This window comes from Burkholderia mayonis (assembly GCF_001523745.2).
Taxonomy (GTDB): domain Bacteria; phylum Pseudomonadota; class Gammaproteobacteria; order Burkholderiales; family Burkholderiaceae; genus Burkholderia; species Burkholderia mayonis.
Genome location: NZ_CP013387.1, coordinates 2699468 through 2752114 on the forward strand (window position 1 = coordinate 2699468; position 52647 = coordinate 2752114).

The 52647-nt window shown below is 66.8% G+C and carries 39 protein-coding genes and 4 pseudogenes (1 of these 43 running past the window's edge); 9 read left to right on the plus strand and 34 right to left on the minus strand.

Annotated features, from left to right (window positions below; genetic code table 11):
- The 3 genes from WS70_RS31065 to WS70_RS31080 all read right to left on the minus strand — a co-directional run.
- Window positions 1-491, minus strand: the 5' portion of a protein-coding gene (locus tag WS70_RS31065) for an MlaC/ttg2D family ABC transporter substrate-binding protein (protein ID WP_059597728.1). 106 nt of this gene lie to the left of the window's left edge; 491 of the gene's 597 nt are visible here — the first part of the coding sequence; the start codon lies at window positions 489-491; its stop codon lies beyond the left edge, outside the window.
- Window positions 492-789: 298 nt separating this feature from the next.
- On the minus strand, window positions 790-1530 hold the full coding sequence (locus WS70_RS31075; RefSeq protein ID WP_059472291.1) for a TenA family transcriptional regulator: 741 nt from the start codon (window positions 1528-1530) through the stop codon (window positions 790-792).
- Window positions 1531-1563: 33 nt separating this feature from the next.
- Window positions 1564-3987: a putative bifunctional diguanylate cyclase/phosphodiesterase gene (locus WS70_RS31080; RefSeq protein ID WP_059472292.1), complete on the minus strand. Its 2424-nt coding sequence runs from the start codon at window positions 3985-3987 to the stop codon at window positions 1564-1566.
- Between WS70_RS31080 and WS70_RS33355 the strand changes: the two genes are divergently transcribed.
- Entirely contained in the window at window positions 3986-4219 is a 234-nt protein-coding gene (locus WS70_RS33355) for a hypothetical protein (RefSeq protein WP_059472293.1), read from the plus strand. The genes WS70_RS31080 and WS70_RS33355 overlap by 2 nt on opposite strands.
- A gap of 99 nt (window positions 4220-4318) precedes the next feature.
- Here WS70_RS33355 and WS70_RS31090 read toward each other — a convergent pair whose 3' ends face one another.
- The 11 genes from WS70_RS31090 to WS70_RS31145 all read right to left on the minus strand — a co-directional run bounded on the left by WS70_RS31090 (window position 4319) and on the right by WS70_RS31145 (window position 24753).
- Complete coding sequence (locus tag WS70_RS31090; RefSeq protein ID WP_059472294.1) at window positions 4319-5425, minus strand: triacylglycerol lipase; 1107 nt, start codon at window positions 5423-5425, stop codon at window positions 4319-4321.
- 79 nt (window positions 5426-5504) lie between these two features.
- Window positions 5505-6269, minus strand: coding sequence for a 4'-phosphopantetheinyl transferase family protein (locus tag WS70_RS31095; RefSeq protein WP_059472295.1), 765 nt, complete (start codon window positions 6267-6269; stop codon window positions 5505-5507).
- Window positions 6270-6340: 71 nt separating this feature from the next.
- Window positions 6341-6739, minus strand: coding sequence for a DUF4345 domain-containing protein (locus tag WS70_RS31100; protein WP_059472296.1), 399 nt, complete (start codon window positions 6737-6739; stop codon window positions 6341-6343).
- Window positions 6740-6777: 38 nt separating this feature from the next.
- On the minus strand, window positions 6778-8097 hold the full coding sequence (locus WS70_RS31105; protein WP_059597727.1) for a hypothetical protein: 1320 nt from the start codon (window positions 8095-8097) through the stop codon (window positions 6778-6780).
- Window positions 8094-8876, minus strand: a complete 783-nt coding sequence (locus WS70_RS31110; protein WP_059597743.1) for an outer membrane lipoprotein-sorting protein — start codon at window positions 8874-8876, stop codon at window positions 8094-8096. The genes WS70_RS31105 and WS70_RS31110 overlap by 4 nt, the downstream gene beginning before the upstream one ends.
- Window positions 8877-8932: 56 nt before the next feature.
- On the minus strand, window positions 8933-10360 hold the full coding sequence (locus tag WS70_RS31120; RefSeq protein ID WP_059597726.1) for an ABC transporter permease: 1428 nt from the start codon (window positions 10358-10360) through the stop codon (window positions 8933-8935).
- Window positions 10360-11061, minus strand: coding sequence for an ABC transporter ATP-binding protein (locus tag WS70_RS31125; protein WP_059597725.1), 702 nt, complete (start codon window positions 11059-11061; stop codon window positions 10360-10362). The genes WS70_RS31120 and WS70_RS31125 overlap by 1 nt, the downstream gene beginning before the upstream one ends.
- Window positions 11061-12530, minus strand: coding sequence for a flavin-containing monooxygenase (locus WS70_RS31130; RefSeq protein ID WP_059472301.1), 1470 nt, complete (start codon window positions 12528-12530; stop codon window positions 11061-11063). Before WS70_RS31130 ends, WS70_RS31125 begins: the two co-directional genes overlap by 1 nt.
- Window positions 12531-12562: 32 nt before the next feature.
- Window positions 12563-16678, minus strand: a complete 4116-nt coding sequence (locus tag WS70_RS31135; RefSeq protein ID WP_059597724.1) for a cytochrome P450 — start codon at window positions 16676-16678, stop codon at window positions 12563-12565.
- Window positions 16675-23094 (minus strand): SDR family oxidoreductase, encoded by a 6420-nt coding sequence (locus WS70_RS31140; RefSeq protein ID WP_108034109.1) that lies wholly within the window; start codon window positions 23092-23094, stop codon window positions 16675-16677. Before WS70_RS31140 ends, WS70_RS31135 begins: the two co-directional genes overlap by 4 nt.
- A 102-nt stretch (window positions 23095-23196) precedes the next feature.
- On the minus strand, window positions 23197-24753 hold the full coding sequence (locus WS70_RS31145) for an acyltransferase domain-containing protein (RefSeq protein ID WP_059597722.1): 1557 nt from the start codon (window positions 24751-24753) through the stop codon (window positions 23197-23199).
- Window positions 24754-25339: 586 nt separating this feature from the next.
- Here WS70_RS31145 and hpnN point away from each other — a divergent pair.
- Window positions 25340-27973 (plus strand): hopanoid transporter HpnN, encoded by a 2634-nt coding sequence (gene hpnN, locus WS70_RS31155; RefSeq protein WP_059472305.1) that lies wholly within the window; start codon window positions 25340-25342, stop codon window positions 27971-27973.
- 1 nt (window position 27974) lies between these two features.
- Window positions 27975-28967, plus strand: coding sequence for an MlaA family lipoprotein (locus tag WS70_RS31160; RefSeq protein WP_059472306.1), 993 nt, complete (start codon window positions 27975-27977; stop codon window positions 28965-28967).
- A gap of 117 nt (window positions 28968-29084) precedes the next feature.
- Here the strand turns inward: WS70_RS31160 and WS70_RS31165 are convergent, their stop codons facing one another.
- From WS70_RS31165 to hpnD, 11 genes are all read right to left on the minus strand, one after another.
- Window positions 29085-29648, minus strand: coding sequence for a carboxymuconolactone decarboxylase family protein (locus tag WS70_RS31165; protein WP_059472307.1), 564 nt, complete (start codon window positions 29646-29648; stop codon window positions 29085-29087).
- Window positions 29649-29690: 42 nt separating this feature from the next.
- On the minus strand, window positions 29691-31037 hold the full coding sequence (locus WS70_RS31170; RefSeq protein ID WP_059597721.1) for an aspartate aminotransferase family protein: 1347 nt from the start codon (window positions 31035-31037) through the stop codon (window positions 29691-29693).
- Complete coding sequence (locus WS70_RS31175; RefSeq protein WP_059597720.1) at window positions 31034-32104, minus strand: C45 family autoproteolytic acyltransferase/hydolase; 1071 nt, start codon at window positions 32102-32104, stop codon at window positions 31034-31036. Before WS70_RS31175 ends, WS70_RS31170 begins: the two co-directional genes overlap by 4 nt.
- A 12-nt stretch (window positions 32105-32116) precedes the next feature.
- A complete protein-coding gene (gene glnQ / locus WS70_RS31180) occupies window positions 32117-32845 on the minus strand; it encodes a glutamine ABC transporter ATP-binding protein GlnQ (RefSeq protein WP_059472310.1) in 729 nt (242 codons plus the stop codon).
- Window positions 32842-33498: a glutamine ABC transporter permease GlnP gene (glnP, locus tag WS70_RS31185; protein WP_059597742.1), complete on the minus strand. Its 657-nt coding sequence runs from the start codon at window positions 33496-33498 to the stop codon at window positions 32842-32844. Before glnP ends, glnQ begins: the two co-directional genes overlap by 4 nt.
- A 64-nt stretch (window positions 33499-33562) precedes the next feature.
- Window positions 33563-34315 (minus strand): glutamine ABC transporter substrate-binding protein GlnH, encoded by a 753-nt coding sequence (glnH, locus tag WS70_RS31190; protein ID WP_059472311.1) that lies wholly within the window; start codon window positions 34313-34315, stop codon window positions 33563-33565.
- A 300-nt stretch (window positions 34316-34615) separates the two neighbouring features.
- Window positions 34616-35089, minus strand: a complete 474-nt coding sequence (locus tag WS70_RS32260) for a hypothetical protein (RefSeq protein ID WP_162499010.1) — start codon at window positions 35087-35089, stop codon at window positions 34616-34618.
- Between the two features lie 48 nt (window positions 35090-35137).
- Window positions 35138-35845 carry a phosphorylase gene (locus tag WS70_RS31200; RefSeq protein WP_059472347.1) on the minus strand — a complete coding sequence of 236 codons (708 nt, stop codon included), beginning with the start codon at window positions 35843-35845 and terminating at the stop codon, window positions 35138-35140.
- Between the two features lie 6 nt (window positions 35846-35851).
- Window positions 35852-37843, minus strand: a complete 1992-nt coding sequence (gene shc / locus WS70_RS31205) for a squalene--hopene cyclase (RefSeq protein ID WP_059597224.1) — start codon at window positions 37841-37843, stop codon at window positions 35852-35854.
- Between the two features lie 11 nt (window positions 37844-37854).
- Window positions 37855-38187, minus strand: coding sequence for a hypothetical protein (locus WS70_RS33360; RefSeq protein WP_059597225.1), 333 nt, complete (start codon window positions 38185-38187; stop codon window positions 37855-37857).
- Window positions 38188-38191: 4 nt separating this feature from the next.
- A complete protein-coding gene (gene hpnD, locus WS70_RS31215) occupies window positions 38192-39040 on the minus strand; it encodes a presqualene diphosphate synthase HpnD (RefSeq protein WP_059597226.1) in 849 nt (282 codons plus the stop codon).
- Window positions 39041-39715: 675 nt separating this feature from the next.
- Here hpnD and WS70_RS31225 point away from each other — a divergent pair.
- A complete protein-coding gene (locus tag WS70_RS31225; RefSeq protein ID WP_059472344.1) occupies window positions 39716-40621 on the plus strand; it encodes an alpha/beta fold hydrolase in 906 nt (301 codons plus the stop codon).
- Between the two features lie 155 nt (window positions 40622-40776).
- Here WS70_RS31225 and WS70_RS31230 read toward each other — a convergent pair whose 3' ends face one another.
- Genes WS70_RS31230 through WS70_RS31240 form a run of 3 tightly spaced genes read right to left on the minus strand, consistent with a single transcriptional unit; the run spans window position 40777 to window position 42693 of the window.
- Window positions 40777-41712: a sensor domain-containing diguanylate cyclase gene (locus tag WS70_RS31230; RefSeq protein WP_059472343.1), complete on the minus strand. Its 936-nt coding sequence runs from the start codon at window positions 41710-41712 to the stop codon at window positions 40777-40779.
- Entirely contained in the window at window positions 41709-42332 is a 624-nt protein-coding gene (locus tag WS70_RS31235; protein WP_059472342.1) for a chemotaxis protein CheC, read from the minus strand. Before WS70_RS31235 ends, WS70_RS31230 begins: the two co-directional genes overlap by 4 nt.
- Window positions 42325-42693, minus strand: a complete 369-nt coding sequence (locus WS70_RS31240) for a response regulator (protein ID WP_059472341.1) — start codon at window positions 42691-42693, stop codon at window positions 42325-42327. The genes WS70_RS31235 and WS70_RS31240 overlap by 8 nt, the downstream gene beginning before the upstream one ends.
- Window positions 42694-43196: 503 nt before the next feature.
- On the opposite strand from WS70_RS31240, the gene WS70_RS31250 reads away from it, so the two are divergent.
- The gene (locus WS70_RS31250) at window positions 43197-45470 is read left to right on the plus strand and encodes a hybrid sensor histidine kinase/response regulator (protein ID WP_059597227.1); all 2274 of its coding nucleotides are present in this window, start codon (window positions 43197-43199) and stop codon (window positions 45468-45470) included.
- Window positions 45471-45591: 121 nt separating this feature from the next.
- Here WS70_RS31250 and WS70_RS31255 read toward each other — a convergent pair whose 3' ends face one another.
- Window positions 45592-46149, minus strand: a complete 558-nt coding sequence (locus WS70_RS31255) for an NADPH-dependent FMN reductase (protein WP_059472339.1) — start codon at window positions 46147-46149, stop codon at window positions 45592-45594.
- A gap of 395 nt (window positions 46150-46544) precedes the next feature.
- On the opposite strand from WS70_RS31255, the gene WS70_RS31260 reads away from it, so the two are divergent.
- Window positions 46545-47150, plus strand: coding sequence for an RNA polymerase factor sigma-70 (locus tag WS70_RS31260; RefSeq protein ID WP_059472338.1), 606 nt, complete (start codon window positions 46545-46547; stop codon window positions 47148-47150).
- Window positions 47131-47328: a zf-HC2 domain-containing protein gene (locus WS70_RS31265; protein ID WP_082716325.1), complete on the plus strand. Its 198-nt coding sequence runs from the start codon at window positions 47131-47133 to the stop codon at window positions 47326-47328. The genes WS70_RS31260 and WS70_RS31265 overlap by 20 nt, the downstream gene beginning before the upstream one ends.
- A gap of 318 nt (window positions 47329-47646) precedes the next feature.
- Here WS70_RS31265 and WS70_RS32095 read toward each other — a convergent pair.
- The 4 genes and pseudogenes from WS70_RS32095 to WS70_RS31285 form a co-directional block, all read right to left on the minus strand.
- Window positions 47647-47781 (minus strand): annotated as a pseudogene (locus WS70_RS32095) (ArsC/Spx/MgsR family protein); the annotation flags it as partial.
- 167 nt (window positions 47782-47948) lie between these two features.
- Window positions 47949-49096, minus strand: a pseudogene (locus tag WS70_RS31275) (IS3 family transposase); the annotation flags it as partial.
- A 54-nt stretch (window positions 49097-49150) separates the two neighbouring features.
- Window positions 49151-49378, minus strand: a pseudogene (locus WS70_RS31280) (ArsC/Spx/MgsR family protein); the annotation flags it as partial.
- A 7-nt stretch (window positions 49379-49385) separates the two neighbouring features.
- Window positions 49386-49907, minus strand: a complete 522-nt coding sequence (locus WS70_RS31285; RefSeq protein ID WP_108034111.1) for a hypothetical protein — start codon at window positions 49905-49907, stop codon at window positions 49386-49388.
- A 237-nt stretch (window positions 49908-50144) separates the two neighbouring features.
- Between WS70_RS31285 and parA the strand changes: the two genes are divergently transcribed.
- Together parA and WS70_RS31295 are read left to right on the plus strand one after the other, a co-directional pair.
- Window positions 50145-50807, plus strand: a complete 663-nt coding sequence (parA, locus tag WS70_RS31290) for a ParA family partition ATPase (RefSeq protein WP_059472336.1) — start codon at window positions 50145-50147, stop codon at window positions 50805-50807.
- A 24-nt stretch (window positions 50808-50831) separates the two neighbouring features.
- A complete protein-coding gene (locus WS70_RS31295; RefSeq protein ID WP_059472335.1) occupies window positions 50832-51899 on the plus strand; it encodes a ParB/RepB/Spo0J family partition protein in 1068 nt (355 codons plus the stop codon).
- Between the two features lie 310 nt (window positions 51900-52209).
- Here the strand turns inward: WS70_RS31295 and WS70_RS33980 are convergent.
- Window positions 52210-52314 (minus strand): annotated as a pseudogene (locus WS70_RS33980) (group II intron maturase-specific domain-containing protein); the annotation flags it as partial.
- Window positions 52315-52647: the final 333 nt, after the last annotated feature.

The window sequence follows — 52647 nt, forward strand, 5'->3', positions numbered from 1 at the left end:
GCGCCCGACATGTCGATGTCGTAAATCTTCCAATCGTTGCCGATCTTGCCGAGCCGGTAGCCGACCGACTGGCTGTCGCCCGGCGTCGCCACCGTCGAGCGCACGAGCGCGTCGGCGCCGCCCGCGCCCGCCGCCTTGAACGAGAACTTCGCGTCCTGGCTGCCGAGCTGCGCGAGCGATGCCGCATACGTGCGCGTCATCAGAATCCGGAACTGCTTGTAAAGCTCTTGCTGTTGCTGCGGCGTCGCCTGCTTCCACGCGTCGCCGACGGCGATGCGCGTCGTGCGCTCGAAGTTCGTCGCGGGCAGGAAGCGCGCTTCGACGATCTGCGTGATCTTCGCCATGTCGCCGCCGCGCGCGGCGGGATCCGCCCTCATCGCGCCGACGGTGCCCTCGACGGCGTTCTTGACCACCTCGACGGGCGCGGTTTGAGCGAATGCCGAAACGGACACGACGGCCGCAGCCACAAAAGCAAACAAATGACGTTTCATGCGTGTATCGAACCTGGAAGGGAAGAAGCCGGACGCGACACGGCGCCGGCGCAGACGAAACAGTATACCGAGCTTGGCGCGCTCGCGCGGCGCCGTGACGGTCTGTTACCGAATAGGCGAAATATTTACGATGCGGCTGGCGATGCGGCGCATATCGCCGTCGAGGGCACCGCCGACGCGCGCGAACATGCGTGCGCGGCCGATCGACGCATGCCGTCGCGACCCGCTCGCGACGCGCGCTCGCCTCGCCGTCGCAGGCCGGGCTTTCCGGCGCCCGCCGCCAGACGACGCGCGGCGCTCACGCGTCGAGGCAGCAAGAGAGGCTCATCTCGAAATAACGGAAGCTGCGCTCGATGCCGGCCGCGACGTCGCGCACCTGCTCGGTGCTCGGCGATTGGCCGAGGATCGTCGCGACGATGTCGAGCGCTTCCCACGGATGCTTGTCATCGTAGCTCGAATGCAGCTTCAGCCAGCGCATCGCGCGTCCGCGCACGCCTTCGGCAAAGCCACGCTCGTAGACGTCCGAGCGGCACAGGTCCGCACTCCATTCGCCCGTCACGCCTTCGATCGCATAGTTGGTCGCCGCGATGCTCGCCGCGAGCGCATCCGCGCTGCTGCTCTTCCAGCACCAGTGGCTGAGCGCGAGCGCGGCGGGCGGACTGTCGCCGTCGATCAACTGCCGGCGCGGCACGCCGCTCGCTTCCGCCCAGTTGACCCAATGCTCGACGTGGTTCAGCTCGACGCGGATGTTGCGGATCAGGTAGCGGCGCGCCTTCTCGTCGCCCGACGAGCTCGTGCCGTTCGCCTTCAGCAGGTTCATCGACATGTACTTCGGAAACTGCTCGACGACGGGCCAGCCGTTCACGAAGAACGCAGCCAGTTGCCGTGGCGCGAGACGGCCGTCGCGCATCAACGAGAAGACTTCGTGGAAGCGCACCCGGTCGCGCGCTTCCCGCACCGTGCCGACCACGTCCTGTAGCCAGTGTGGATAGCTCCCGATATCCATCAAATCGCCGTCGCGTTCAAAAGGGATATGCAATTTCCTCTCCTTAGATAAAGTCATCGAACCACGTCAATAGCCGCCTTCGCGCCAAGGCGAAGGCTTGGCAAAGAAATATCCCTGGCAGAAGTCGATGCCGAGCTCGCGCAGCATGCCGAGCTCGACGTCGGATTCGACATGCTCTGCGACGGTGTTGCAACACATCGAGTGCGCGACTTCGTTGATCGCGCTGACGACGCCGTAGCTCACCCGGTCCGACATCATGTTCGACACGAACTCGCCGTCGATCTTCAGGTAATCGATCGGCAAGTTGCGCAGATAGCGGAACGACGACATGCCCGCGCCGAAATCGTCCAGCGCGAAGCGACAACCGATCGTGCGCAGCTCGCTCATGAAGCGCGATGCGAGCTCGAGATTCTTCACGGCGATCGTTTCGGTGATCTCGAAGCAGATCACCGAAGGCTCGAGACCGGAGCTCAGCAGCTCGGCGATCACGAATTCGAGAAAGCGCTCGTCGGAGATCGACGCCCCCGACAGGTTCACGTTGTACTCGTGGTACTCGCGCGTCCGCAGCGCGCTCAGCTTGTGGAACACCGTGCGGATCACCCAGCGGTCGATGAGCCCCATCAGCCCGTAGCGCTCGGCGGCAGGCAGGAACGCGGCGGGCGAGATGTCGCGGCCCGCGCCGTCTATCATCCGCAGCAGCACTTCCGCGCGCTCGGGGGTCTGCGAGTCGGGGCGCGTGTGGACGATCGGCTGCACGAACAGCCGGAAGCCGTCGGTTTCGAGCGCGGTCTTGATCCGCCGGCTCCACTGCACATCGCCGACGTGGCGCGCCTGCTGCAGGTCGCTCGGATCCGCGAGCTGGATGCGGTTGCGGCCGCGCTCCTTCGCGATGTAGCACGCGATGTCGGCGAGCTTGACGGCCATCTCGAGATTACGCGGCGCCTTGCAGAGCTCGAGCACGCCGATGCTGACGCTGACCGTGAAGCGCTCGCCTTCCCACAGGAACACGAAATCCTCGAGGCTGCGACGCAGCCGCTCGGCCTTGTTCTTCGACGGCCACGAGCCCGCGCCGTGCGGCAGCAGCACGCCGAACTCGTCGCCGCCGAGCCGCGCGAGCACGTCCTCGTCGTCGAGACAGCTCTGGAAGCGCTGCGTGACTTCGCGCAGCATCGCGTCGCCCGCCGCGTGGCCGCACGTATCGTTGATCTCCTTGAAGCGATCGAGATCGAGCATCAGCAACATCGAGTCCGTGCGATCCTTGCCGGACGTCGCGTCGACGAGCGCGAGTTCGAGACGGCGCTCGAACTCGACGCGGTTCACGAGACCCGTCAGCACGTCGTGCGTCGCCTGCCAGGCGAGGCTTTCGAGGAACTGCTGCTCGCGCGTCATGTTGCGCAGGATCAGCACGTAGCCGATGTGGCCGTGCACGCGGTCGCCCATCTCGGAAATGGTTGTCTGTACAACTATCTTCGAATGATCGCGGCGCAACAGATGCACTTCGCGCTTGATCGGCGTGCGCACGTCGCGCGCCCAGAATTCGTCGACAATGTCGACCGCGAGCCCCGTCTCCTTGTCGAGCAGCATCAGCACGCTCGACACGGGCGCGCCGACGCACGCGGCCGCCGAATAGCCGAGCAGCTGTTCGGCCGCGTTGTTGATGAAGTCGACGTTCTTCGCGAGCCCGACGGTGATCACCGCCTCCGCGACCGAACTCAGCGCGGCCTCGGCGAACGCCTCGCTGCGGTCGAGCGCGTACTGGATCGACAGCCGTTGCAGCGCGGCCTTGCGCGCCCAGACGAGCGCGAGATACATCAGGAACATCGACGCGGCGAAATAGCAGACGAGCAGCAGCGCGACGCTCGAGCGGAACTCGTCGCTGAACGCCTTCGAGAAGCGGTCGGGCAGCCCGGACACGCGCTCGTTGATGTCCCACGCGTGACGCTCGAGCTCCTTCACGCGCGGATCGTCGCGATGGCCGCTGCTGACGAGCGCGTGCAGCTGGCTCGCGACGTTGCGGAATTCCGCCAGCTCGACGTCCGCCTGCATCCAGCACTGCAGCGCATAGTTGATCTTCGCGACCCAGCTGAGCGCGGGCAGCAGCCACGCGGCCGCCGTCGCGTCGGTCGGATCGATGCCGCTCGCGATGATCGCCTCGCGCGCGGTCACGCGATCAGGCGGCTTGCGCTGCAGCGCGGTGCGTGCGAGGCTCAGGCGATACGGCTTGTCGACCGCGGCCTCGTAGAGCTGGTACGCATGCTCGTCGCCCGTCTCCGCGTAGCGGATCAGATAGATGACCGCGTCCTTCTGCGACTTCGACCACGTGCTCTCGCCGCCGATGTAGACCCGCAGGAAGGACACCACCGTGAGACTCACGATCACAACGCACACGAGCACCGACACCATCAGCAGGATCGGCCATACGTCGAGCGCCGGCCTCAGTTCGGCCGTCTGGCCACTCCCGTCATTCAAGCCGAGCGCGCGTTCGCGCATGCTGGAAGTCCCGTTCATCATCCACCTTGCCTCTGCCCCGCCACCGCGCCGCTTCGTCGCGACGGTTTCGTATTCCCCCGGCGCGCGCGAACGCCGGAAACAAACCGGCGGCGACCCGTTGCCGGTTCGCCGCCAGATGCTCGAAGCGTGGCCTGTCCCGCTGTTCCTTGCGGAAGTCTTGCGTAAACTGGCCGTCTTGCGCGCATTCGTCTGCTCGTCGCGTTACATATGACGCGTTTGCTTGAATGCACGTGCGCGGCCGCCCGCGCAAGCGGCCGCGCAAGCGCGGGATAATCATACGATGCGCGGCGCGCCGCCGCTCAACCTTCTTTCAAACACCCTGCATTTTCAAGCGGTTCGCATGCGTGCGCAGCACCGCGACCGGATCGGCCGCGTACGCGCCGCGGATGCCGAGCAACTGGTTGATCTCGTCGAAGTGGTTCCACTTGTAGTCGGTCGAAATCACTGTTCCGTACAGCGAACTGCAGGTCGACGTGAAGCCGTCGTTCGGCCCCGCCTGCTTGAGCGCCATGATGTTGCCGGCCGTCAGGAACACGAGCGTCGACGGATCGAGCACGTTCGCCGGATCGACGACCGGGATCGTGCTCTTGTCGACGGCGCCCGTCGTGAGGCCGAACACCGTGATCGGCTGGTACGCGCTGCCGCTCCACGAATACAGCAAGTGCACGTTCCCGGCGACCGTCTCGCTCGGCGCACCCGGCGCGCACGCGCCCGGCGCGCCCAGGCCCGCGCTCGGGAACTGGTCGTTGAACTGCGTCGCGTACGGTGTGCTGAGCGCGTTCAGCGCGGCGATCGCATCCTGATTCGTGTTGTGCGCGTGGCTCGTCAGGATCCCGAAAATGTTCAGCAGCTCGCCGAAGATCGGCGTCGACAGGCCGGTCGGATCGAGCTTCAGCGCGCCGAGCACGAAGTCGGCGAACTGCGAGCCGCGATGCGGCGTCGCGATCGTCGTCACCGACGCGACGAGATCCGGCGCGACCGCCGCGACGTAGCGCGACGACAGTCCGCCCTGGCTGTGGCCGATCAGGTTGACCTTCTGCGCGCCGGTGACGGCGAGCACTTGCTTCACGTACGCGAGCAGCTGCTCGCCGCGCCCGTTCGGGCCGAGGTCGCTCTGGAATCCCGATAGATCGGCGATGAACACGGTCGCGCCGTGCTGCTGCAGATCGGACTGCATGCCGTACCAGTACGGCAGGATTCCGAAGTAGTCGTCGGTGCCCGTGAGGCCATGGACGAGGATGATCGGATAGCGCGTCGCCGCGTAGTCGTCGACCGCACCCGCTGCGGTGTCCGCATGTACCGCCGGCGGCGCGGCGACCGCGCAAAACGCGGCGACGATCCCGGCCGCCCACGCTCTCCCCAGTTTTTTCCTCGCGACGCGCGCCGCCGCGGCGACACATTCGAACATCGAATTCATTGTTGATATCCCCTGTTTCAAGCCATACTCGAACGATGCCGCACGCCTGTTCGCCGCAGTCGCGGCGCCGGGCGGCAGCTCACCACCCCAAACAGAATCCGTGCACGTCGGCGCCGCGATTCTCCATCGCGACCGCGGCGCGCCATGCCGCGCCGAGCGCGACGTCGGCGACCGCCCAGCGCACGCCGTCGCTCGCGCATTCGTCACGCGCGGCGGGCAGCGCGGGCCACGGCATCTCCAGCTCGCGCGGATCGCGCCGCAGGCCCGTGCCGTGCGCCTTCAGCAGCGCCTCCTTGCGCGTCCAAAGCTGCAGCAGCAGCCGCTGGCGCGCGCAGGCCGGCGTTTGCGCGAACAGGTCACGCTCGCGTTCGCCAAGGCTGGCGGCCGCGAGCGCATCGACGTCGATCTTTCGATCGAGCGATTCGAGATCGCAACCGACCCGCTGCTTCGCGATCGCCATCAGCACCGCGCCGCTCCCGTGGCTCACGCTGAATTCGAGATCGCGGCCGAACAGCACCGGCTTGCCGCCCGGCTCGACGTCGAACACGAGCCGCGCCGGATCGACGCTCAGGTATTCGCCGAGCACGACCCGCAACATCGCGCGCGAGAACACGAACAGCTCGCGATGCGCGCCGTATTTGAGCCGTGCGGCGCGCTCGTGCTCGCTGAGCGACAGGCAATCGCGCTTCAGATACGATCCCGCCTCGTCGGCGCGTGCACGCCACACGTGCACCTCGCCTCGCATCAACCGCTCCGTCAGCGCAGCCGACGGCCTCGCGACGCTGAACCGCAGCGCCGCCATGTCGTCGTGCAACGTCGCGTGCGGCAATTCTTCCACCATCATTTGTCAGTCAACCTAAGTGTTTCAAACGCGCGCCAGCTGGATCGGCCGCGCTTCCTGCCCCACCTCGTCCGTCAGCCCGCCGTCTCCGCGACGCGAGCCTGCCACCAGACGAACAGCGGCGCACCGACGATCTCGAGTACGGTAAAGCCAATGAACGGCGGAAACGGTGCGCCGAGCGACACGAGCGAGATCAGCCGGCCGATTCCGCCGACGAAGATCATCGTCCACAGCGCACGGAACAGCACGCCGTTGCGCTCGATGTTCGGGATCGTGTAAAACGCGCCGAGCCCAAGCCCGAACCAGACGCCCGCGTAGAAGCGCAGATTGCTGTCGAGCGTCGCATCGGCCGGCAGCGTGACGCCGAGCGACGCATACAGCGGATCGTGGATGCCCATCATGCCGAGCGCGCCAGTGACGACCGGCACGGCCGCGAGAATCGCGGTGGCGATTTGCAGAATGCGTTTGCTCATCGTATGGTGGCCCTCGTTATTGGACGATTGACGACGTCTTATTGATAAAAAATGCCCAGGACCTGAACGCTGCTCGCTTCCGGCATCGCGCCGAAGCGGCTCCACGACGGTCCCGTCTGCCGCAGGAACTGCACGGCGACGTCGAACTTGTCGAAGCGGCGCCGCAGTTCCACCCAGTACTGCTGCCCCGCGCCGAGATCGAGCTGCGCGAAGCCCGTCAGATCGAGGCGGCGCATGAACACGTTGCGCCACGCGGCCATCAGGAACAGCCCATGCCGCGACGGCAGTTCCTGCGCGGCGATCGACGTGCGCACCGCGCGGCCCCACGCATACGGATCGCTCGCTTGCAGCGCGCGCCACTGCGATGCGGACGCGCCGCCGCTGTTGCTCTGCAGCTCGGCCGTCAACGACAGGTCGACCGGCAGCGTCCACGTGAAGCCAACCGCCGAGCGCGTGCGGAACGCACGATCCCGGTTGCCGCCCCCCGTCGCCGCGCCGATCAGCGACGGCCGCCAGCCGCCCGTCCATTCCGCGTACGCGACGACCGCATTGCCGAGCAGCACGCTCAGATTCTGCCCGAACTGCGGCGACTGTCCGCTCTCGCCATACAGCACCCATTGCGGCTGGATCGTCGGCGTGATCCGCTGACTGCCGACGAGCATCCAGCGATCAACGCCGTTCGTGCGCTGCAGGTCCGACGACGCGCGCGGATCGCCCGGCTCGCTGCGGCTCGCGAGCCGCGGCGACAGCATCAGCGCGATCGAGCCCGAGTCCCACACGCGCTGCGCGCGCACGCCGACGCTGCCGAGCCGGTTCGTGTGCCGGCTGTCCGGATCGGGCGGCACGTCCACGCTCACAGCGCCCGCCTTGAAGAAGTCGGTCGGGTTGTAGCCGATCGCCGCGCCGATGCGCTCGTTGATCCGGCCCGCATCGATCGCCAGCAACGGCGACGGCTTCCAGCTTGCATACGCCTCCTTCACGAGCATCACGTCGCGGTGCGACGCCGCGCCGGACGACAGCGGATCGAAACGGTCGAACCGCATCGCGAAGTTCACGCTCAGTGTCGGCGTCAATGCCTGCTCGAACTGGCATTCGATCGATAACTGATTACGCCACGATGAAGCAGCATCGCGATCGTCGCTCCAACGCACTGCGTCCTGCACGCTGAACTTCCACGGCCGCGCCGTTTCCGGCGCGGCGACAGGCGTCGCGTCCGCGAGATCGAGCGCCGCGTTCGTCGCGTCGTTCGCCGCGTCCGCGTCGCCGGCGGCCGCGGCGCACGCCGGCATCGCCGCCGACGCGACCGCCGCGACCGCCGCGACCGCGCAAATCAGGACCGCCAACGATCTGCGCGTCATTGCGCCTGAAAGCGGGCCAGATAATCGCGTTGCAGCCATGCGTCCGGAATATCGCGCCACGCGTATCCGGAAAAACGCATCACAGTCACCCAGTTCGAGTCAAGGCCATCGATGATCACGGTTTCGGTCGGACGCTCGACGCCGAGTTCCGTCGTATAGCGCCGATAGAACGCGCTCTTCAGCAGCCGATCGCTTTCGGAATAGAACTTCGCCTTGACCGGCCGGCTGTTCGACGCGTCGAGCCACATCTCGATCCGATGGTACGTGAGGCCCTGGGCCTTGCCCGTCAGCGACAGCTTGTAGCAATGCCGCGTCTGCCGATCGCCGTCCATCACGTCCTCGGCGCCTTTCAGCTCCGCCTGATAGTCGTGCGCGAGATTGACGGTGACGACGTCGCCGTTCGCCGCCTGCCCGAGCAGACGCTGGTCCGGCGAAATGCGGATGCTCGCCTGGTTCGCCGGATCGTAAAACCACAGGTCGTTGCCGTTCTTCAGCATCAGCTTGCCCTTGTCGCGCGCGGGCGAGACGAAGCGCACCAGCGTGCGGAACGCGCCGCCCGGCGCGTCGGGCTTCGAATAGATCGACAGCGTGTTGCCGTCGACCTGCTTGCCGGAGCGGTATTCGGTCAGCGTCGCGGTCAGCATGAACGACTTCGCCGGCGTCCGGATCGCGTCGCTCTCCGCAAGCAGCTTCTGCGGATCGGGCGGCGTCTGCGCGCGCGCGAGCACCGCCGCGCCGAGACTCAAGCAGATCCACCATGTACGAAACAAGCGACGCACGCTCCACCTCCCGATCGATTCGATCTTTCGTTGTTCAAACTGAAAATTGCCGCCGCTCATACGTAGCGCAGCGCGTCGACGATCGACAGCCGCGCCGCATGGCGCGCGGGCAGCCACGCGGACAGCCCGGCGACGAACGCGAGCCCGACGAACGTCAGCGCGATCAGCCGCCATTCGCCCCACACGCGCACCGTCAGCGCGACCGAGTCGATCCGCGCGGGCGGCGTCCACGCGAGCCCGCTGTGATTGACCGCGAACGCGAGTCCGAGCGCGACGAGCACGCCGATCGACGCGCCGACGAGGCCAAGCAGCGCGCCTTCGCAGACGAACAGCGCCTGGATGCCGCTGCGGCGCACGCCCATCGAGCGCAGCGTGCCGATCTCGACGGTCCGCTCGAGGATCGCGGTGCTCATCGTGTTGCTGACGACGAACAGCACGATCGCGCCGATCAGCACGAACACGAAGCCGAAGATCATCGAGAACATCCGGTTCGTCTGGTCATAAAACGGATTCAGTGCGGCGAAGTCGAGCACGTCGAGCGGCTGGCCTTCGAAGCGGCCGCCGAACAACTGGTCGATCCGTGCGCGTGCGGCGGGCAGTTGCGCGGTGTGCGCGAGCTGGATCTCGATCGCCGTCACGCGTGGTGCGTCACCGCCATAGACGAGCCGCTGCGCGCGCGGCAGGTGCATCGCGAGATAGACGTCGTCGAGCTCCTTCACGCCTTGCTGCTCGGCCTTGACGACCGTGAAGCCGCCGACGTTCGGCGCGCCGTACGCGTTCGCCGCGAGCACCTCGATGTGCGTCGCGCCGGCGCGCTCGCCGTTGCCCTCGCTCTTTTGCGCGTCCGCTTCGGCCGCCGCGAGCGCGATCACGTCCGCGGGCGCATCGGCTGCGGATGCGCCGGACGCCGCGCTCGCCGCCTCCTTCAAGTTGTCGCCATCGCCGCAATCGGGCACGTGCAGCGGCGCGCACAGATGCAGCACGCGCGCGACGCCGTGCCCGACGAGCGCCGCATCGGGCACGGTGCCGACGAGCGGATACGGCTTCGGCGCCAGCGGGAAGCCATAGTCGTTCCACTGCTGCATCCGGTTCTGCTCGTCAGCGATCGCACCCTGCGCGAGCACCGTGCGCGACACGCCCGCTTCGAAGTTGCCGGCGATCCCGCCGAACTGCAGCGTCGGCGTGATCACCGCGATCATCGTCGCGAGCACCGGATCATCGCGCAGCTGCGCGATCAGACGCTCATAGCCGCCGATCCCGTACGCGACCGGATTGCCGCTGCCGTACTGGTAATAGCCGTGCCGCTGAATCTGCAAGTGCCCGCTGCGCCGCACGAAATCGGTCTGCAATCCGAACGTGATGTCCTTGCTGAAGCCGCCGAACAGCAGGACCGCGCAAACGCCGACGATCATCGCGAGCAACGTCGTGATCGAGCGCCGCCGGTTCCGCTGCAGGTTGCGCAGCGCCAACATGAAGGTATGCATCAGCTTTGCGCCTCCTGCGCGATGCGGCGACGATCGACGATGCGGCCGTCGCGGATCTGCACGACGTCGTCGGCTGCATCCAGCACCTGCGGATCGTGCGACGACACGATGAACGACACGCCGCTCTCGCGCTGCATCCGGTGCATCAGCGCGATGATCGCCTGGCCCGTGACGCTGTCGAGGTTCGCGGTCGGCTCGTCGGCGAGCACGAGCGACGGCCCCGCCGCAAGCGCGCGCGCGATCGCGACGCGCTGCCGCTGGCCGCCCGACAACTGGCTCGGCCGGTGCGCGCCCTTGCCGTTCAGGCCAACCGCGTCGAGCAGATACGCGACGCGCGACGCGCGTTCGCGCGCGGGCGTGCGCGCCATCAGCAGCGGATATTCGACGTTCTCGTACGCGGACAACACGGGCAGCAGGTTGAACGACTGGAACACGTGGCCAACCTGTCGCGCGCGGAAGTCGGACAGCGCGTCGTCGGACAATGTCGCGGTGTCCTGCCCGGCGACGACGACACGCCCCGCGTCGGGCCGATCGATGCAGCCGATCATGTTGAGCAGCGTCGTCTTGCCGCTGCCGGACGGGCCGCTCAACACGGTGAAGCGGTTCGCGTCGATGTCGACCGACACGCCAGCCAGGCCGGTCACTTTCACGCTGCCGAGCAGATAGGTCTTGCTGATGCTATCGACGGAGACGATCGTCATCACGCCTCTCCCGCTTGCACGCGCACGGCGGAAGGCGTGGCGGGCGTGGCGGACGCCGGCGCCGCGGTCGCGACGGCCACGGGCCGCCCCTGCCGCGCCGCCACGCGCGAATCGGGCAGCGCGCGAATCAGCCGCTTCAGTTGCAGCCGGTAAGCGAAATGCTCGACTTCGATCACGTGCCGCTGCGTGTCGCTGAAATGAATCCCGCCGTTCCAGTTCGAGCGGTCTCGCCGGATCAGCCGATCGATCCGCGCGGCCTTGCGCGGCGCCGCGTCGCGCGCGCGCAGATAGCGCGCGACGAGTTGCGCCTGATAGTCCATCAGCGGCCAGTTGCCGGTCGACGTCTGAAACAGGCCGATGAAGAACAGGTTCGGATGCGCCTGATCGAAGATGTTCAGATACAAGCGCGGCTGCATCTTGTCCCATTGCAGATACGACGGGTCGAGAAACGGAAAGCTGAGCTGGAAGCCCGTTGCGTAGACGATCGCGTCGATCTGCTCTTCGCTGCCGTCCGAGAACGCGACGCGGTCGCTCTTCAGCTCGACGACGTCCGGCTTCGCGACGAGATCGCCGTGTCCGAGGTGATAGAACAGCGTCGAGTTGATGATGAAGTGCGCTTCGAACAGCTTGTGGTCCGGCTTCGGCAGCCCGTAGTCTTCCGGCTGGCCGGCCGTCGTCAGGCGCAGGAGCCGCACGCCGAAGAAGCGCCGCGCCCACAGCGGCAGGCGCAGCTTCAACGGCCACTCGGCCCAGCGATCGGCAGGAATCCCGAATAGAAATTTCGGCCAGTAGTAGTAGCCGCGCCGCGTGCTATGGAACACCGCGCGCGCGTGATGGACCGCCTCGACCGCGATGTCGCAGCCCGAATTGCCCGCGCCGACGACGAGCACCCGCTTGTCCTTCAGCACATCGGGCGTCTTGTACAGCGCCGAATGCAGTTGCAGCCCGTCGAAGCGACCCGGATAGTCGGGCACCTGCGGCTTCGACAGATGGCCGTTGCAGACGAACACGCCCTTGTAGTGGCGCACCTCGTGGCCGTCGAGTTCAACGCGCCACAGCCCGCCGTCCGCGAGCGGCGCGACTTCGAGCACGGTCCGGTTGAACTCCGCGTGCTCGTAGACGCCGAAGCGGCGCGCGTAGTCGCGCAGGTAAGCGAGCGCCTGATCGCCGCGCGCGTACGTCGGATAATCGGCGGGCATCGGGTAGTCCGTGTATTCGGAGAACGCGCGCGAGCTGATCATGTGCACCGACTTGTAGATCGCGCTGCACGGCTTGCCGTAGTACCACGTGCCGCCGATGCCGTCTTCGCGTTCGATCAGATCGAATGCGATGCCATGCTCGCGCAGGTTCTTCGCCGTCGCAATGCCGGCCGCGCCGCCGCCGATGATGCAGTAGCGGTTGCTGCAATCCCGATTCGCCGACGCTGCCGTCGCCGCTGTCGGTTCCGTTGTCGCTTTCGTCGTTGTCATCGTTGTCGTTCTCTCACTTGTGCGGTCGCGTGTCATGCCGTCAGCGGGTCAGCAAGCGCGCCCGCTTCAGGCTGTGTCGCCTGCGCGGCGTCGACGCGCGTGTCGTCGAGGCGCAGCAGCACGTAGCCGCGCGCGTCGATCATCGCGAAGCGGCCGGTCGCATACTCGACGACGCCGTCGGCCGACGATGCCGGCAGCCGTGCGAGCTTCGCGCCGCCGATCCGCCAGACGGCGGGCGCGTCGGATTGCGCCGCGCCCCATTCGGCGAGCAGGACGCGCAGAACGTGCTCGACGTGATTGACGGGCAGGCGCAGCTCGAGCGGAAACGGCAGCGTCCACAAGCTCAGCACCGCGGCAGGCGGCACGCGGCCGATCCGAACGATGCCGGCCGACGCGTCGTCGGGCACGCTCCAGTCACCCGCCGGCAGCAGATCGCCGTTCCACGCGGCGTGCGGCGCGCTCGTCAGCCTCGATGGTTCGAGCGTCGCGTCGGGCGGCCGCGCATACGCGGCGCCGATCTGCTCAGGCTCCGTCCGGTAGACGAGCGTCATGCTGAGCAGCTCGGCTTGCGTGCGCGCGTCGCTGCAGCGCACGTCGACGCACCAGGCATCGCCGATCATGTAGCCGGCCGCCTCGCTGCCGATCTCGACGGGCGCGCCGCCGTTCGACACGTCGGGCAGCGCGTCGAGGCGCAGCACGACGTTCGTCATCTCGCTCAGGTCGCGCGGCTCGCCCGTCGGCGGCATCACCCAGTCGCCGACCGCGCACGCATGCTCGAGCACGAGCGATGCGGGAAGCACCGCCCGGCCGTTGAAGCGGAACGCGTGCGCGTATGGCGCGACGGCCGGATCGATCGCATAGCGGCCTTCGAAGCGCTTGAACGGCCGAAAGCGCAGCGGCTCGCCGACGTGATGCCGGCGCGTGACGAGCTCGCCGATGTTCGGCAGCTCGCGAATCGGCAGGAAGCCCTTGATCTGCACGGGCGTCGGCGCGCGACCGACCGCGCCCATGAACATCACTTCGCCGCTGCCCGGCGACGCGAGCTCGCGCAGCCAATGCCGCACGCCCTCGTCGACGTTCATCGGCGTGATGTAGCGCTGCGTGACTGCGAAGTTCGTGATCATTCCGACGCCTTCCCATGTCGGCCACACGAGCGTCTTCACGCCGCACGCGGGCGGAAGCGCATGCTTCGCCGCCCAGAGACCGAGGCGCGCGAGCCCTTCGTTCGCGGCCGCGTAGTCGGTCTCGCCCGTCATTCCGCCCCAGCGGCCCGTCAACGAGCCGACGTTGCAGAACTGCACGAGCCGCGGCCGGGTGCGGACGGCATCGCACAGATTCGCGAAGCCGAGCACCTTCGTGCGGACCGTGCGCGCGAAGTCGTCGGCGCCCTTCTGGATCAGGCGCACCGGTTGGTCGACGCCCGCGTTGTGGATCACCATCCGCAGCGAATCGCCGAGCTCGTCGCACAGCGCGCGCACGGCCGCGCGATCGGTCACGTCGCAGACCCGATAACGAACCGGCAAATCGAGCGCGGCCATCTCGTCGAGCGCCGCCTTCAACTCGCGCCGCCGCTTGAGCCGCTGCAGCATCGCGCGAATCGCCTTCGGCGGATTGTCGGGCGTCGCCGCGCGCAGTTGCTCGAGGCCGTATCGCTTGAAGCCTTCGTCGTCGAGCGCCATCCACGGCTCGCTGCCGTCAGGCGACGCCTCGCGTCCCGTGACGATCACCGTGCAGCCGTGACGCTCGGCGAGCGCACGCGCGCACAACAGGCCGATTCCGCGCGCGCCGCCCGAGAACAGCACGGTGTCGCCCGGCGCGAGCGAAGCGCGCGCGTCCACGGCAAGCGGCGGCAGTTCATTGCGCCGCGCGTGCAGCGTGTAGCGCACGCCCTGCCGGTAGCCGACCTCGAAGAAGCCCCAACGATAGAGCTCGTTGACGACGAGCCGGTCGACGCGGCCCGTCTCGTCGGGCGCGATGTCGAGCACGCGCACGTTGCAGTTCGGCAGCTCCTGCGGCAGCGTCTTTGCGAGTCCCGCCCACAGGCCGCCGAGCGGCTGCGCGCCGGCGGCGGCGTCGCCGTAACCCATCATTCCGTCCATCCACGTGAGCGCGACGTAGAAGAGCCGCGACGTATCGTCCTCCGCCGCCCAGTCGCCATAGCACGCCTTCAGCAGCTCGACCGTGCGGCGCATCGGCGCTTCCCATGCGCTCGCGTCGTCGAGCGTGAACGGCGCTTCGAGCCCGAGATCGACGATGCCGTCGAACGGGCCCGCTTCGTTGACGAACGTCCGCGCGGCCTCCGCGTAATCGGCGTTCGCTGCGGGCGCGAACACCGACACCTTCGTGCACGTCCGCGCGAGCGCGGCCGTGATGCGCTCGACCGTGCCGCCGCGCCCGTTGACGAGCGCGATTCGCTTGCCGCTCAACGCGGGCGACGGCGCATCGGGAACCGGATCGACGGGCGCCGGCCGCCACGTGAAGCGCCATGCGGGCACGCCGCGGGCGCTCGCGTCAGCGGCTGCATCACGCGGCGCCGCTGTGCTCGGCGTCGCGAGCGACAGCCTCGCGGCGTCGGCGTGTTGCCGGTTCGCCGCACGCTCGTCGGCCACGGCCGGGCCGCTCGCATGCGCGACATCGAGCGCTTGCGCCGATTCCGCCGCTGCCCCCGCCGCCGCGCTCGCGCCGATCTCGCCCGCCGCCGCCATCGGACACGCGGCGCCCGTCGGCTCGACCGTATCGCCGAGCGGCCGCAGCGCACGTGCAGCCTCGTGCTCGCGCACGCGCGCGAGATGACTCTGCTGACGCTCGCGCGGCTTCACGACCAGACGGATGCCGTGCACCGGCCGCAGCGAGATCGTCGCGCCGAGTTCGATCGGATGGCCGGGCAGCGCGTTCAGATCGAAATGCTGCGCGACCACCGCGACGAGCACGCGCATCTGCAACAGCGCGGTCTGGAAGCCGATGCACTTGCGCATCCCGCCGCCGAACGGGAAATAGACGAAGCGATGGCGAGCTGCCGCCTCGCTCGCGAAGTTCTCCGGATCGAACGCGTCCGGATTCCGCCAGAACGCCGGATGACGATGCGTGACGTACGGCGACATGAACACCGACGAGCGCGCCGGAATCCGATAGCCGCCGATCTCGTCGTCTTCGACGAGATCGCGCGTGAAGCCCCAGATCGGCGGATAGACGCGCAGCACCTCGTCGACGACCTGCGACAGATACGGCAATTGTTCGAAGTCCTGCACGGTCGGCGCGCGCCCGCCGAGGCGCGCGTCGAGCTCGTCGCGTAGCTGGCGCAGCACCGCCGGATGCTGCGCCAGCGCATACAGCGCCCACGCGAGGCCCGCGCCCGTCGTCTCATGGCCCGCGAGGAACACGGTCATCACTTCGTCATGCACTTCCTGCTGCGTCATCGGCGCGCCGGTGTCGGGATCGCGGGCATTCAGCAGCAGCGAAATCACGTCGCTCGGCTCGCAGCGTTCGTCGCGGTGATCGGCGATGATCTTCGCGATGATCGTGTCGATCGCGCGGCGCGCGTGCGCGATCCGGCGATTGAAGCGCGTCGGCGCCCAGCGCGGGATGAAGTCGTTCATGTTGCCCTGCGGCATCATCGCTTCGATCCCGAAGCGCACCGCCGGCCCCACCGCCTCCGCATGCGTCGACACGTCGGTGTTGAACACCATCAGCCCGAGCATCCGCAGGCTCAGGTGCATCATCTCCTCGACGACGTCGATCGACTTGCCGGGCGGCAGCGCGCTCCAGCGATGCGCGAGCGCGAGCGCCGCGTCGCCGACCGCGGCCGTGTGCGCGTCGACCTGCTTCTTGTGAAAGAGCGGCTGCACCGCGCGTCGGTGGCGGCGCCAGAATTCGCCGTCGGTCGTCAGCAGGCCGTCGCCGAAGAACATCTTGAAGTTGTCGTAGAAACGCCCGCGCACGTAGTTGCGATGGTTCTCCTGCAACACGTACTGAACGTGGTCCGGATGCGCGAGCGCATGCGTGACGAACGGTCCGAGCCGGTTGCGCGCAACGTCGCCGTATTGCTGGTGCAAACGCAGCAGCATCGTAATCGGATTGCGCTTGTATGCAGCGAGGTTGCCCATCACGAGGCTGCCGCGCGGCCCCGGCGCCTGGCGGTGCTTGCTCATGCCGTCTCCCGCTCGGTTGCAAGGCGCGCGGCGAGCGCGTCGACCTCGGCCTTCGTCGCGTACGCGCCGGTCGTCCGGTGCACGTAGCCGATCACGACGCCCGACACGCCGCTCATCTCCATCAGCATGCGGCCGTCGGACCGCACCGCGGCGAAGCGGTTGCCGGCGTGCGCGCCGTCGAGCGCGAACTCGCGGGGCGTCGCGTACAGATCGATCCGGTCGTAGCGGCGTGCGAGTTCGCAGTCGTTGCCGCCTTCGTACAGATCGATCCGGCCGATCGACACCGGCGCGGCGAGCGGGATGTAATCGCCCGCGACGTAGTTCAGCACCGCGACGCGCGCGAGGCCGTCGAGCATGATGCTCGGGACGACGAAGCGCGAAAAAACCGGGTCGCCGGGCGCGACGTTCAGTTGGTAGCGCGCGACCTTGCCCGACGCGGTGACGCCCGTATCGGCCGTCGACACGAACATGCCCGTCAGGCGCACGGGTGCCGATTCGAAGTGGTACGGATCGGCGACGGGCGTGCGCGGCTCGTCCGGCCGCATGGGCCAGACGGGCGCGCTCGCGTAGCGTGGCGCGACGAGCGCCTTGATCTCGAAGTGCAGCTTGTCCTGCACGAGCACCTGGCCGTTCGGCGCGAGCACATCCCCCGTGATCCGCACCTGCACGACGGCCGCATCGCCCTCGCGGCCGACGACCTGCGCGTGGATGCGCTTCGTGCTCGGCCGCTGCGCGTCGTACACGCGCAGGAAGTGGCGGAACGCGGCATCGCGGAAGCCGACGACGCGCAGCCCCGGCAGCAGTTTCATCGCCGCCTCGGCCGCGAGCTCCGGCACGAACGTGCCGGGCAGCGTTGCGAAGCGATTCACGACGTGGTGCTGCAGGTATGCATCGGTGCGCAGATCGAAGATGCGCTCGAACGTCACGCTGTCGCTCGTGCGGCGCACTTCGCGGCCGAGATAGAAATCGTGGCTCGGCGGCGGCGCGATACGATCGCGCGGCGGCGTCGGATGCGATGATCGCTGCGCCGGCTGCCCGGCACGCGCGCCCGGCGCGGCTTGCACGTTCGGTGCGTAGCTCCGCGGTTGCACGGACCGTTCCGTCCGCGCGGCCGGCGCGGACTCGGGCGCCTCGAAGAACGTCGGCAGATGCGCCTCGATCGCGCGCCGCTCGGCCGCGCCGAGATGCACGGAACTCGCCGCGCGCTCGGTCAGATTGAGCTCGCGCAGGAAGTGATGAATGCCCTCGTTGGTCCGCATGCTCGTGAAGAGCCCGCTCTTCTCCAGGAACGCGCGCGTGACGGGATTCGCGCCGAGACCGACCGAGCGCCACAGCGTCCAGCCGATCGTGAACTCGTCGCGCGCGAGCGCCGCGCGATGATAGGCGGCCTGCGTGTTGAGGAAATCGTTGCCCGACGCGTAGTCGGTCTCGCCCGCTTGGCCCGTCAGGCCGATGAACGAGCCGAAGTTGCACCACGCGCGCGGCTGCGCGGCGCCGAATGCGTCGCGCACGTTCCAGTAGCCGCGAATCTTGATGTCGCGCACCGCGACGAAATCGTCGAACGATTTCACGTTGACCGACGCGGAGCGGTTCAGGCCCGCCGCGTTGACGACGAAATCGATCGGCTGACCCGCCGCGACGATCTTGTCGACCGCCGCGCGCACGCTGCCTGCATCGAGCACGTCCGCGCGCAGATAGAACACCTTGTTCGGGCCGCAGTACGACTTCATCACATCGATGTTGCGGCGCGCGGCGCGCGCGTCGACCTGGCGCTCGAACGCCTTGATGATCGCGGGCAACGGCAGATGCGGATTGAGCGCCTTCTGCTCGCGGATGTAGTCGGGACGACGGCGCGCGAACGCTTCGTCGCTGCCCGCGAACACGTCGGGTCCGTATGCGTCGAGCCCGCTGCTGCCGATCAGATAGATCGTCGGCTGGAAGTGCTCGGCAACCGCTTTCATCAGCTCGGCCGTGATCCCGCGCGCGCCGCCGAATGCGACGACGACCGAATCGGGATCGAGCCGCGCGAAGCCGTCGGCGGGCAGCTCGCCCGCGTCGCGCGTCACGCGCGGCGTCAGACGCCGGCCGCCGCATAGCGCGACGACCGGCAGCAGATGCTGCGCGCCGCTCTCGCGCTCGGTCTGTGCGACGCCTTGCCGGATGTCCGCGTCGTCTGTCAGCACGGCGAGCGAGCGCGCATTCGGCAGCTCGATCGCGAGCGCCTTCACGAGGCCCGTGAACATCCCCGCATCCGGATGCAGCACGTCTTCCTTCACAGCGTCGAGCAGCAGCGCGATGAACGAGCCCTGTTGCGCGACGCCGTCGTAGCACTGCTTGAGCGCGAGGAACGCGAGGTCGTGCAGCTTCAGCCGCCCAGGCGACGGTGCGGACAAACGATCCGGCGCGAGCACGCTCGTGTGCAGCGACGTCAGCAGCCGCACGTGGCGCGTGCCCGCGGGAATCAGCCCTCGCAGCGCGGCTTCGCCCAGCGTATCGACGACGACGAGCCGCGCGCGCGAGAACGTCGTCGTGCGAGTGGACAGCACGAGCAGATCGGCGGGCAGCATGCCGATGCCGTCGAGCAGCTCGGGCGCGTCGGTCACGACGACGCTGCCCGCGGGCAGATACGCGATCGCGCCCGCGCCGGCATGCCACGGCGTTTCCTGCAAATCGATCCGATAGCGGGCGACGCCGAGCGGCTCGCCGTCGGCGGCGACGTCGGTCGCTTTCAGCGTCGCGGGGATCGGCACGCGCTTCTCGGTCGAAGCGGCGGCAACGGGCGGCGCAACGGGTGCCGTCGACTCCGTTCTCACGGTCGTCGCGAGCGGCGCGAGCGGCGCGACGGCATGCGCCGTCGATGCCGAAGCCGCAACGGGCGTCGACGACGATATCGAAAGGTGAGAAGAAACGGGAGCCGATGGAGCTGCCGGAGCTGCCGGAGCTGCCGGAGCTGCCGGAGCTGCCGGAGCTGCCGGAGCTGCCGGAGCTGCCGGAGCTGCCGGAGCCGCCGGAGCCGCCGGAGCCGCCGGAGCCGCCGAGGACACGCCGGGCGCATCCACGCCGGGCGCATCCGAAACGGCGTGCGTGCGCGTGCTTTCGTCGCCGACCGGCGGCGCGTTGCGATCGACGCGCAAGCCGAAGCGCACCCGATCGCGATCGTTGCCCAACGCGACCGACGCGGCGTCCTCACGGCCGACGAGCGCGCGCAGCACGGCGAGCGCGCCGTCGGCGCCGGCGTACGTGACTTCGCGGCCGTCGGCATCGCGCAGCGCGCGCTGCGGCGCGGAAGCGTCCGCGAACGCGCGGTCGCTCTCGACCCACGCGAGCACCGGCAGCCCGGCCGCATCGGCCTGCGCCTTCGTCGTCACCGCAAACAGCACGATCCCTTCGGCGAGCGACCGATCGAACGCGGGCTGCACTTCGTCGGCCGAGTTGCCGTTGATGCCGCCGACGATCACCATGTCGAGCTCGCCGCTTCTCAGGAAGCGCGACGCGACTTCGAACGCGGCGAGCGTCGACGCGTGCCCGGCGTCGACCGTCATGTTCATCCCGTGCAGATCGTGATAGTTCGCGACGCGCGCGGGAATCACGTTCGGCATCATGCCGGGGAACGAATTTTCGGTCGTCGGCGGCACGAGGCGCTTCGTTTTTTCGGCGACGCGCGCGAGCGCATCGTCGAGCGCCGGGCGCGACGCATCGTCGACGCTCGCGCGCACGGCGGTCGCGATGTCGTCGAGATAGCAGCGGCTCGCGTACAGCGCGGCGTTGCGCGTCGGCCCCATGTGGCCCATCACGACGCCGATCGCGTTCGCATGCGCGCCCCAGTAGTCGCGCAACTGCTCGCGCATGTCGTGCGCGGCGTCGAGCGCCATCAACTGGCAGCGGTCGAGCGCGCGCAGCACCGCGGGCGGCATCCGCACGCGATCGAAGCTCGGCAGCGGATACGTGAGACCGAAGCTCGCGCCGGGCGCGGCGCTCGCGCCGTTCAGCCACGCGGCGATCGCGTCGCGGCCGTCGAGCCCGGGGAATTTCGCGGACCAACCGACGATCGCGAGCGGCTCGCGATTGACGCGCGCGGCAGGCTTCGACGCACGCAGGTCCGGCCGGTATTCGCCGACGATCAGATGGCCGTTCGTGCCGCCGAAGCCGAAGCCCGACACCGCGGCGACGCGCGCCGCATCGGTCTTGCGCGGCCAGTCGACGGCCCGCGTCGGAATCGTGAAGCCGCTCGCGTCGATGTCGAATTCCTGCGGCGGCTCGGAGAAGCGATGCTGCGGCGGAATGCGGCCGTGCTCGAGCGCGAGCAGTACCTGGATCAGCGACACAACGCCCGCCGCCCAACCGGTATGGCCGACGAGCGACTTGTTCGACGTCACGTACACCGGCCGGTCGCGCTTCAGCATGTCGCGCAAGCTCTGGAATTCGGCGAGGTCGCCCGCAGGCGTGCCCGTCGCGTGCGCGACGACCCAGTCGACCGCGTCCTTCGGCACGTCGGCCTGCCGGTACGCGCGATCGATCGCGATGCGCTGGCCGGCCGAATTCGGCGCGTAGATCGCCTTGCCCTTGCCGTCCGACGACGAGCCGAACGCCTTCAGCACGCCGAGCACGCGGTCGCCGTCGGCAAGCGCGCGCTTCAGGCGTTTCAGGATCACGACGCCCGCGCCGTCGGCGAACAGCACGCCGTCGCACGCCTTGTCGAGCGGCCGCACTTCGCCGCTCCTCGACAGCCCGTGCAGCTTCGAGAACAGGATCGAGCCGCGCGGCGCGAGCGCGAACGCGCCGCCGCACGCGACGACGTCGTGCTTGCCGGCGAGCAGACTCTTGATGCCGAGGTCGACCGAATAGAGCGACGACGAGCACGCGGTGTCGACCATCATGTATTCGGCGTCGTCGGGCAGCACGCCGCGCATCGCGTTCAGGCCGACGCGATGCGGAAAGAACTCGGACAGCTCGCCGGTGCCGCGTGCGTAGCGCGCGCGCAGCACCGCGTCGATCTGCGCGATGCGGCGCTCACGTTCGTCGGGTGACGCGCCGGCTTCGTCGAGCGCGTCGCGCAACCGCGCGCGCATCGCCGCGAGCACCATCCCTTCTTCGAGGTGCTGACTGCCGTCCGCCGTGTAGCCGACGAGAAACGACGTGCGGTCGCCCGCGCGAACGCGAACGCCGTCGAGCGCCTGGCGCAGCGAATGGCGCAGCCACAGCGTCGTCAACTCGCCGGGCGCGGCGGCGGCCTCGATCTCGGCGCGCAGGCGGGCCTCGGGCTCGAAGCGCTCGATGAACACCGAGCGTGACTGATAGCTCTTGTCCTCCGCTAACGGATCCGGCGAATAGAACGATCTGTAATCCCAACGATCGGGAGGCACGTTGCCGAACAGCTCGGGGCCGTTCAGCAACGCTTGCCAGAACGCTTCCGGGTCGCTCGCGCCGGGCAGCGCGACGCCCATGCCGACGACGGCGATTTCGTCGGCGTCGTCTTCGGACGCGCTTTCGGCGTCGGGCGCGCCGAGGCCCGCATCATGCGGGGCGGCCGACGTCGCCGGCGCGGCGCCAGCGCTCGCCCGGCTCGGAAACGCGGTCGACGATGGCGCGACATCACCATTCGGCAAGGCGGAATCCGCCGCCGCGCGCCACTCGCGCCGCGGCGACAACGCCTCGCTGCACAGCGACAGTCCGCCGTCCGCGACGATCACCTGCCCGGTGATCCAGCGCGCGGCATCCGACGCGAGAAACAGCACGACGTCCGCGAGATCCTCCGCGGTCGCGAGGCGGCCGAGCGGCGTCGCCGCGATGCTCGAGCGCTTCGTGTTGTCGGGATCGGGAAACTGCGCGGCGACGTCGCCGTCGATCAGCGTCGACGACGCGCCGTTCACGCGAATTCCGAGGCTCGCATACTCGACGGCCAGATAGCGCGTCAGCGATTCGAGCGCGGCCTTCGCGGTGCCGACGACGAGATAGTTCGCCGGCACGAGCGTCGAGCCGACCGACGACACGTTGACGATCGCGCCGCCGCCCGCGCGCGCCATCAGCCGCGCGGCGCGGCGCGCGCACCAGAACGCGCCTTTCAGATTGGTGTCGAGCGCGCGGTCGAAATGCGCGGCGTCGATGTCGTCGACGGGCAGCAGCGCACCGGACGCCGCGTTGTTGACGAGGATGTCGAGCTTGCCGTATTTCGCTTCGATTTCGTCGAACATCCGCTCGACCTGCGCCGGCTGCGCAACCGACGCGCGCACGACGTCGACCGTCGCGCCGAGCGCACGCAGCTCGGCCGCGGTCTCTTTCGACGCGTCGAGCGAATGAAAGAAATTGACGATGACATGCGCGCCTTCCTCGGCAAAGCGGCGGCAGATCGCCTTGCCGACATTCTTTGCCCCGCCCGTCACCAGAACCCGTTTCCCCTTCAGATAGGAATTCGACATAAATCGCAGTGGTCAGGATTACCAAACATTCGGACGAGACTCTCCGTCTGATCCGGCCCTCTCCTCTCGTTTTTCTCGTGGCGCGCGGTGCGTGCGCGGCGCTCAGCTCATGACGAGCGCCGCCGCCTTGCCCTGGTGTTCATGGACGAAGTCGACGATCTGCCCCATCGCCTTGAAGTCGCCGGCGCGGAAGTTCGCCGGCAGCGGCGGCAGCCCGTAGCGGGCGGTGATCCGCTGGATGATCTCGGTCTGCTTGACCGAATCGATCCCAAGCTCCGCTTCGAGCTCGACCGTCTCGGTGAACACTTCGACCGGATACTCCATCGCTTCCGCGTAGATCGCGACGAGCTCGGTGAAGAGCCGGTCGCGCGGCACGTGCGCGGTCGGGGCCGCGGCGGGCGCGGCCGGTGCTTGCACGATTGGAGCGGCCGGCGCTTGCGCGGCCGGCGAAACGCTCGCCGCAGCCGCATGCGCGGCCGGCGCGAAACCGGCCGCGCCGCCGCGTTCGGTCACGATTTGCGGCGCGGGCGTCGCCTGCAGCCCCCGCGCGTCGAAGTAACGCTTGAGCTCGCCCTTGATCTTCTCGACGATCCCCGGACCACTGTCGCGCCAGAACTCGTCGAAATCGAGTTGCAGATGGCTTGCGCGAATGTCGTCGTTCATGACACTACCCCCATTGAAATATGCGAGAACGTTCTCCAGGCCGCCGAGTTCGCCTCCCACGCTCGACGCGCCCGGAAAGGTCTTGATGGCGCCGGGTCCCAGCGCGCGCACCGCGATCTTGCTGAGCACATTCAGCGCACCGCACTCGACGAGCGCGCCGACACCCGCGGCTTTCAGTCTTGCGACCCCATCTCCGAACCGGACCGGCAATACGAGATGGCGCGCGAGACACGCGCCGAGATCGTCGGCTGCCGAGTAATAGCGATTCAATATCGGTGAATAAACCGGATATTCGAGCGCTTTATTTCTATAAGCTTTCAGACGTCGCCCGAATTCAATTCGCGCATTTTCCAGATCGTCGTGATGAAATGCGTAAGGCGAATTCAATATTTGCGCGGATGTATTATTTCGAATGCAATAAGCCGAGAATTCATCGACGTATTCTTGCGCGCCCGATACGACGGTCTGCGACGCATGATTTTCGACCGCGATCTGCACGCGCCCCTTGCGTTCTTCGGGCGCGCCGCGAAAGCATGCGGCGAGATGCGCGCGCACCGCGTCGGGTGACGCGGACACGGCCGCCATCCGGCCGCCGGCGGGCGCGGCCGCGCGCAGCGCGTCGATCCGGTCGCAGACGATGTCGGCGCCTTCCTCGATCGAGAACGCGCCGCCGCACGTGAGCGCGGCAATCTCGCCGAAGCTGTGTCCGACGAGCACGTCGGGCCGCACCGCACGCGCGCGCAGCGCCTCGAAGTATGAGATGGACGTCGCATAGATCGCGAGTTGCAGCAGATCCGGCGCGTATTGCAGGAGATCCTCGACGCCGACGTGCTCGTCCCACAGCGTCGCGAGCAACGGACGGCGCAGCCGTCGGACGGAAACGGCATCGATGGCTTGCATCGCCCGCTGCACCGCGGGATACGCGCCGCTCAACGCCCGCGTCGCGCCCGCATGGAATGCGCCTTGCCCGGGAAACAGAAATGCAACTTGCACCATGTGATTGCCTTTGCCCACCACCAACGCCGAACGGCCCGATGTCGATCGGTCTAGAATTCGTCCCCTCAGCCTCCTGCTGAATATTTATTCGATTACGCATCGCGCCGACGATATGCAATCCTTAAATCCAATAATGTATTGGCGTAAAGTAACATACACGCTTACACACCTATGTTCGCCAAACCACATATCTTCTGTGCGCATTTACACGTCGAATAGGCATGCCGTCGCACCGCGCCGATCCGAACCAAAAGGCAATTTCGCGGCGCCGTTTGTTAAAAATGTTGAATTAAACGGCTGAAAATCGATATTCACGCGCGGCGGCGCCGATTGGCGGCCGCCGCGAACGAATCGGCGCGCGCCGGCGGGCGGCCGCGCGCGCAATAGTCCCGCCGCAACGCCGCATCGTTCCCCAAGCCCTGCACCCGCCTTCGTGCCGCCTCCCTGTCGCTTTCCGTCACATTCCAACCCTATTTCGTAACAATCCGGCGAGATTCACATGCGCCGGAACCTTGCCGACTCTGAAACCCGCGCGCCGGTATACTTGGACACTTTGCCTTTCCGCAGCCCCCCAACCCGCCGCCTCATGCTGACTTCCGTCCTCGTCCGACTCGTCGCCTGGTCGGTGCGGCGCCCTATCTGGGTCGTCGTGCTGTCGCTCGTCGTCGCCGCGCTCAGCAGCGTCTATGTCGCACACCATTTCAAGATCAACACCGACATCAGCAAGCTCGTCGAGAACGACCCGCAATGGGCCGCGCTCGGCGATGCGATCGATGACGCGTTCCCGCAGCGCAGTCAGACGATCCTCGCGGTCGTCGAGGCGCCCGCGCCCGAATTCGCGACCGCCGCGGCCGATGCGCTCGCCGACGGCCTGCGCCGCGAAACCGAAGCGGGCCGCATCGGCCAGGTGTCCGAGCCCGGCGGCGGCCCGCTCTTCGAGCACAACGGCCTGCTGTTCCTGCCCCAACAAGACGTCGCGACAACGACCGCGCAGCTCGCGAGCGCGCGGCCGCTCATCAACGTGCTCGCGAAGGATCCGAGCATCGCCGGCCTCGCGACGACGCTGTCGACGACGCTCGGCGTGCCGTTGCAGTCGGGCCAGGTCAAGCTGTCCGGGATGGCGAAGCTGCTGTCGCGCAGCGCGGCGACCGTCGACGACGTGCTGGCCGGCAAGCCGGCCGCGTTCTCGTGGCGCGCGCTCGTCGACACCGACGCGGCCCGCGAGCCCGCGCGCACGTTCGTGACCGTGCAGCCCGTCGTCAACTACGGCGCACTGAAGGCGGGCGAGCAGACGTCCCGGACGATCCGCGCGACCGCGCAGGCGTTGCAGCTCGACAAGCGCTTCGGCGCCGTCGTGCGGCTGACGGGCGAGCAGCCGCTCGCCGACGAAGAGTTCGCATCGGTCGAAGACGGCGCGGCCGTCAACGGCATCGCGACGCTCGTGATCGTGCTCGTGATCCTGTGGATCGCGCTGCGCTCGAAGCGGATGATCGCGTCGGTGTTCGTCACGCTGTTCGTCGGCCTCGTCGTCACCGCCGCGCTCGGGCTGATGATGGTCGGCTCGTTGAACATGATCTCGGTCGCGTTCATGGTGCTGTTCGTCGGCCTCGGCGTCGATTTCGCGATCCAGTACGGCGTCAAGTACCGCGAGGAGCGCCACCGCGCGCCGAATCTCGAGCACGCGCTCGTCGGCGCCGCGCACGCGATGGGCATGCCGCTCACGCTCGCGACGGCGGCCGTCGCCGCGAGCTTCTTCTCGTTCCTGCCGACCGCGTATCGCGGCGTGTCGGAGCTCGGCCTGATCGCGGGCGTCGGGATGTTCGTCGCGCTCTTCACGACGATGACGCTGCTGCCCGCGCTCATCAAGCTGTTCGCGCCGCCCGGCGAGCGCAAGCCGCCCGGCTTTCCGCGCCTCGCGCCCGTCGACGACTATCTCGACCACCATCGCAAGCCGATCCTGATCGGCACGCTTGCCGTCGTGATCGGCGCGCTGCCGCTCCTCACGCACCTGCGCTTCGACTTCAACCCGCTGCACCTGAAGGACCCGGGCAGCGAATCGATGGCGACGCTGCTCGCGCTGAAGGATTCGCCGGAAGCGTCGGTCAACGACGTGTCGATGCTCGCGCCGTCGCTCGCGGCCGCCGACGCCGCCGCGAAGCGTCTCGAAGCGCTGCCGGAAGTCGGCCGCACGACGACGCTGTCGACGTTCATCCCCGACGCGCAGCCGCCGAAGCTCGCGACGATCGCCGCGGCCGCGCGCGATCTGCTGCCCGCGCTCACGCAACCGGCCGCCGCGCCCGTGTCGGACGCGCAGCGCGTCGCGGCATTGAAGCGCGCGTCGAATCTGCTCGAATACGCGTCCGAGGATTACCCGGGCCCGGGCGCCGCGGCCGCGAAGCATCTGTCCGAATCGCTCGCGAAGCTCGCCGCCGCCGACAGTGCGACGCGCGACCGCGCGGAAAACGCGTTCTCCGCGCCGCTGAAGATCGCGCTGAATCAGCTCGCGATGCTGTTGCAGCCGTCGGAGATCACGCGCGAGAACCTGCCGCCGCAGATCGCGCGCGACTGGATCGCGCCGGACGGCCGCGCGCTCGTGCAGATTTCGCCGAAGGTGCCGAAGGGCGTCGATCCCGGCGACGATGCGATGCTGCGCCGCTTCGCGAAGGCCGTGAAGGCGGCGGAGCCAGGCGCGATCGGCGGTCCGATCTCGATCCTGCACTCGGCCGACACGATCATCCGCGCGTTCCTGCAAGCGGCCGCGCTGTCGGTCGTGTCGATCACGGTGCTGCTGTGGATCACGCTGCGCCGCTTCGGCGACGTGCTGCGCACGCTCGTGCCGCTCCTCGTGTCGGGCGTCGTGACGCTCGAGCTGTGCGTGCTGTTCGGGATGCCGCTCAACTTCGCGAACATCATCGCGCTGCCGCTGATGCTCGGCGTCGGCGTCGCGTTCAAGGTGTATTTCGTGATGGCATGGCGCGCGGGCCAGACGGGCCTGCTGCAGTCGAGTCTCACGCACGCGGTGCTGTTCAGCGCCGCGACGACGGCCACTGCGTTCGGCAGCCTGTGGCTGTCGCATCATCCGGGCACGGCGAGCATGGGGCGCCTCCTCGCGCTCGCGCTGTCGTGCACGCTGATCGGCGCCGTCGTGTTCCAGCCCGTGCTGATGGGCAAGCCGCGCACGAAGCGCGTGACGAATCAATTGCAAGGAATCGATGAATAAGATGCGAATTACCGCGTCGGCGCTCGCCGCCTGCCTGCTCGCGAGCGGCTGCGCGACCGGCCCCAACCGCCACCCCGGCGATCCGCTCGAACCGATGAACCGTGCGGTCTTCAAGTTCAACGACGCGGTCGACCAGACAATCGCCGTGCCGATCGCGAAGGGCTATCAGAAGGTGACGCCGACGCCGCTGCGCACGGCGATCAGCAACTTCTTCTCGAACCTCGGCGATCTCGGCAACATCGCGAACAACCTGCTGCAGCTCCGGATCACCGACGCGACGCAGGACGTGATGCGCGTCGCGATGAACTCGGTGTTCGGCGTCGCCGGGCTGATCGACGTCGCGACGCTCGCCGGGCTGCCGAAGCACCACCAGGATTTCGGGCTTACGCTCGCGCGCTGGGGCGTGCCGGCGGGCCCGTATCTGGTGCTGCCGGTCTTCGGGCCGAGCTCGTTCCGCGACGGCGTCGGCCGCGCAGTCGACGTCCGCTTCAATCTGCTGAACTACATCGAACCCGCCGCACGCAATCCGATGTACATCGCGCAATTCATCAGCGCGCGTTCGGATCTGCTCGGCGCGAGCGACCTGCTGCAGCAGGCCGCGCTCGACAAGTACTCGTTCGTTCGCGACGCGTACGTGCAGCAGCGCCGCTCGCTCACGTATCACGGCAGGAGCGAGGAGGAATCGCTGCCGAACTACAACGAGCCCGACGGCGCGCCGGCGGACGGCAAGGGCGGCAGCGCGCCGGGCGGCTTGCCGCAGTATCAGGATCCGGGCGAGGGCGCGGGCGGCGGCGCTGAAGGCGGCGGGCGCGAGCCGGCCGGGCTGCCGCAGTATCAGGATCCCGGCAATGCCGGCGCGAGCGGCGGCGCAGCGGCGGAGCCGGCTGCAGCGTCCGCGCCGGCGCCCGCATCGGCGTCCGCGCCCGCATCGGCGGCTTCCGCCGCAGCGCCGGCATCCGCGCCGGATGCGAAGGCCCCGTCGACGACGAACTGACGCACACTCCGCTCATCGGCACGGCGGCCGTTTCGAGTCCGAAACTGCCGCCGTTGTCTTGTGCGGACGCGACGAACGCGCGCCGCCCGCCTCATCGTTCCTTCATTTTTCCTCCGGCTATTCGGCGAACGGCAGCGCCGTCTGCCCGTCGGCGCGCATCTCGAACACGTTCAACGTCATCGCGACGAGCGCGTAATAGCCGAGCAGCGCGACGAGACTCACGATCACCTGGCGCCCGAAGCGCGCGACCGACGCGTCGTACGTCGCGTCGGATACGCGCTTCGTCTCGTACAGCTCGGTCGCGAAGCGGAAGATCAGCGCATCGTCGGCGTCGTCGAACGCCGGGGCCGTGCCGGTTCGGATCGCTTCGGCGACCGCGGCGGGCACGCCTGCATCGAGCGCGATCGGATGATGGATGTGCCATTCCGCCTGCGAGCGCCAGCGCGCCGACGTCACGAGGATCGCGAGCTCCGACAGCCGCAATGGCAGCCCGGTGCGATACCGGCAGAACGCGCCGAGCCGCTGCGCGTGCTGCGCGAGCTCGGGACTCGCGATCCAGCCGAGAAACGGCCCGTTCAGATTGCCGCGCGGCCCGCTCAGGATTTCGTCGAGCACCGCCTTCTGCTCGTCGGTCGCGGTCTCGCGCTGGAATTCAGGAAGCCTCTTCTTTGTTTTCGTCATGTCGGTTCACCGGAGCAAAGGGTGCGCATGGGCGGCCGCGCATCAACGCACGGCTGCCGCGCCGATCGATGCGAGCGCCGCCTCGATCGCGCCCGCGAGCCGCTCGACGATCGCGCCGATCTGCTGCGCGGTGCAGATGAACGGCGGCGCGAGCAGGATATGATCGCCCGAATCGCCGTCGGCGGTGCCGCCCATCGGATACACCATCAGCCCGCGCCGCATCGCTTCGCGCTTGACGATCGCGTTGAGCTTCAGTTGCGGCTCGAACGGCGCCTTCGTGTCGCGCTCGCGCACGAGCTCGACGCCGACGAACAGCCCGCGGCCGCGCACGTCGCCGACGTGCGGATGATCGGCATAGCGCTCGCGCAGCAGCGCACGCAGTTGCTCGCCGCGCGCCTTCACGTTGTCGAGCAGCCGATCCTCGGCGATCACGCGCTGCACTTCGAGCGCGGCCGCGCATGCGGTCGCGTGGCCGATATACGTGTGGCCGTGCTGAAAGAAGCCCGAACCGCCGACGATGGTCCGGTAGATCTCGTCGCTGACGAGCGTCGCGCCGATCGGCTGATAGCCGGCACCGAGCCCTTTCGCGATCGCCAGGAGGTCGGGTGCGACGCCGTCCTCTTCGCATGCGAACAGATGGCCGGTGCGCCCCATCCCCGACATGATCTCGTCGAGGATCAACAGGACACCGTACTTGTCGCACACCGCGCGGATCTTGCGGAAATACTCGCGCACGGGCGGCACCGCGCCCGCCGTCGCGCCGACGACCGTCTCCGCGACGAACGCCGCGACCGTATCCGGCCCGAGCGCGAGAATCTTGCTTTCGAGTTCGTCGGCAAGACGTTGCGCGAACGCCGCTTCGCTTTCGTCCGCGCGCTGCTCGCGATATGCGTAGCACGGGCTCACGTGATGGGCTTCGATCAGAAGCGGAAGGAACGGCGCGCGCCGCCACGCGTTGCCGCCGATGGCGAGCGCGCCGAGCGTGTTGCCGTGATAGCTCTGTCGGCGCGCGACGAAATGCCGGCGCGCAGGCTCGCCCTTTTCGACGAAGTACTGACGCGCGAGCTTCAGCGCGGCTTCGATCGCTTCCGATCCGCCCGACACGAAGTACACGTGCTCGAGCCCCGCCGGCGCGGCGGCGGCGAGCCGGTCCGCGAGCGCTTCGGCCGGCTGCGTCGTGAAGAATGAAGTGTGCGCGTACGGCAGTTGCTGCGCCTGCCGCTTGATCGCATCGATCACGCGCTGATTGTTGTGCCCGAGGCACGATACGGCTGCGCCGCCGCACGCGTCGATGTAGCGCTTGCCGGTCGAATCGATGATCTCGATGCCGTCGCCCGCGACCGCGACCGGCAGGTTCGCGCGCGGCGCGCGATGAAATACGGTGGTCATGCGTGTCCTTCTTCGTGTCGAAGCGCCGGCGGACGCTGCGCGTCCACCGGCACGAATTGCTGAAAGCGCACCGAGCCTTGCTCGCGCACCTCGAACGCGACGCCGTCGTCGCCGATCGAGAAGAGCGCGGTCGCAAGCGTGTTCTCGTCGTCGGGATCGTTCGGATCGTCGCGATAGATCGGCAGGCCGTCGCCCGCGCGGTCGGCGAGCACGCGCCACAGCGCGGACGCGTCGACCGTCCCTTCGAGCGGCGGCAGAAGCTGCGCGAGGCGCGCTTGCCGATCGGCGGACGACGCGGTGACGATCTGCGCTTCGGTGTCGCCCCCCGGATGAATCAGATGGTTCGCGTGGCCGGACACGCCGTCGATGTCGAGCACCGACGTGCGCGCGACGCTCGCCTCGACGCTGACGACGCGCCGCTCGCCCGCGCAGCCGAGCGTGTGATGGAAGCCGCTCGCGCGCGGCGTGTCGCACAGCATGCGCAGCGCGTCGCCGAGCGACAGCGCGTCGAGCACCGCGCGCGCGAGGATCATCCGCGGCACACCCGCGGCCGGACGGCGAATGCGGACATTATTGATCGCCTGCACGAGCCCCGCGCGATTCACCGCAAACGTATGGCCCGGCAGCGATCCCGGATAGTAGAAACTGACGAAGCCCGGCTTGCCGTCGGGCCGCACGTCGACGAGCGCGCACTTGCCGCGCAGATGCGGATCGCCATCCTCGTTGTGCGCGATCATCCGATCGCGCGGCGTGCGCAACGCGAGCGTCGTGCAGCCGTCCGGCGCGTTGTGGATCAGCTCGCCGCGGCAGTTCCAGACGAACACGTCTTCCGCATGCCAGCCGAGGCCGGCCGCGAGCCCGTCGAGCTCGGCGACGAGCGCCGGAAACGCCGTCTCGGCCGCGCGACGCAGCTCGGCGACGAACGGATGGCCGCGCCAGCGCGCGACCGCGCGCCACGCGCTGCTCTGCGCGACGTACGCATCCATCACCGGCCGGGCGAGCTCGCCGAGCTGCCGGCCGATGTCATGCGGCGGACCCGCCACGCCGACGGGCTTGAGAAACTTCATCTGTTGTCCTGATCACGAAACGTGTTTGAGAAAATCTTTCAGGCGCGGCGTCGGCGGATGATCGATCAACGATCTCGGATCACCGTCCTCGGCGATGCCGCCCTGGTCCATGAACAAAAGCCGCGTGCCGACCTGCTTCGCAAAGCCGATCTCGTGCGTGACGACGATCATCGTCATCCCTTCGTTCGCGAGATCGCGCATCACCTTCAGCACTTCGTGGCGCAGCTCGGGGTCGAGCGCCGATGTCGGCTCGTCGAACAGCATCAGCTTCGGCTTGATCGCGAGCGCGCGCGCGATCGCGACGCGCTGCTGCTGGCCGCCCGACAGCTCGGACGGATAGTGGTTCGCGCGTGCCTCGAGGCCCACTTTGTCGAGCAGCGCCATCGCCTGATCGCGCGCCTGCGCGCGCGACGCGCCGCGCACCTGGATCGGCCCGAACATCACGTTCTCGAGCGTGGTCATCTGCGGAAACAGATTGAACTGCTGGAACACCATCCCGGCTTCGAGCCGGATGTTGTGGATCACCGCGGCCTTGCCCTTCACGCTCTGCCCGTCGACGAGCAGATCGCCGCCCGTGATCTTCTCGAGCGCGTTGATGCAGCGGAGCATCGTCGACTTGCCCGAGCCCGACGGCCCGACGACGACCACGACCTCGCCCGCGTCGATGCACAGGCTGATGTCCTTCAGCACCGGCACGTGACCGAAGCTCTTCGACACATTACGGAATTCGACCATGCTCATAAGATGCGCATCCTTCTCTCGACGAAGCGAAGCGTGAGCGTCATCACGCCGGTGAGCACGAGATAGATCACGGCGACCGCGGTCCAGATCTCGACCGCCTGGAAATTGCCGGCGATGATCTCCTGCCCCTTGCGCGTCAGCTCGCCGACGCCGATCACGATGAACAGCGACGTGTCCTTCAGGCTGACGATGCACTGGTTGCCGAGCGGCGGAATCAGCCGGCGGAATGCGAGCGGCCCGACGATCTTCACGAGCACGCGCGGCATCGACAGCCCCATCGCAAGCCCTGCTTCCGTCAAACCCTGAGGAATGGAAAGCAACGCGCCGCGCACGACCTCGGCAAGATACGCGCCCGAGTTCAGCGTGATCGCGACGATCGCGGCCGTCAGGCCGTCGATCCGGATATGCGCGAGCAGCGGCAGCGCGAAATAGAGGAACATCACCTGCACGACGATCGGCGTGCCGCGGATCAATTCGATGTAAACCTGCGCGAGCACGTTCAGCAAGGCAGGGCCGTACGCGCGAAACATGCCGGCAACCATGCCGACGAGAAAACCGCCCGCCAGCCCGAAAAATGCGATGAAAACCGTGAGCTTCACGCCGTCCATCAAGTCCGGCAATGCAGCCCATATCGCTGACCAGTCGAATTGCACATCCAACTCCCGATTGAGTTCCGATCGACGCGGCAAAACACGCCGCGCCGGCCTGATTCACCGCTTAGGACTTCGGCGGCTCGGAGCCGAACCACTTCTTGTAGATCTTCGCGTAGCGGCCGTCGGCCTTCATCTTCGCGAGCTCGGCGTTGACCTTCGCGACGAGCGGGCTGCCCTTCGGGAAGCCGATCCCGTACTTGTCGCCGCTCACCGGCGTGCCCGCGACCTTCACGCGGCCCTTGCCCTCGTTGTTCACGAAGAACAGCACGTTCGGCGTGTCGTGCATCGCGGCATCGACGCGGCCGGCTTCGAGCGCGAGATAGGCCTGATCGACGTTCGGGAACTGTCGGATCTCCTTCGGTTTCAGGTGCGCCTTGATCCAGTCGATCGTCGCGGTGCCCGTCTTCGCGGCGATCACCTTGCCGTTCAGGTCGTCGATCGACTTGATCGTCGTATTGTTCGTCTGGACCATCGCGGCGAGGCCGCTGTCGTAGTACGGATCGGAGAAGTCGATCGCCTTCTTGCGCTCCGCCTTGATCGTCATTCCGGACAGCGCGACATCGATGTTCTGCGTCTGCAGCGCCGGAATCAGGCCGGCGAAGTCCATCGGCTGGATCTTGTAGGTCCAGCCCGCGTCTTTCGCGATCTCGGCCCACAGGTCGAGATCGAAGCCGACGTATTTGTCGCCTTGCTTGAACTCGAACGGCATGAACGAGGTGTCGGTGCCGACGACGAGATCCTTCGCCTGTGCGCTGGCGAGGCTCGCGCCGACGAGCGCGACTGCGACGACTGTCTTGATGAACGAACGGCGTCCCATGATGTATCTTCTCCGCAATGAGTGGCGATGCCCCGATCTGGCCGGGGAACAGCGACGAACACCAGCCGCACCGCAACACGCGATGTCATTATTGTAATTAGTGCAACATGTGTTGTCACGAAGGATGCTACGCCGCCAAAAAAGAAAGCAACAGGAATTTGCGTCGCGAAAAACCCTAGGTGGGAGGATCGATCGGGCGATGGGAAGGATGGCGGGCTTGCCCGGTGCGCCGGCTGACGCGAGCGCGGAATGGGGACTTCGGCCGGGGTCGGACCGATTCGAACCGGGGCCTGCGGCAGGCTAACCGCAGAGCATAGGGAGCGGCGCGCACGGCACGAGACAGCGACGGCGGCCCGCGCAAGCGACGATGATGGCCGGAGATCGGGACTGCGAATCGCTGACTTCGGCTTCGGCTTCGGCTTCGGCTTCGGCTTCGGCTTCGGCTTCGGCTTCGGCTTCGGCTTCGGCTTCGGCTTCGGCTTCGGCTTCGGCTTCGGCTTCGGCTTCGGCTTCGGCTTCGGCTTCGGCTTCGGCTTCGGCTTCGGCTTCGGCTTCGGCTTCGGCTTCGGCTTCGGACTGGGAGCGGGGACGAAAAGCAGAAGGCTGGGAGCGGGGAGCGGGGAGCGGGGAGCGGGGAGCGGGGAGCGGGGAGCAACAGCTTACGTCCCACATCGCCGAACCAAGCAAAGACAAGCGGCGCGAAAACGATTCATCGCGATCGCTTCGAACGACGAACCAATTCGCGCCGCGCCGCTGCGCGAAATGCGGTCGCATCGCCGGCCCTGCGACAACGCAACCGAAGCGACAACCCGCAATTCGCGCTCAGCCGATCCGCCACGCTCCCGCGCGTTCGAACGCTTGCCGCGCCTGAACGAGCGTCGAGCGCGCCGCGCGCGCGTCGCCCGCGACCTGCAGCAGCGCGCCGAGCTGCGACGGCTGCTTCGCAAGCTCGCACAAAATCGGCAGGATCGCCGTGCTGCCGTCTTCGCGCAGTCCGGCCGTCGCGGCTTTCGGCAGCGTGCGCCACGCCGGATCGACAATCGCACGGCACACCGTGAACGGCACACCGCGCGCCGCCGCGAACGCACCGGCGATATGCGATTCCATATCGACCGCGAGCGCGCCCTTCGTCCGATGCAGCGATTCCTTCTCGCGCGCGTCGACGACGGGCGCGCCGACCGCCGCAAGCGTGCCGCGCCGCATGCGCGGCGCGATCGGCGTGCCGGCGAGCGCGGCGACGATGCGCGCGCTCCAGGCGGAATCGGTATTGAGTACGCCGAACGGCCCGTCGACCGCATCGGCGACGATCAGCACGCCCGGCACGAGATCGGGCGCGAGACCGCCCGCCGTGCCGAAGCTGACGACGCCGGCGCAGCCGCGCGCATCGGCCGCTTCGGCGAGCGCGCGCTCGAGCCGGTCTGCACGCGCCGCGTAGACCGCTTCGACGCCCTCGCCGCGCGCGATCCGCGCCTCGAACGCCATCCCGGCGACGGCGATCACGGGCGCGGCCGAATGGCCGGAACCAGCCATCGACCGTTACATCCCGACCGTCACGCGCGTCGTGTTCGCGCGCTTCAGGTTGCGATAGCGGGCGAGCGCCCACAGCGGGAAGAACTTGCGGTAGCCGTGATAACGCAGATAGAACACGCGGGGGAAACCCGTCGCGGTGAAGCGCGTCTCGTCCCACAGGCCGTGCTCGCGCTGCGCGCCGAGCAGATAGTCGATCCCGCGCGCGACGGCCGGGTTGTCGACTTCGCCCGCCGCCATCAGGCCGAGCAGCGCCCATGCCGTCTGCGACGACACACTCGGCGCACGCTCGTAGCCGCGGTAGTCGAGCTTGTAGCTTTCGCCGTCCTCGCCCCAGCCGCCGTCCTGATTCTGAATCGACAAAAGCCATTGCGCGGCGCGCTTCACGCGCGGATCGTCGTGGCCGAGGCCGGCCGCGTTCAGTGCGCACAGCGCGGTCCATGTGCCGTAGATGTAGTTCATCCCCCAGCGGCCGTACCAGCTGCCGTCCGGCTCCTGCTCCTTGAGCATGTAGTCGAACGCGCGCCGTGCGGGCTCGCTCGACGCGTTCGTCTCGCCGAGCTGCGCGAGCATCGACAGGCAGCGGCCCGACACGTCGGCCGTCGGCGGATCGAGCAGCGCGCCGTGATCCGAGAACGGGATGTTGTTCAGGTAATACTGCGTGTTTTCCGGCTCGAACGCGCCCCAACCGCCGTCGCTGCTCTGCATGCCGACGACCCACTCTCGCGCGCGCGCGATCTGCTCACGATACGCATCCGACTGATCGAGCTTCGCGACGCGGTCCATCGCCATCACGACGACCGCCGTGTCGTCGACGTCCGGATAGTGCGGGTTCGCGTACTGGAACGCCCAGCCGCCCGGACGCACGTGCGGACGGCGCGAGATCCAGTCGCCGCGCACGTCGAGGATCTGCCGCGGAATCAGCCAGTCGAGGCCGCGCACGGCCGCGCCGCGCGCGCGCTCGTCGCCCGTCTCGAGCAGCGCGTGCGCAGCGAGCGACGTGTCCCAGACAGGCGACAGGCACGGCTGGCAATACGCGTCGTCTTCGCCGACGACGAGCAGCTTCTCGATCGACCGGCGCGCGATCGCGCGGTTCGGATGATCTTCAGGATAGCCAAGCGCCGCGTACATCATCACCGCGTTCGCCATCGCCGGATAGATCGCGCCGAGGCCGTCCTCGCTGTTCAGGCGCTCGTCGACGAACGCGACCGCCTGCCGGATCGCGCGCTCGCGCGTGTAGCGGGGAAACAGGCCGTCGACGAGGCGCAGCACGCCGTCGACCGCGCGGAAGAACGCGAACCAGCCAGTGCTCTGGTGCGGCTGCTTCGGCAGCAAACCCGTGTTGACGGGCGCGCTCTTGAACAGTTCGTCGATGCGCACGCCGCGCGGATTCTTCGCGACCGGACGCTTCGCGTTCAGCACGAGGAGCGGCACGATCACGGTGCGCGCCCAATACGACACCTTCGACAGATGGAACGGGAACCACTGCGGCAGCAGCATCACTTCGACCGGCATCATCGGCACCGCATACCACGGCACGACGCCGTACAGCGCGAGCTGAATCCGCGTGAACACGTTCGAGGTCTCCGCGCCGCCCATCGCATGGATCGCGCGACGCGCGCGCTGCATGTGCTCGGCGTTCTCATCGTCGCCGATCACCTTCAGCGCGAAGTACGCCTTCACGCTCGCGCTGATGTTCGGCGCGCCGTCCGTGAAGAGCGGCCAGCCGCCGTCCGGCTGCTGGATGCGGCGCAGATAGCGCGCGATCTTCTGCTCGAGTTCGACGTTCGGCTCCTCGCCGAGATAGTGGACGAGCAGCACGTATTCGGCCGGGATCGTCGAATCGGCTTCGAGTTCGTACACCCAGTGGCCGTCCGCGTTCTGCGCGGCGAGGAGCGCGTCGGTCGCGCGCGCGACGGCGGCGTCGAGGCCGGCGGTCACGGCAGGCGCGGCGGACGCAGCGGTTGCGTCGAGCGTGTGCATTTCGGTCATGTCGTTCATCGGTCCCTCTCTTATTGCCGGCGCGCGCGTCGGGCGATCTCGCCTGGACGAAGCGCGCGCCCGTTCGTCGCGGGCCGGCCTGCGGCCGTCCAAGCGCCCGCGAGCACCAGGTTCGACACGCGCGTGTGCGTGCCGGGACGTTGCATTCGCCGCGCGGGCGCCGCGCGGCGAGCCGTCGGCGCGACGCAGACGCCGGTTCCGATCGCCATGCGTCGCGTGCGACAGGATCGGCGCTGCCCGCACGCGGCGGCGGGTTGCGATGCAGCGCGCCGTGCGCGCCGCCGTTCGAACGTTGCGGTGCGGCCGGACAAGCGCGCGCCGCCCGCGTCGGCGGTCTCCCGCATCGAATCAGAACAGCGCGTAACGCGCCACGAGCAGCAGCATCCGCGCACGCGGCTTGCGCAGCGGCGCGCGCGGCGATGCGAAGCCGCGTGCGACCGCGGCTTCGAGAATCAGGCGATATGCGCCCGACATGATGCGCGGCGCGCGGACCTGCGCGCGCGGCGACGCGTCCATCGTCGCGTCGGCCTGCGCAAAGTGCCGCCGTGCGCGCTCGACGAGCGTCGCGCAGACGCGCGGCAGCTTCGGATCGCGCGCAATCGTCTGCGGATCGGTGATCGCGATCCCTTCGCGCGCGAGCAGCTCGCGCGGCAAATAGCAGCGGTTGATCGCCGCGTCGTCGTCGATGTCGCGCAGGATGTTCGTCAATTGCAGCGCGCGTCCGAGGTGGTGCGACAGCACGCGGCCGGACTCGTCCGGCATCCCGAAAATCCTCACCGATAGCCGGCCTGCGGAGCTCGCGACGCGGTCGCAGTACAGGTCGAGCGTCGCTTCGTCGGGCGCGCAGATGTCCTCGGCGGCGTCCATCGCCATCCCGTCGATCATCGCGTGAAAGTCTTCGCGACGCAGCCCGAACTTCCCGATCTCGCGCGCAAGCGGCACGAGCGACGCGCGCGGCTTGCCCGCGTAGCATTCGTCGATGTCCGCGCGCCAGCGGTCGAGCTGCGCCGCGCGCTCGGCACGCGGGCCGCCTTCGTCGGCGATGTCGTCGACCGCGCGGCAAAACGCGTAGACCTGGAACATCGCGTCGCGCTGCTCGGCGGGCAGGATGCGCATCGCGAGATAGAAAGAGCTGCCCGATGTGACGGCAGCGGCGTCGGTTTCGTTATCGTCCACGACGAGATTGGAAACGGCCAAGACGAGCTCCGCTAAGGCGCCCTCGCGGGGCGATTGAAGAAGCCATGCCCGGCTGGGGGATGGTAAATGCGTGCGAGATGCGCGAACGATGGGCGCAGACAGGCACAAATTACCGGCGGGAAACCGGAATTGGGCGAGAGTATAGCAATCTTTAAGGGTCGCTGCCGCCCGGTTCGGCTGTCGAATACAGGCGGACGGCGTCGTGTGGTGCGTTCTCGTGCGCGGTGCGGGCGAGTGGTTCGGTTTTGCGGGCGGGGCGGGCGTGGGCATCGTGATGAATAGGGGACGGAAGCGCGACGGAGATTGGAGGTCTGCGAGAAATTCTGCTTCGCAAAGTCTCAATTCGTCGGATTGAACGTGGATTGATGATCGATCGAATTCAATCGATGCACTGCCTGATGACTTTGTTCCGCCCTCATCATGGGTTCGCGCGAAATCCGCGCCTGTCGCCTGTCGCCTTCGGGCGGGCACTTGGTGCTCGGTGCTCGGTGCTCGGTGCTCGGTGCTCGACTGTCCATGTTCGGCGTTCGGCGGCCGGCATTCGCCATGAAACCACTCGGCACACGACAAAACACGCTCTTGGGGCGCGATCGACTGCCACGCCACGCCGATTCCTCACTAAGATGGCGCAAGCCTGCAATCGACCGCTCGAACCATCACCGACAGGAGACACACTTGCCGACCGAACCGCGCGACACTATCGCCGACCGCCACGCCCCCGCGGCAGCGTCCCCTCTGCCTTTCGTGCTGGTGCACGGCGCTTGGCACGGCGCGTGGGCCTACGAGCGGGTGATCCCCGCACTCGCCGCGCATGGCCACGCGGCCATCGCGCGCGACCTGCCCGCGCACGGCATCAACGCCCGCTTCCCCGCGTCGTTCTTCAAGCGCCCGCTCGACGCCGCCGCATTCGCGAGCGAGCCGTCACCCGTCGCGGGCACGACGCTCGACGATTACGTCGATCACGTGCTGCACACCATCGACCAGGTTCGCGCGCTCGGTCACGAGCAAGTCGTGCTCGTCAGCCACAGCATGGGCGGCATCGCGATCACGATGGCCGCCGAGCGCGCACCGGAGAAGATCGCGAAGCTCGTCTATCTGGCCGCGTTCATGCCGACCGCCGGCGCGACGGGGCTCGACTACGTGCGCGCGCCGGAGAATCAGGGCGAGATGCTGGCGCCGTTGATGATGGCGAGTCCGAAGGCGACGGGCGCGCTGCGGATGGATCCGCGCAGCGAAGATCCGGCGTACCGCGCAGCCGCGAAGCGCGCGCTCTGCGACGACGCGAACGACGCCGACCACGCGGCGGTCGGCCATCTGCTCAGTTGTGATGTGCCTGCGGCGCCGTTCGCGACGCGCATCGACACGACGGCCGCGCGCTGGGGCGCGATCGAGCGTCATTACATCAAGTGCCTGCGCGATCGTGTGCTGCTGCCTGCGCTGCAGCAGCGTTTCATCGACGAGGCCGACGCGCTCGCCCCCGGCAATCGCACGCACGTGCATACGCTCGACAGCAGCCACTCGCCGTTCATCGCGCAGCCGAGCGCAGTCGCCGACACGCTGGCCGCGATCGCGCGCGGCTGACGCCGTTCGCGCGACGAAGCGACGCGGCGCGCCGGCTGCGTCGCCTCTCGCGCATTGCGCGCGGTTGTCGAAGGGGCACGAGTTGTCCGAGCGAACGGGTGAACGGGTGAACGGGCGATCAAATGATCGAATCCCCAACGATCAAACTCGCCGCCTCACTCAAACGCAACCGAACAATTCCGCCCCTGCCGCTTCGCGCGATAAAGCGCGGCGTCGGCTTCGTTGACGAGCGTCTCGTGCGTGAGCGCGCCGACGTGCGCGGCCGCGCCGCCGACGCTCGCCGTCACCGGCACCAGCGCGCCTTCCGCTTCGATCGGCGTGCTGCCGATCGTCTGCCGGATCTTCTCGGCGACGTGCATCGCCTCGTCGAGCGACGTGCACGGCAGCAGCAGCGCGAATTCCTCGCCGCCGAAGCGGCCGAACGTATCCTGCGATCGCACGACGTCCGCGACGCGGCGCGCCATCACACGCAACACGTTGTCCCCGACGACGTGGCCGAAGCGATCGTTGATCGTCTTGAAGTGGTCGAGATCGAACAGCAGCACCGACAGATTGCCGCCGTAGCGTTGCCAGCGCTCGAATTCGTCGCGCAGCCGCGCCTCGAAGAAGCGCCGGTTCGCGATGCCCGTCAGCCCATCGCGGTTCGCGTATTCCTGCAGCTTCGCGACGGCCTCTTCGCGCTCGCGCTGCATCACGCTCACGTGCGTGACGTCGGAAATCGTCACGCAGACGGCCTCGACTTCGCGTCCGCGCGCGATCGGCACGAACGTGCAGTCTTGCTGCATGAAGTCGACGCCGCCCGTGATCGGCCGGTCGTGATCGAAGCGAAACAGATACGGACGCTGCTCCCACGAGCTGAACGCGAAGCTGCCGAGCTGGAACACGCTCTCGATCTTGCGCGACAGCCACGCGCGCGGCAGCTCCGGAAAGCAGTCGAACAGATTGCGGCCGATCACGTCGGCGGCGGCGACGCCGCTGTGGTCCTGCATGAACCGGTTCCACATGAGTACCTTCATCTCGCGGTCGAGCACGAAAATACCGAAGCTGACCCGTTCGATGACGAGATCGCTCAGCGAAGAAAGAAGGTTCATAAGCTGGACAGCAACGTATCGAGGGCGTCGCTCATGTGGCGAATCGAGTCTTCCGCGAGCAGCATCACGAAATGCGTACGGGCGCCGTCGTCCGCGACGCCGAAGTTCACTTCGAGAAGGAGCGTCTCGCTCCATGCAAGCACGTCGGGCTGAAATGCGTCGTCGAGCGCGATGTCTTCGCCGAGCAGCCCCGGCGGCGAAAACACCGGCGTGCGCCCGAGCTCGTCGAGAATCGACGACACGCACGCGCCCATCAACACGTTGGCCATGTCGAACACGAGCTCGGCCTGCGTGACGGTTCCGAATTCGTCGTCCGCGTAGGCGTCGTCGACGAGCGACACGAGCTGGCCGACGCCCGCGCTGCGGCACAGCATCAGCGCCTCGCCCTTGATGTCGGAGCGAAACCCCTGGCGCACGGCGGTCACGTGGTCGTGAATGCCCGTCATGTCGCGCAGCACGCGGCCGACGTCGGCCGCGCGCACGACGCGCACGCGCGGCACCGACAGCTCGATGAAGGTGCCGAGGAGAAGCGCGAGACGCGCCGCCGCGCGTCCCATCGCGAGGTTGGCGATCTCCTGCAGGGCGTCGCGTTGCTCCGCCGTCAACACCATCTCAGACATACAACCCATACTCCTTGAGAATGGGCAGCAATGCTTCCGAGGTGACGGGCTTGGCGACGAAAGCCGCCGCGCCCAGCTCGCGCACGCGTGCCTGCGCCATCGGTTGGATATCGGCGGACACGACGATCACGAACGTGTTCAGATCCTCGCCGCGCAATGTCTCGAGCACTTCGTAGCCGCTCATGTCCGGCATCGTCAGATCGAGAAACATCACCGATGCCTTGCCGTCGCGATACAGCGTCAGCGCTTCGCGACCGTTCGACGCATAATTCACGTCGACGTCCCAGTCCACCGGCAGCGCCTTCGTCAGCAGCTTGCGAGCAAGCAAGGAATCGTCGGCGATCACAATCGGCAGAGGCATGGCTGTCGTAGCGGTAAACGGAGTCGTGTGTCTCGCGTTAACGACGGTTCGCCGCGCTTCTTTAGGCAAGGTGCAACTGGCGATACGAGGGACGGACCACGCGCGCACCGCTCGGCTCGCAAGAACCGGCTCGGCGCGCCGCACGCGCCCGTTCGCGAATGGACCTCGTCGAGGCTGCGCCCGGACATCGCGGGCATGTTCCGCACAGGAAAGCGATGCGGGATTCTGGGAGTAAACCCGGGGCGTTGCAACTCGCCATTTTTCTCCGTTCGAACAAAATTGATTAGCTCGAATTCGAATCCGGGAACAGCTCGAATTGTTTTTGCGATAAGCACGCAAATTATTCTTTTGCTTACGTTTGCGCTTTTGAATTCGTCGCTGTTTGCGCGAAGCCGCCGGAAACGCCGGAAATCCGGGCTTGCGCAATGCCCGCGCCGCATGCGGGCGCGCATGCACGACTCGTTTAAGATGCCGATCAATCCTCTTGCATTCGTTCGCCAACCATGACGCCCGATCGGCCCGACGCCTCACGCTCGACACCGCCCGACAACGATTGGGAAGACGACGCGTCGTTCGCAGCCGGCGCGCCTGAACACGACTTCGCGGTGCGGCGCGTGACGCTCATCGTGATGCTCGTCGCCGCGATCGTGCTGCCGTGCGTGTACGTCGCGGTGATGGCTTACAACGACATGCGCACGCGCGAAGCCACCGCGCGCGACGTGACGATGCGCACGGTGCGCGTCGCCGAAGAGCACGCGCTGAAGGTGTTCGATTTGTCGGAGACGCTGGATGCCCGGATCGTCGATCTCGTCCAGGATCTCGACGACGCCGCGGTCCGCAACGCCGAAGCCGACATCCACGACGCGCTCAACACGATCGGCGGCGGCTATCCGCAGGTCGCGTCGGTATCGATCTTCGGCGCGAGCGGGATGCTGCTCGCGAACAGCCTCTATTACCCGGCGCCGTATGCGTCGATCGCAAATCGCGACGATTTCGTCGGCATCCGCGACGGCAAGGTGATCGAGCACATCTCGCGCGTGATGCCGGGCCCGCTCAAGGCGGCGAATCCGGGACCCGTGTTCAACACGGGCGTCGCGCGACGCCATAGCGATGGAACGTTTGCGGGGATGGTGTCGATCGCGTTGAAGTCGTCGTATTTCAACGCGTTCTATCGCGACCTGCTCGGCGGCGAAGACACGCCGATGTCGGTGGCGCTCACGCGCAGCGACGGCGCCGTGCTCGCGTCGTATCCGCCCGCGCCGCACGGCGCGTCGGACGACGCCGCCGCGCAAGCCGACAGCGCGACGCCGTTCGGCAGCGCACAGGGCGAGCAGCGCGCGGGCGTCGTGCGCGTGAGGCGCGACGGCGACAGCGAGATCGTCGCGTACCGGCAGGTCGGCAGCTATCCGGTGTTCGTGTCGTGCGCGTACCGCACGTCCGCGATCCGCCGCGCCTGGTACGAGCACCTGAGCGTCCTGTTCATCTCGATGTTCGCGCCGTCCGCCGCGCTGTGGGGCGTGATCTGGCTGTCGCTCAAGCGGCTGCGCGCCGAAGAGGAGGCGTGGGAGCGCTGGCAGGCGGAGGCGTCGATGCGGCGCTCGATCGAATCGGCATACCGGCAGTCGCGCAAGATGGAGGCGCTCGGCAATCTCGTCGGCAGCGTCGCGCACGACTTCAACAACCTGCTGATGATCATCTCGAGCAACGTGCAGATCGCGCGGCGGCGCGGCGTCCAGCATCTCGACACCGAGCTCGCGGCGATCGAGCGCGCGCTGAAGAACGGCCAGTCGCTGACGCGCCAGTTGCTCGGCGTCGCGCGCAAGCAGCCGTTGCGCAGCGAGACGATCGACGTCGCGCAGTGGCTCGCGTCATGCCGAGAATTGCTGAAGACGTCGCTCGGCTCGAAGTCGACGCTCGCCGTCGATACGCAGCTCGACTTGTGGCCCGTGCGCGTCGACGTCGCGGAACTCGAGCTCGCAGTGATCAATCTCGCCGTCAACGCCCGCGACGCAATGCCGCAAGGCGGCCGCTTCAAGATCGGCGCGCACAACATCACGTTCCGCCGCGAGGACGGCTTTCCGCTGACGGGCGACTTCGTGCAGATCTCGGTCGAGGACACGGGCCTGGGCATGCCGCCCGACGTGCTCGCGCGCGCGTTCGAGCCGCTCTTCACGACGAAGGCGAAGGGGATGGGCACTGGGCTCGGGTTGCCGCAGGTGTTCGCGTTCTGCGAGCGCTCGGGCGGCCTCGCGACGATCGACAGCGAAGTCGGCGCCGGCACGTCGGTGCGGCTCTATCTGCCGCGCACGACAGACGTCGCGCCGTCCGTCGTCGCGCCGGACGCGACCGACAGGCCGGCCGCGGCGTCGACGCCCGCAGGACTGCGGATCCTGCTCGTCGAAGACAATAGCGAAGTCGCGGCGGGCACCGAGGCGCTGCTCGAGCTGCTCGGCCACCGGGTCGCATACGCGCCGAACGCGGATGACGCGTTGCGCATGCTGACCGAAGCGGGCGCCGAGCCGGCGGCGCCCGGCGCGTTCGATCTCGTGATCTCGGATATCCACATGCCCGGCACGATGAACGGGATCGACCTCGCGGAAGCGATCGAGCGCGGCGATGCGAAGCTGCCGGTAATTCTCGTCACCGGCTACGCGGAGGAGTTCGACCGGACGCGCCGCGTGCATGCGCGCTTGCTGTCGAAGCCGTTCGACATCGCGCTGCTCGACGATATGCTGCTGAAGATCCAGCACGAGCGCGATGCGCGGCTTGCGGATTGAGTTCGGCGGACTGACTGGTTTGCTTATTCGGTTGTGGGGATGGTGGTTGCTGGCGACGCCATGGCGAACATGTGCAAACGCGTTCGCCATGGCATCCGGATCCCTCCCGGCCGATCGACCGTCAAACCAACTTCGCGTGCCGCCGCACCCAGTCCGCATAGCGATCGACGAAACCCTGCAGGAACTTGCGCGTGTCGTCGTTGACGATGTTGCCCTGCGCGTCGATCTTCGACGCGTCATGCTTGATGAACACTTCGGGCTGGCCGAGTGTCGGGACGTCGAGATACGCAAGCACGTTGCGCAGGTGCTGCTGCGCGAGCGCGGTGCCGGTCGCGCCGGGCGACGTGCCGAGCACGGCGGCCGGCTTGCCCGTCCACGAATTGCCACCCCACGGACGCGAACCCCAGTCGAGCGCGTTCTTCAGCACGCCCGGCATCGAGCGGTTGTACTCGGGTGTGACGAACAGCAGGCCCTGCGCCGCTTCGATCGTCTGTTTGAAACGCTTTGCGACGTCGGGAAAATCGGCGTCGTAGTCCTGACTGTAAAGCGGCAGCGAGCCGATATCGACCGATTCGAACAACAGATCGGCCGGCGCGAGCGAACCCACCGCCGTTGCGAGTGCGCGATTGAACGACTCGCGTCGCAGACTGCCGACAATCACTGCAATACGATAAGCCATCTGATTCCCCTTCCGTTCAGCAGGTAATCGTTCGGATTCGTTCCCGATTGCGCATCAATCGGCCCTTTTATGAGCAAGCCAGCTTGAGTCCCAGTGCATCGGGGCTTTGAACCAGATTTCCACAAAGTTTTCCACAGAATCTGTGGATAACCTGATGAATATGTGTGTCGGTTACATTTGTGTCGTCCGGATGTATTTCACGGCTCCGCCACCGATCGCCGGTGCGGCATACGATGTCAGCATAGCGCGCGGTGCCGCATCGAGAAACGCGGTCGCGCCCGAAGGCGACGCGCGTCGCTTGCAATGCAACTTGCAACGACGCGCACCGCATGGATAATCTTGCGCTGCCGCCCATGCGTGCCGTATGCGCGCGGGCATGAACCGGAAGCCATCTCATGCAGCACGCGCGCACCGCGCACGACGATCCCGTCTACCTCGCACAATTGCGTCACGATTTACTCCGCTTCGCGCGCCTGCAACTGCGCGACGCCGATGCCGCCGAAGACGCGGTCCAGGAAGCGCTCGCGGCCGCGTGGGCGCAGGCGGAGCGCTTCGACGCACAGTCGAGCCACAAGACCTGGGTGTTCGGCATTCTGCGCAACAAACTGATCGACACGATGCGGGCGCGGCGGCGGACCATCAACGCGTCCGCGCTCGATGCCGAACTCGACGGCGAAACGCTTCTCGATCGCGAGCTATTCTCAGACAATGGTCACTGGGCGCCGCAAGCGAAGCCGCGTCCGTGGCCCAAGCCGGAAACGGTCCTGCAGCAGCGGCAGTTCTGGATGCTGTTCGAGATGTGTCTCGACCATCTGCCGGAGCAGATCGGCCGCGTGTTCATGATGCGCGAATTCCTCGACTTCGCAATCGACGACATCTGCATGGAGCTCGAGTTGAAGGCGAATCACTGCAGCGTTCTGCTGTACCGCGCGCGGACCCGGCTGCGCACCTGTCTCACCGAAAAAGGCCTGACGACCGAAGATGCTACTGGGGAAATGTAAGGACATCACGCGGCTGCTGTCGGACGCACTCGATCGCCCGTTGTCGCTCGACGAACGACTCAGGGTACGGGTGCACCTGCCGGCTTGCAGCGGTTGCCGCAATTATCGTATGCAGATTCGCTTGCTGCGGGAGGCGGCGCGCGTCGCGGGCGGGAACGAGGCGGAACGGAGCGAGTGAACGTGCGGTGATGTGTGCGGTGATGTGTGCGGTGATGTGTGCGGTGATGTGTGCGGTGATGTGTGCGGGTTGTGTACGGCTGGGCCGGCGAGGAGTCGCGGGTGATCGTCTTTGTAAGAGCGTTTGTGTTTGTGCGAATCCGACATTCGCATGACGTTGCTCTGAATCTAGATGAGCGGCAGCGCCCCCGGATCTGCGCCCGGCCACACAACTTTTCGCACGACGCGAGCCCGATGGAGCGACTCAGGCCCGGCGCATATTGACGATAGATAAAACCGCCGAACCGTCGCCCCATTAGAATTATTAATTTTCTAATAATTATTCAAACAAAGACATCACTGTCTCTGGCGGGCGGCCGATCGCAGCTTTGTCGCCACGCACGACAATCGGACGCTGAAGCAGGATCGGATGCTCTGCGATCGCGTCATACAACTGCGCATCCGAAACGCCTGCTGGGGGTGACCCGTTTCCGTGGACGGTTAGACAGTTGAATCTTCTCTCGGTTGATGTCCTCCAGGTTGGGCGTTTGCGCGAGTTGTCCACGGTCGGTCGGCGGGTCGCCTATCACGACCGCGATGCCGGCCGGCGGTGGGCAACTCGCCCGCAGCGGGCATTTTTTGTTGATACATCGTTTCGTAGCGGATTGGTGTGTGGTAGCCGATCGCGCTGTGTCGGCGGCCGAGGTTGTACCAGCCCTCAATGAAGGCGAACAACTCACGTCGAGCTTGCTCGTGCGATTGGAAATGCGAGCGGGCCAGCAGTTCGCATTCGAGCGTGGCAAAGAAGCTCTCGCACATGGCGTTGTCGAAGCAATCGCCCACTGTGCCCATCGAGGGGCGTACCCCCGCTTCGCGACAGCGCCGGCCGAAGGCAAGCGACGTGTATTGGCACCCTTGATCCGAGTGATGAATGACGCCCTCGGGGCGACGCTGCACGAGGGCCATGTCGAGCGCACGCAGCATCAGCTCCGTGTACAGATGATTGGACATCGCCCAGCCGACAATGCGGCGACTGAAGACATCGAGCACGACGGCGAGATAGAGGAAGCCTTCGGCTGTCGGCACGTAGGTGGCATCGGCTACCCACAGTCGGTTGGGGGCGTCGGCCACGAAGTGCCGTTGCACGAGATCGGGTGCGGGCCGTGCGCCGGGCTGCCGCCGCGTCGTGTTGATCCAGCGCCGCCGGCTCACGCCGCACAGACCCGCTATACGCATCAGACTGGCAATACGTTTGCGCCCGACATGCATGCCATGCTCGACAAGCTCCGCATGGATGCGAGGCATGCCGTACGTGCCGCGCGAGCTTGCATGAATGGCTCGAATACGCCCGAGCAGATCGGTGTCGCTGCACGCCCGTTTCGATGGGCTGCGCGAGATCCACGCGTAATAGCCGCTGGCCGAAATCTGCAGCAGCCGCGCCATCGTCGCAATAGGCAAGCTGGCCTGGTTCGCTTTCATGAATTCGAACCCTTTTCGGGCACCGTTCCGGTCTCCCGTGCAAACCAGGCCGCGGCTTTTGAGAGGATCTCTCGTTCAAGCCGCAGTTGGCGATTCTCGCGACGAAGTCGCGTAAGCTCTTCGCGCTCCGCTGTCGTCAAGCCATCATGCCGCTTGCCGCTGTCGCGATCGGCTTGCGCGACCCAGTTGTAGATCGTTTGCGCCGTCGGCTCGAACTCACGCGCAAGCTCTTCTGGCGAGCGCCCGGCTTTGACTAACTCGACCATTTGCGCCCGAAATTCCGGCGCGTAGGGGTTGTGGTGCTTTCCCATGGCAGGCACCTCCTGTTCCAAAGGATAGGTGTCCACGGAAACGGGTCAACTCCATGCATCTGCGAGATTGAGGTCCTTATAAGGTGCTTCGTTATCACGAATCATCTCGCGCACCGGGCGCCCAAGTTGCCGATGTAGCACCTTCAATTGCGCGACGGTCGGCGGTTGCTTCAGGTATTCGACGACATTGATTGCCTCTCCGGCGGTCTGATTGAGCGTCTCGAGCAACGCCAGCGTTTCGCGAGATTTGGAGCAGCGGGGGTTGTGATAGATCGTGATCATCGGTCTGCTAGTGAAAGTGGGTCAAAGGCGAGGGTATTGTAGCGGCCGTGCAACGGGGTAGCTCGTTACGCTGGGCAAAATGCGCAATCTGCCGGCCCATGCATGGTTGACTAATCGACGCGCTCCGAATTCCGGCGCTGCAATGGCAATCTAAGACGTCGCGCGCAATGCAGCGTCGAGCGACCGCATCGATCGCTGTATCCCGGTTTATGCGCATAAAGCCGACCGCAACGTTGGCGTTGGCGTTGGCGTTGGCGTTGGCGTTGGCGTTGGCGTTGGCGTTGGCGTTGGCGTTGGCGTTGGCGTTGGCGTTGGCGTTGGCGTTGGCGTTGGCGTTGGCGTTGGCGTTGGCGTTGGCGTTGGCGTTGGCGTTGGCGTTGGCGTTGGCGTTGGCGTTGGCGTTGGCGTTGGCGTTGGCGTTGGCGTTGGCGTTGGCGTTGGCGTTGGCGTTGGCGTTGGCGTTGGCGTTGGCGTTGGCGTTGGCGTTGGCGTTGGCGTCATCAATGATGCATCGCCGTTTCAAGCACATGCCAGCCAGTCTCGACGCACAACAGATCTGTCCATACAAATGGACCAATCGCAGAGTACCGATTCGACTGCCCGCTAGCAGGCTTCCTCCTCATGGCCCCATACAACATACGCACCACCCGCTGGCTTTATGCGCATAAACCATCGGCCAAACGGTCAGTGCGTCGCCAGTTCGCAACAAATTCATTGAAATAAAAAAATCGTCCGGTAAAATCCCCTGATCAAAATAGGAGTGAAAATGGCAGCTGAAATCATTGCAGTCACTCAACAAAAGGGCGGAGTCGGTAAGAGCACCATCGCGATGCATCTCGGCGCCGCGTTCCACGAAAAAGGACAACGCGTCCTGGTGATCGACGCCGACGGCCAAAACACCCTCGTTCATTGGTCCAGCGCCTCCGCTGACAGTGAAACCGGCATCCCGTTTCCCGTCGTCAATCTCGCCGAGGCCGGCAGCCAAATTCATCGCGAGATCAAGAAGTTCATCAGCGACTACGACATCATCATCGTCGACTGCCCACCGTCGATTACCGAGAAGGTGTCTGGCGTCGTGTTGCTCGCCGCGACGATCGCGGTGATCCCGACTTCATCGTCGCCGGCGGACTATTGGTCGAGCGTCGGTCTCGTCAAACTGATTCAGCAGGCGCAGGTGATGAACGAAGATCTCCGCGCCGTGTTCCTATTGAACAAGACCGAGGAGAAGCGGATGCTCACGCGTGAATTGAAGCGCGCGCTTGAAGAACTCGGCTTCCCGCTTCTCAGGACACAAATTCCCACGCGCGAAGCCTATAAGCAAGCCATGGCGCTAGGCCAAACCGTCTTGCAAATGAACGACCGCGGCGCAAAGCTCGCAGCGGCGGAAATCCGTGCATGTGCCGACGAGATCGTCGCAATGCTGCCCTGACTTTATGCGCATAAAGGACCCTGAATGAAACCCTCCCAATTCGCCAAAGGCTTCCAAGCGCGCCCCGACATCACGACCAGCGAAAAACGCACGGCGCTCGATCGACTCAATGCGATCGACGGCCTCGTCAAATCCGACACCGCAACGCCGGCTACTCCTGCCGGCAAATCGCCAAAGAAGAATATCCCTGTCACGATCGTTGAAACGCCGTCGACCACGGACTCGATCGACGAATCGAGCCAGTATCGTGCGTGGCGAATCGAAAATCGCTATCAGCCCGGCCAAGTGATCGAACTGCCACTCAAGACGATCAAGCCGAGCCCCTTCAATCCGCGGCACTTCTATTTGAAGTCGTCGATCGCGGAGTTAGCCGTCAATCTGGCGAAGCAAGGGCAGCAGCAAGCGATTCACGTCATTCCCGACTACGACAATCCCGGCTCCTACTTCGTCAGCGACGGCGGGCGCCGCGTCCGTGCATTGAAGGAAGCGAACAAGGAATTGGTCAGGGCGATCGTCATCGATCTGCCGATCGGCATTCAGAGTTACAAGCTCGGTTACGACCTCAACGTCCAGCGCGACTCGCAAACGGTTTTCGACAATGCGGTCGTCTGGAAGCGCTTCCTCGAGGAGAGTTACTTCCAGAGCCAAAAAGAGCTTGCCGAGCATCTCGGACTCGACGAGTCGACAGTTGCCGTCGCGCTTTCAATCGGCAAGCTGCCGGAAGCCGTGATGCAGGAAATGGTCGCGCGCCCGGATCGCTTCGGTTCGAACATGGCGTATCAGGTCGGCCGCTACCACACAGCGCGCGGCACTGACGCGACACTGCGCCTCATCAACAAGATTCTGTCCGACGATCTCAGCACCCGTCAGGTGGCCGACATCGTGAAGGGAAGGGCGACCGCGCAGGAAAACCCGAAACCCGCGAGCCGGCAGCGATATGCGCAACGGCACGAGATCAAGCTGAACGGCATGTCGGTCGGCGATCTGAAATCGTATGGCGAGGATCGCTTGGAACTGCGGCTGCGCGGCCTGACCCGAGAAAAACGGGACGACATCCTGCAGCAGCTCGAGCGGATGCTGCTGTCGAACTGAACCGAATGGAATCGAGTAGGGGACGGGGTTGCCCCCGTCGCCCTCTCACATACATGGACGGGCGGTTCCGCATACGGCGGTTCACTGAGCACACGGAAGCGCCGCTGGATGTCCAGCCCCGAGAACAACCCTGATGCGTCGAAGTAGCTCTGGGGTATGCCGCACCCATGTGGCTCGCTCCAGCATTCCACCAAGGGCCCCGGCCATTGCTGGCCGACTTCCGGGCCCGCGTCGGATCCAGTCCGTGAGCCTGAAGCTTCCTGTTACGAGTGGCCGGGCACTTCCATTGCCGCCATATCAGGCAGCGCAGTTTGCGTCGTGTCCACCCATCCACGTCCTGCGACACCCCTCGCACTTCCGTCAGCCGGAAGTACGAGGCCCAGCCGCGCAGCACTGGGTTCAACGCGGCAACCACTCAGCGGTGGCCTTCCTTGAGATAGCCTTGGGCTCGTTGCACCGCTTGCCAGGCATTTGCGGCCCGGCCAAACCCATATGGGCACCTCACCCCGCCACGCCGCCTCATATCCGCTTCCTGTTCGTCAAGCCAGCGCTTTGCCTTCGGCTTCCTCCAGATTCGCAGTGACCCTCGACACCCTTGCCGTTCGGCTAACACTTCCCCTTGCCGGGCTGTAGAGGACTTTCACCTCCGAGTAGGTGCGCCCTGCCGGGCGCACCCAAAAGAAACGGGGCCCAGCGGACCCCGTTTTTCGTTACGGAAGAAATCGAATCAGGCGAATCGAGCAATCGC

Excerpts from the sequence above, each read along its gene's own strand:
- WS70_RS31135 (WP_059597724.1), bottom strand. The coding sequence starts at position 16,678 with ATGAGCAAGCACCGCCAGGCGCCGGGGCCGCGCGGCAGCCTCGTGATG.
- WS70_RS31240 (WP_059472341.1), bottom strand. The coding sequence starts at position 42,693 with ATGCCTCTGCCGATTGTGATCGCCGACGATTCCTTGCTTGCTCGCAAG.
- hpnN (WP_059472305.1), top strand. The coding sequence starts at position 25,340 with ATGCTGACTTCCGTCCTCGTCCGACTCGTCGCCTGGTCGGTGCGGCGC.
- parA (WP_059472336.1), top strand. The coding sequence starts at position 50,145 with ATGGCAGCTGAAATCATTGCAGTCACTCAACAAAAGGGCGGAGTCGGT.
- WS70_RS31200 (WP_059472347.1), bottom strand. The coding sequence starts at position 35,845 with ATGGCTGGTTCCGGCCATTCGGCCGCGCCCGTGATCGCCGTCGCCGGG.
- WS70_RS31295 (WP_059472335.1), top strand. The coding sequence starts at position 50,832 with ATGAAACCCTCCCAATTCGCCAAAGGCTTCCAAGCGCGCCCCGACATC.
- WS70_RS31095 (WP_059472295.1), bottom strand. The coding sequence starts at position 6,269 with ATGATGGTGGAAGAATTGCCGCACGCGACGTTGCACGACGACATGGCG.
- WS70_RS31125 (WP_059597725.1), bottom strand. The coding sequence starts at position 11,061 with ATGACGATCGTCTCCGTCGATAGCATCAGCAAGACCTATCTGCTCGGC.
- WS70_RS31285 (WP_108034111.1), bottom strand. The coding sequence starts at position 49,907 with ATGTGCTTGAAACGGCGATGCATCATTGATGACGCCAACGCCAACGCC.
- WS70_RS31140 (WP_108034109.1), bottom strand. The coding sequence starts at position 23,094 with ATGTCGAATTCCTATCTGAAGGGGAAACGGGTTCTGGTGACGGGCGGG.
- WS70_RS31255 (WP_059472339.1), bottom strand. The coding sequence starts at position 46,149 with ATGGCTTATCGTATTGCAGTGATTGTCGGCAGTCTGCGACGCGAGTCG.
- WS70_RS31260 (WP_059472338.1), top strand. The coding sequence starts at position 46,545 with ATGCAGCACGCGCGCACCGCGCACGACGATCCCGTCTACCTCGCACAA.
- WS70_RS32260 (WP_162499010.1), bottom strand. The coding sequence starts at position 35,089 with ATGCGACCGCATTTCGCGCAGCGGCGCGGCGCGAATTGGTTCGTCGTT.
- WS70_RS31120 (WP_059597726.1), bottom strand. The coding sequence starts at position 10,360 with ATGCATACCTTCATGTTGGCGCTGCGCAACCTGCAGCGGAACCGGCGG.
- WS70_RS33355 (WP_059472293.1), top strand. The coding sequence starts at position 3,986 with ATGCTGGAAGTCCCGTTCATCATCCACCTTGCCTCTGCCCCGCCACCG.
- WS70_RS31100 (WP_059472296.1), bottom strand. The coding sequence starts at position 6,739 with ATGAGCAAACGCATTCTGCAAATCGCCACCGCGATTCTCGCGGCCGTG.
- WS70_RS31250 (WP_059597227.1), top strand. The coding sequence starts at position 43,197 with ATGACGCCCGATCGGCCCGACGCCTCACGCTCGACACCGCCCGACAAC.
- WS70_RS31130 (WP_059472301.1), bottom strand. The coding sequence starts at position 12,530 with ATGACAACGACGAAAGCGACAACGGAACCGACAGCGGCGACGGCAGCG.
- WS70_RS31080 (WP_059472292.1), bottom strand. The coding sequence starts at position 3,987 with ATGCGCGAACGCGCGCTCGGCTTGAATGACGGGAGTGGCCAGACGGCC.
- WS70_RS31165 (WP_059472307.1), bottom strand. The coding sequence starts at position 29,648 with ATGACGAAAACAAAGAAGAGGCTTCCTGAATTCCAGCGCGAGACCGCG.
- WS70_RS33360 (WP_059597225.1), bottom strand. The coding sequence starts at position 38,187 with ATGCGGGAGACCGCCGACGCGGGCGGCGCGCGCTTGTCCGGCCGCACC.
- WS70_RS31175 (WP_059597720.1), bottom strand. The coding sequence starts at position 32,104 with ATGAAGTTTCTCAAGCCCGTCGGCGTGGCGGGTCCGCCGCATGACATC.
- WS70_RS31230 (WP_059472343.1), bottom strand. The coding sequence starts at position 41,712 with ATGAACCTTCTTTCTTCGCTGAGCGATCTCGTCATCGAACGGGTCAGC.
- WS70_RS31160 (WP_059472306.1), top strand. The coding sequence starts at position 27,975 with ATGCGAATTACCGCGTCGGCGCTCGCCGCCTGCCTGCTCGCGAGCGGC.
- WS70_RS31145 (WP_059597722.1), bottom strand. The coding sequence starts at position 24,753 with ATGGTGCAAGTTGCATTTCTGTTTCCCGGGCAAGGCGCATTCCATGCG.
- WS70_RS31170 (WP_059597721.1), bottom strand. The coding sequence starts at position 31,037 with ATGACCACCGTATTTCATCGCGCGCCGCGCGCGAACCTGCCGGTCGCG.
- WS70_RS31265 (WP_082716325.1), top strand. The coding sequence starts at position 47,131 with ATGCTACTGGGGAAATGTAAGGACATCACGCGGCTGCTGTCGGACGCA.
- glnH (WP_059472311.1), bottom strand. The coding sequence starts at position 34,315 with ATGGGACGCCGTTCGTTCATCAAGACAGTCGTCGCAGTCGCGCTCGTC.
- WS70_RS31235 (WP_059472342.1), bottom strand. The coding sequence starts at position 42,332 with ATGTCTGAGATGGTGTTGACGGCGGAGCAACGCGACGCCCTGCAGGAG.
- glnQ (WP_059472310.1), bottom strand. The coding sequence starts at position 32,845 with ATGAGCATGGTCGAATTCCGTAATGTGTCGAAGAGCTTCGGTCACGTG.
- shc (WP_059597224.1), bottom strand. The coding sequence starts at position 37,843 with ATGAACGACATGACCGAAATGCACACGCTCGACGCAACCGCTGCGTCC.
- WS70_RS31090 (WP_059472294.1), bottom strand. The coding sequence starts at position 5,425 with ATGAATTCGATGTTCGAATGTGTCGCCGCGGCGGCGCGCGTCGCGAGG.
- WS70_RS31105 (WP_059597727.1), bottom strand. The coding sequence starts at position 8,097 with ATGACGCGCAGATCGTTGGCGGTCCTGATTTGCGCGGTCGCGGCGGTC.